This is a genomic window from Candidatus Cloacimonadota bacterium, assembly GCA_019429305.1.
Lineage (GTDB): Bacteria > Cloacimonadota > Cloacimonadia > Cloacimonadales > JAJBBL01 > JAHYIR01.
Window position 1 is genome coordinate 1 of the sequence record JAHYIR010000013.1, and the last position, 47,663, is coordinate 47,663.

At 36.4% G+C, this 47,663-nt stretch carries 48 protein-coding genes; 28 read left to right on the forward strand and 20 right to left on the reverse strand.

Annotated elements, in window-relative coordinates; genetic code table 11:
- From purH to K0B81_06315, 4 genes are all read right to left on the reverse strand, one after another.
- Positions 1–720, reverse strand: a 720-nt coding sequence (purH, locus tag K0B81_06300) for a bifunctional phosphoribosylaminoimidazolecarboxamide formyltransferase/IMP cyclohydrolase (protein MBW6516207.1), incomplete at its 3' end; no start/stop codon positions are given.
- 4 nt (positions 721–724) lie between these two features.
- The gene (locus tag K0B81_06305; protein MBW6516208.1) at positions 725–1,534 is read right to left on the reverse strand and encodes a YihY/virulence factor BrkB family protein; all 810 of its coding nucleotides are present in this window, start codon (positions 1,532–1,534) and stop codon (positions 725–727) included.
- An 11-nt stretch (positions 1,535–1,545) separates the two neighbouring features.
- Positions 1,546–2,772, reverse strand: coding sequence for an ABC transporter permease (locus tag K0B81_06310; protein ID MBW6516209.1), 1,227 nt, complete (start codon positions 2,770–2,772; stop codon positions 1,546–1,548).
- Positions 2,756–3,445: an ABC transporter ATP-binding protein gene (locus K0B81_06315; GenBank protein ID MBW6516210.1), complete on the reverse strand. Its 690-nt coding sequence runs from the start codon at positions 3,443–3,445 to the stop codon at positions 2,756–2,758. Before K0B81_06315 ends, K0B81_06310 begins: the two co-directional genes overlap by 17 nt.
- A 273-nt stretch (positions 3,446–3,718) precedes the next feature.
- Between K0B81_06315 and K0B81_06320 the strand changes: the two genes are divergently transcribed.
- From K0B81_06320 to K0B81_06365, 10 genes are all read left to right on the forward strand, one after another.
- Complete coding sequence (locus K0B81_06320; GenBank protein ID MBW6516211.1) at positions 3,719–4,132, forward strand: hypothetical protein; 414 nt, start codon at positions 3,719–3,721, stop codon at positions 4,130–4,132.
- A gap of 227 nt (positions 4,133–4,359) precedes the next feature.
- The gene (locus tag K0B81_06325; protein ID MBW6516212.1) at positions 4,360–4,605 is read left to right on the forward strand and encodes a hypothetical protein; all 246 of its coding nucleotides are present in this window, start codon (positions 4,360–4,362) and stop codon (positions 4,603–4,605) included.
- Positions 4,606–5,207: 602 nt separating this feature from the next.
- Entirely contained in the window at positions 5,208–5,507 is a 300-nt protein-coding gene (locus K0B81_06330) for a LysM peptidoglycan-binding domain-containing protein (GenBank protein ID MBW6516213.1), read from the forward strand.
- Between the two features lie 88 nt (positions 5,508–5,595).
- Positions 5,596–7,707 (forward strand): HDIG domain-containing protein, encoded by a 2,112-nt coding sequence (locus tag K0B81_06335; protein MBW6516214.1) that lies wholly within the window; start codon positions 5,596–5,598, stop codon positions 7,705–7,707.
- A complete protein-coding gene (gene ybeY / locus K0B81_06340; GenBank protein MBW6516215.1) occupies positions 7,676–8,092 on the forward strand; it encodes an rRNA maturation RNase YbeY in 417 nt (138 codons plus the stop codon). Before K0B81_06335 ends, ybeY begins: the two co-directional genes overlap by 32 nt.
- A 13-nt stretch (positions 8,093–8,105) precedes the next feature.
- The gene (locus tag K0B81_06345) at positions 8,106–9,386 is read left to right on the forward strand and encodes a hemolysin family protein (GenBank protein MBW6516216.1); all 1,281 of its coding nucleotides are present in this window, start codon (positions 8,106–8,108) and stop codon (positions 9,384–9,386) included.
- On the forward strand, positions 9,367–10,164 hold the full coding sequence (locus K0B81_06350; GenBank protein ID MBW6516217.1) for a DUF3108 domain-containing protein: 798 nt from the start codon (positions 9,367–9,369) through the stop codon (positions 10,162–10,164). The genes K0B81_06345 and K0B81_06350 overlap by 20 nt, the downstream gene beginning before the upstream one ends.
- Positions 10,164–10,568 carry a VanZ family protein gene (locus K0B81_06355; GenBank protein ID MBW6516218.1) on the forward strand — a complete coding sequence of 135 codons (405 nt, stop codon included), beginning with the start codon at positions 10,164–10,166 and terminating at the stop codon, positions 10,566–10,568. Before K0B81_06350 ends, K0B81_06355 begins: the two co-directional genes overlap by 1 nt.
- Positions 10,558–11,820: an ATP phosphoribosyltransferase regulatory subunit gene (locus K0B81_06360; protein MBW6516219.1), complete on the forward strand. Its 1,263-nt coding sequence runs from the start codon at positions 10,558–10,560 to the stop codon at positions 11,818–11,820. The genes K0B81_06355 and K0B81_06360 overlap by 11 nt, the downstream gene beginning before the upstream one ends.
- Positions 11,821–11,832: 12 nt before the next feature.
- Entirely contained in the window at positions 11,833–12,207 is a 375-nt protein-coding gene (locus K0B81_06365) for a Rid family detoxifying hydrolase (GenBank protein MBW6516220.1), read from the forward strand.
- A 29-nt stretch (positions 12,208–12,236) separates the two neighbouring features.
- Here the strand turns inward: K0B81_06365 and K0B81_06370 are convergent, their stop codons facing one another.
- From K0B81_06370 to K0B81_06425, 12 genes are all read right to left on the reverse strand, one after another.
- Positions 12,237–12,440: a hypothetical protein gene (locus K0B81_06370; protein MBW6516221.1), complete on the reverse strand. Its 204-nt coding sequence runs from the start codon at positions 12,438–12,440 to the stop codon at positions 12,237–12,239.
- A gap of 194 nt (positions 12,441–12,634) precedes the next feature.
- A complete protein-coding gene (gene dapA, locus K0B81_06375) occupies positions 12,635–13,513 on the reverse strand; it encodes a 4-hydroxy-tetrahydrodipicolinate synthase (protein ID MBW6516222.1) in 879 nt (292 codons plus the stop codon).
- Positions 13,514–13,531: 18 nt separating this feature from the next.
- Complete coding sequence (gene trmL / locus K0B81_06380) at positions 13,532–14,008, reverse strand: tRNA (uridine(34)/cytosine(34)/5-carboxymethylaminomethyluridine(34)-2'-O)-methyltransferase TrmL (GenBank protein MBW6516223.1); 477 nt, start codon at positions 14,006–14,008, stop codon at positions 13,532–13,534.
- Positions 13,984–15,060 carry a thiamine ABC transporter substrate-binding protein gene (locus tag K0B81_06385; protein ID MBW6516224.1) on the reverse strand — a complete coding sequence of 359 codons (1,077 nt, stop codon included), beginning with the start codon at positions 15,058–15,060 and terminating at the stop codon, positions 13,984–13,986. Before K0B81_06385 ends, trmL begins: the two co-directional genes overlap by 25 nt.
- Positions 15,060–15,824, reverse strand: a complete 765-nt coding sequence (locus tag K0B81_06390; protein ID MBW6516225.1) for an ABC transporter permease — start codon at positions 15,822–15,824, stop codon at positions 15,060–15,062. The genes K0B81_06385 and K0B81_06390 overlap by 1 nt, the downstream gene beginning before the upstream one ends.
- A complete protein-coding gene (gene dnaB, locus K0B81_06395) occupies positions 15,821–17,203 on the reverse strand; it encodes a replicative DNA helicase (GenBank protein ID MBW6516226.1) in 1,383 nt (460 codons plus the stop codon). The genes K0B81_06390 and dnaB overlap by 4 nt, the downstream gene beginning before the upstream one ends.
- 130 nt (positions 17,204–17,333) lie before the next feature.
- Positions 17,334–17,996: a uracil-DNA glycosylase gene (locus K0B81_06400; protein MBW6516227.1), complete on the reverse strand. Its 663-nt coding sequence runs from the start codon at positions 17,994–17,996 to the stop codon at positions 17,334–17,336.
- 7 nt (positions 17,997–18,003) lie between these two features.
- Positions 18,004–18,231 (reverse strand): hypothetical protein, encoded by a 228-nt coding sequence (locus tag K0B81_06405; GenBank protein MBW6516228.1) that lies wholly within the window; start codon positions 18,229–18,231, stop codon positions 18,004–18,006.
- Positions 18,209–18,859 carry a guanylate kinase gene (gmk, locus tag K0B81_06410; GenBank protein MBW6516229.1) on the reverse strand — a complete coding sequence of 217 codons (651 nt, stop codon included), beginning with the start codon at positions 18,857–18,859 and terminating at the stop codon, positions 18,209–18,211. The genes K0B81_06405 and gmk overlap by 23 nt, the downstream gene beginning before the upstream one ends.
- A 9-nt stretch (positions 18,860–18,868) precedes the next feature.
- Complete coding sequence (gcvH, locus tag K0B81_06415; protein ID MBW6516230.1) at positions 18,869–19,249, reverse strand: glycine cleavage system protein GcvH; 381 nt, start codon at positions 19,247–19,249, stop codon at positions 18,869–18,871.
- A 678-nt stretch (positions 19,250–19,927) separates the two neighbouring features.
- Positions 19,928–21,748 (reverse strand): T9SS type A sorting domain-containing protein, encoded by a 1,821-nt coding sequence (locus K0B81_06420; GenBank protein MBW6516231.1) that lies wholly within the window; start codon positions 21,746–21,748, stop codon positions 19,928–19,930.
- 836 nt (positions 21,749–22,584) lie between these two features.
- Entirely contained in the window at positions 22,585–23,253 is a 669-nt protein-coding gene (locus K0B81_06425; GenBank protein ID MBW6516232.1) for a peroxiredoxin, read from the reverse strand.
- 343 nt (positions 23,254–23,596) lie between these two features.
- On the opposite strand from K0B81_06425, the gene K0B81_06430 reads away from it, so the two are divergent.
- From K0B81_06430 to K0B81_06445, 4 genes are all read left to right on the forward strand, one after another.
- Positions 23,597–23,869, forward strand: a complete 273-nt coding sequence (locus K0B81_06430) for an HU family DNA-binding protein (GenBank protein MBW6516233.1) — start codon at positions 23,597–23,599, stop codon at positions 23,867–23,869.
- Between the two features lie 91 nt (positions 23,870–23,960).
- On the forward strand, positions 23,961–25,094 hold the full coding sequence (gene dnaN / locus K0B81_06435) for a DNA polymerase III subunit beta (GenBank protein MBW6516234.1): 1,134 nt from the start codon (positions 23,961–23,963) through the stop codon (positions 25,092–25,094).
- 2 nt (positions 25,095–25,096) lie between these two features.
- Positions 25,097–26,179 (forward strand): DNA replication and repair protein RecF, encoded by a 1,083-nt coding sequence (gene recF / locus K0B81_06440; protein ID MBW6516235.1) that lies wholly within the window; start codon positions 25,097–25,099, stop codon positions 26,177–26,179.
- On the forward strand, positions 26,176–27,408 hold the full coding sequence (locus tag K0B81_06445; GenBank protein ID MBW6516236.1) for an MFS transporter: 1,233 nt from the start codon (positions 26,176–26,178) through the stop codon (positions 27,406–27,408). Before recF ends, K0B81_06445 begins: the two co-directional genes overlap by 4 nt.
- A 28-nt stretch (positions 27,409–27,436) precedes the next feature.
- Here the strand turns inward: K0B81_06445 and K0B81_06450 are convergent, their stop codons facing one another.
- Complete coding sequence (locus K0B81_06450) at positions 27,437–28,258, reverse strand: HAD family hydrolase (protein ID MBW6516237.1); 822 nt, start codon at positions 28,256–28,258, stop codon at positions 27,437–27,439.
- Between the two features lie 413 nt (positions 28,259–28,671).
- On the opposite strand from K0B81_06450, the gene K0B81_06455 reads away from it, so the two are divergent.
- The 9 genes from K0B81_06455 (at position 28,672) to uvrC (ending at position 38,517) form a co-directional block, all read left to right on the forward strand.
- On the forward strand, positions 28,672–28,866 hold the full coding sequence (locus tag K0B81_06455; GenBank protein MBW6516238.1) for a hypothetical protein: 195 nt from the start codon (positions 28,672–28,674) through the stop codon (positions 28,864–28,866).
- A 107-nt stretch (positions 28,867–28,973) separates the two neighbouring features.
- The gene (locus K0B81_06460; protein MBW6516239.1) at positions 28,974–29,798 is read left to right on the forward strand and encodes a hypothetical protein; all 825 of its coding nucleotides are present in this window, start codon (positions 28,974–28,976) and stop codon (positions 29,796–29,798) included.
- A 17-nt stretch (positions 29,799–29,815) separates the two neighbouring features.
- A complete protein-coding gene (locus K0B81_06465; protein ID MBW6516240.1) occupies positions 29,816–31,843 on the forward strand; it encodes a urocanate hydratase in 2,028 nt (675 codons plus the stop codon).
- A gap of 25 nt (positions 31,844–31,868) precedes the next feature.
- Positions 31,869–32,768, forward strand: a complete 900-nt coding sequence (locus K0B81_06470) for a YbbR-like domain-containing protein (protein ID MBW6516241.1) — start codon at positions 31,869–31,871, stop codon at positions 32,766–32,768.
- Positions 32,761–33,777 (forward strand): tRNA (adenosine(37)-N6)-threonylcarbamoyltransferase complex transferase subunit TsaD, encoded by a 1,017-nt coding sequence (gene tsaD / locus K0B81_06475; protein MBW6516242.1) that lies wholly within the window; start codon positions 32,761–32,763, stop codon positions 33,775–33,777. Before K0B81_06470 ends, tsaD begins: the two co-directional genes overlap by 8 nt.
- Before the next feature lie 105 nt (positions 33,778–33,882).
- A complete protein-coding gene (locus K0B81_06480) occupies positions 33,883–34,239 on the forward strand; it encodes an aspartate 1-decarboxylase (protein MBW6516243.1) in 357 nt (118 codons plus the stop codon).
- A gap of 38 nt (positions 34,240–34,277) precedes the next feature.
- On the forward strand, positions 34,278–35,087 hold the full coding sequence (gene panC, locus K0B81_06485; GenBank protein MBW6516244.1) for a pantoate--beta-alanine ligase: 810 nt from the start codon (positions 34,278–34,280) through the stop codon (positions 35,085–35,087).
- Between the two features lie 68 nt (positions 35,088–35,155).
- Positions 35,156–36,718, forward strand: a complete 1,563-nt coding sequence (gene murJ, locus K0B81_06490; protein ID MBW6516245.1) for a murein biosynthesis integral membrane protein MurJ — start codon at positions 35,156–35,158, stop codon at positions 36,716–36,718.
- Positions 36,694–38,517 carry an excinuclease ABC subunit UvrC gene (gene uvrC / locus K0B81_06495; GenBank protein ID MBW6516246.1) on the forward strand — a complete coding sequence of 608 codons (1,824 nt, stop codon included), beginning with the start codon at positions 36,694–36,696 and terminating at the stop codon, positions 38,515–38,517. The genes murJ and uvrC overlap by 25 nt, the downstream gene beginning before the upstream one ends.
- A gap of 9 nt (positions 38,518–38,526) precedes the next feature.
- On the opposite strand, the gene hydE is transcribed toward uvrC, so the two are convergent.
- Genes hydE through K0B81_06510 form a run of 3 tightly spaced genes read right to left on the reverse strand, consistent with a single transcriptional unit; the run spans position 38,527 to position 41,731 of the window.
- The gene (gene hydE / locus K0B81_06500; protein ID MBW6516247.1) at positions 38,527–39,591 is read right to left on the reverse strand and encodes a [FeFe] hydrogenase H-cluster radical SAM maturase HydE; all 1,065 of its coding nucleotides are present in this window, start codon (positions 39,589–39,591) and stop codon (positions 38,527–38,529) included.
- A gap of 43 nt (positions 39,592–39,634) precedes the next feature.
- The gene (gene mnmA / locus K0B81_06505; protein ID MBW6516248.1) at positions 39,635–40,729 is read right to left on the reverse strand and encodes a tRNA 2-thiouridine(34) synthase MnmA; all 1,095 of its coding nucleotides are present in this window, start codon (positions 40,727–40,729) and stop codon (positions 39,635–39,637) included.
- A gap of 42 nt (positions 40,730–40,771) precedes the next feature.
- Positions 40,772–41,731, reverse strand: a complete 960-nt coding sequence (locus K0B81_06510) for a calcium/sodium antiporter (protein ID MBW6516249.1) — start codon at positions 41,729–41,731, stop codon at positions 40,772–40,774.
- Between the two features lie 505 nt (positions 41,732–42,236).
- On the opposite strand from K0B81_06510, the gene K0B81_06515 reads away from it, so the two are divergent.
- From K0B81_06515 to K0B81_06535, 5 genes are all read left to right on the forward strand, one after another.
- Positions 42,237–42,596: a hypothetical protein gene (locus K0B81_06515; protein ID MBW6516250.1), complete on the forward strand. Its 360-nt coding sequence runs from the start codon at positions 42,237–42,239 to the stop codon at positions 42,594–42,596.
- Between the two features lie 333 nt (positions 42,597–42,929).
- Positions 42,930–44,234, forward strand: coding sequence for an ABC transporter substrate-binding protein (locus K0B81_06520; protein MBW6516251.1), 1,305 nt, complete (start codon positions 42,930–42,932; stop codon positions 44,232–44,234).
- Positions 44,235–44,460: 226 nt separating this feature from the next.
- Positions 44,461–46,368: a threonine--tRNA ligase gene (gene thrS / locus K0B81_06525; GenBank protein MBW6516252.1), complete on the forward strand. Its 1,908-nt coding sequence runs from the start codon at positions 44,461–44,463 to the stop codon at positions 46,366–46,368.
- 48 nt (positions 46,369–46,416) lie between these two features.
- Positions 46,417–46,806 (forward strand): GxxExxY protein, encoded by a 390-nt coding sequence (locus tag K0B81_06530; GenBank protein MBW6516253.1) that lies wholly within the window; start codon positions 46,417–46,419, stop codon positions 46,804–46,806.
- Between the two features lie 62 nt (positions 46,807–46,868).
- On the forward strand, positions 46,869–47,663 hold a 795-nt coding region (locus K0B81_06535), incomplete at its 3' end, for a KpsF/GutQ family sugar-phosphate isomerase (protein MBW6516254.1).

Below are 47,663 nucleotides of genomic sequence, written 5' to 3' on the forward strand. Positions count from 1 at the left end.
ATGCAATTGCTCAATCAATCCCTCACTACCGGGTGAAAAGAAGATTGCTTTTTGATGAGGGTTTTCTCCGTATCGGAGTTCTGTCTTATGCCAGTTTGGAAAGAGAAAGAGTTCTGTTGGTGGTTCATTTGCCAATCTTTGAAGATATTGACAGATGAATCTGTCATAAGTGGATGTAGTGGCAAATGCCTTTCTTGCCAACAGAAACCTAGTTTCCTGTTTAATCTGTCCATCTTGCAATAATTCCTCAAGCAGTGACGGGTAGTCTTCTTTATCAGAAACAACTGCAACATGTTGATAGTTCTTGGCAGCAGCCCTTAACAGAGTTACTCCACCGATATCGATATTCTCGATCATTGTACTATGCTGAACTTCGTTATTGGAGAGATATTCGTTGAATATTTTCTCAAATGGATAGAGATTAACTATAACTATATCAATCAAATTGATCAACATGTTTTCTAACTCTCTGAGATGAGCAGGATTATCACGGTCTGCTAAAATCCCGCCAAAAATTTTCGGGTGGAGAGTTTTTACTCTTCCGTTCAGGATCTCGGGAAATTGGGTAATATTTTCGATCATGGTTACCTGCAGATTATTCTCCTGTAGATATCTGGCAGTACCACCAGTTGCTAACAACCTGTATCCGGCTTTAATAAGGCCGTCTGCAAAAGATAAAAGACCTTCTTTATCACTTACACTCAATAAAGCACATTTCATAATATTATTCCTCTATGTTTGATTCTTTATTTTCTAAAATGGCGATCAAGACAACTCCAAATAGGATTATCGCCCAGTTAAGATAGATCCAGAAGAGAAAGATCGGTAAAGTGGCTATTACTCCGTAAACTACTTCCATATTGGTTAAATTTGAGATGTAAAAATCGAACCCCATCTTGACAATGATCCAAATCGCTGCAGCAACTGCAGAGCCAATCACTAAAGAAGAGGCACGAAAATGAACGGTGGAGGCAAAGAAATATATGAAGAGATTAACGAAAAAGAACATCAAGAACGGGATGATTATAAACGAAATATTCCGGATAAACGGAAAGTCAAATATTTGAGCTATTAAAGATACTGATGTTGATGAGAAAAGGACCAGAATGAAGATAAAGCCGAAAAATATCATAACTATAAATTTGCCTAATTTGTAGATGATGCTTTTATTCTCGAATTCCGTGACATTGAGTATCCTGTCAAATGCACCATTGATAAACTTGAAAAGACCAAAAGAGGTCAGTATCAGAAGAGCTATGTTAAAAATATTGGAGGGCATTTTCTGATCGAGCAGATTTGATACATAGGAAGTGGCAGTTTCCACTGAATCGGGGAGCAGGATAGATAAGAACAACTCTTGTAAATGTTCCCTGATGTTAAGACCGGGGATATCAGGGATAATGAAGAAGATCAGTAGCAGAAAGGGTATAAAACTCAATACGGTTATGAAAGTTAATGCTGCTGATTCCTTCATTATACTGTCTTGATTTATCTTACTGATTACTTTTCGTAAAAAAACTATGATTTTTCTCATCTCTCCTCCCCCTATTCATAAGATAGGCATTTGACAGGATCAAGATTGCTCGCTTTTATAGCTGGGAAAATACCAAATGTCAGTCCTAAAATTGCTGTTATTATCAATGATAAGATGACCATTGATGTCCCACCAGTCATTTGAACACCAAGGTATCCGCCAATAATATCTAAAATTGATAACCCGATCAAAATACCAATAACTCCACCAGATGTTGTTATGATAAGAGTTTGGATGATAAACTGCATAAAGATGTCTATTCTCCGAGCTCCTACAGCCATTCTAATTCCAATCTCTCTTGTTCTTTCACGTACTGTCGCCATCATGATATTCATTATAACTATTCCACCCACTAAAAGAGAAATCAAACTAATGACAAAAAAGATCATACTGAAAATAGCAGAACCACCTGCCATCATATCAGCACCTTCTTTCGCCGAGCTAACGAAAAATACCGGCTCATTACTCCGTAATCCCAAGAGTATGGTTTCAACTTTTTCTTTTAACTCAATAGTATCGTCAACATTGTAAGCCTTTATGGTTATGTTTTCGATCCGATCATCTGCTGATAATTTATTGATCATAGTACTGATCGGAACAAAGGCACGCCGATTAAGATACTCTAAAAAATTATCAGTGCCAACTGAAGTTTGCGGTTGGAAATACCTTCTTTCCATTACTCCTATAACCTGTAACCGACGCCCCTGATAAGTTAGATACTGACCGATTGCTTGCCTGTTACCAAACAGTTGTTCTTTAACAGTACTACCCAGCACTATGACATCATTCATGTAATTGATATCGATATTCGATATGAAACGACCTTCAGAAACATTCCATTCCTCTATCTTCGGATATTCAGGTATAACTCCTGAAACACTTCCCCGATAAAAATCCTTTTCAAAAGTTATTAAACCCCAAGTAAAAAGATGAGGTGTTACATATTCTGCTTCCGGTATTAAACTTCGTAATTGGTTGAATTCGCGGAGGGTTAAATATGTAGGAAGATTGCGGGGATTATTATATTCCCAATTACGGATTACGTCTATCCGAGTTAGTCCCCCTCGTTCCATCATCCAAGCTAGAGTTGATTCCTGTACTCCTTTTACTAATGATTGGACAACTATTATTGACATAGTTCCTAAGACAATACTGAAGATAGTTATTATAGCACGTATCTTGCGTGACCAAAAATCAGAAAGTCCGACAAACAGACTTTCTTTAAACGAGAGAGCCATTATCTTCTATTTTCCCATCTATAATTTTGATTATTCTGTTAGCATGAGATGCAACATTGTTGTCGTGAGTTACCACGATTATTGTATTACCGGTTTTATGGAGCTCACTTATAATGCTTAAAATATCATTCCCTGAAGTAGAGTCGAGATTTCCTGTCGGTTCATCTGCCAGTATGATGGCAGGTTTGGTTACCAATGCTCTCGCAATAGCCACTCTCTGTCGCTGTCCACCTGATAACTCTGATGGACGATGCTTTAATCTGTCACCTAAACCGACTTCTTCTAAAACTGAAATTGTTCTTTTTATCCGCTCTTTACTCTTTATACCCGCGTATATCAAAGGAATTTCGACGTTCTTCTGAATGTTGAGATGAGGTAGCAAATTAAAGGTTTGAAAGACAAAACCTACTTTGCGATTACGGATAGCTGCTAAACGTGCTTTACTCAAATTACTGATTTTCTCACCATCTAAATAATAATCTCCCGAAGTTGGAGTATCCAAACAACCCATTATATGCATTAGAGTTGACTTACCTGATCCGGATGGACCCATTATGGAAACAAACTCACCTTTATTTATTTGTAGATCTACCCCATTCAACGCTCTAACTCTAATCTTACCCATCGGATAATCTTTGATAATTGATCTGGTTTTGATTAGCTCTTCGTTCATAATCGCTCCTATGAAACAAGAATAAAATCTGTTTGTTTTTTAGCAAATATAATTTCTCTTAACGAGCATACTAAAAATCGCCGTATAAATAAATACTACTAAAATCATCTGAAAGGCATTTCTTGAAACACTCAAGAAAAATAACTTGCACATATTTCAATGGATATTTTAATTAAACCAAATGAAAATATTGATTAGGAAAAGAAATATAATAAAGGGATTGATTGGCATAGAAATTGCAACTATGGAAAGGATATTAACAAGGGGGTAATAATGAATTTACAAGGAACTTTAATAAAGGTTTTCTTGTTACTTATTTTAGTCATTTTGACTGGCTCGATAACAGCTAATACTGATGATATATGTATTCCTGAAGTAGATGATACTAATAACATCGAATTTTTTATTGATAATTTGAGATTCACAGCCAGCCCGAATCCTTTTGAAGATTATACAGTACTTACAGTATATGTCAGTGAATCTATTCGTGGCTCAATTACCATTAAAGATCGTTTAGGAAATACTGTAAACAATTTATACAGTGGATTGTTCAAACTGGGAGATAATTATATAATGTGGAACGGAGCAGATGACTATGGTTTTAGCTTAGATGCTGGAAGCTATCTCTGTGAACTCCATTTCGAAGATCGTTACACATCAAGAACAATAATTCTGATCCTTAAATAATAAATAAAAAGAATCTATTAAGTAAATATAGTTCATACTTGTTGACACTTTAGTAATTAATCGTTTACAGTAAATTATAATCTCTTAGCTCTCTTTCCAAAGAGAGCTTTTTTTGTATCAACTTAATAGACAAATAATTCTGTAACCAGCAAAAATGTAATAATTCTTGACAATTTTAGCGGTTTATAAATGATACATATATCAAATCAATGATAAGGAGTGTTATTATGAAAAGTTTCCTGAAACTTATGACTATAGGTTTAATTTTGGCTACTTTGTTAATTGCTGCATGTTCAAGACCGCCACAACCTGTTTCTCAAGATCAGTATCAAACTGCTGTAAGAGAAGCAAGAGAGGCAGAAGCAACAGCCGACAGCAATCTTCAAGAGAAAAAAGATTTAGAGGCAGAGCTGGCTCGAAAAGAGGCAGAATTAAGATCTCTCAGAGATTATGAAAGAGAATTAGGTCTGTGATAGGGGAGGTAAAGATGAAACATATAATAATAATCACACTCGCAGCTTTATTACTGTTACCTGTTTTGTTGTTTGGACAGTTTACTTACTTAAGTGAAGAAGAATATAGAAGTTTAAGTCGTAGTGAACGTCAGATCTACTCTGAAAACCTAGAACGAGAATATTTAAATCTTCAACAAAGAAAAGCTGATGCTATTGCAGCAAATGAGCAGTATTTAGTCGAAATAGCTGATTTGAGAGCTCGTATCGCTGCAATCGACAGTGAATATGAGATCGTATATAATAGAATTCTTGATGGTCTCGGTATTACCCGCGCTGATGTAGATGCGGCACGTATAAGATTAGAAGAATATAATCGCCGTGTTGATAATTGGAATAGAATGTCTGATACTGAGCTGTGGAATAATGCAACAGCAATCCGCCAGACTATTAATGAGTATGAAGAATTTAAGCAAACTAATGTAGCTAAAGCTCCAGATTTTCGTAACGATATAGTGGAACTTAACCGCAAAATAGTTAATCTAGAAGCTAATTTAGATAGAGTTAGACCGAAATACTATGAAGATTCCTATACGGTTGTTCGTGGTGACTATCTTGCTAAAATAGCTGGTTATAGCTTCATCTATGATGACTCTTCAAAATGGGGAATTATTTATCGTGCCAATCGTGACCAGATTACTGATCCTAATTTGATCTATGTCGATCAAGTTTTGAAAATACCTCGTGGTTTACCTGATACATGGAAAGTTTATCGTGGTGAGAGCTTATGGCGTATAGCTTCTTATCCAGAGGTTTACGGTAAAGGGATCGAATGGCCAAGAATATATCGAGAAAACAGAGATCAAATACAAGATCCTGATTTGATATACCCTAATCAGATATTCCGTATCCCCAGAGATTAAATTTTAAATGTAGATATTTTTTAAGAAGGAAGCCTCTATTATAGGGGCTTCCATTCTTTTATACCCCTATAAGAACGAGAGTAAAATATTGAAACACAGTTGGATCTTCATAATCCTTATTTGCTCAATTATCATCTCCTATCTGTTTTTTGTTTTGCACAGAAATAGTTATGATATATTGGGCTATAGCTATAAGGTCGGACAAATAGCTGATAGAGATGTCATCGCTCCCTTTACTTTTACCGTTTATAAAAGCGCAGAGACCAGAGCACAGGAGCAAGAGATAATAGACACTACCATAGAACCTATATATCGTATTTCTGATGAGATTAAGTACAATGTTATTCAAAGAGTTGATGTATTTATGGAAAGTTTAGCTCTTTTGGATCTCCAAGACTATACAAAAACAAATAACTATCTAAGTCGCCAGTTTGGATTTTCATTGACTCCGGAAATGCTCAATACTCTTACAGATCAGAACAAAAAACTACTGCTCTATGAACATCTTATTCAATCATTTAACAGAGTTATGGATATTGGGGTTTATGATGAAGAAGTCTCATTGCAAACCATCCAGTTGGTACGTAATGATGATGTGAGGAGGTATAGTTTAGATCGGCTCTATAGCCCGTCAGAAGTATCTGCACGAATAATAAATGATATGCCTGATCAACAACTCAAGATAATATTAGCACAAATTCTGCATTATTTTGTTGATTACAATATTGTCATTGATGTTGACAGAATGAACAGATTAAGACAGGAAGCTTATCAAGTTATTGATCCAGTATTAACAGAGGTTTTAGAAAATGAAGAGATCATCAGAAAAAACCGTAGAATAACCGAGACAGACCTCAGAAAACTCGATGCATTGTCTAATGCCTACCGAGAATATATACAAGAGAGCGAATTACCAGACATACTTCTATCAACAATAGCATATTTCTTACTATCTATGTTGTTGATTCTTTCCGGATATTTATTCTTTAGAGTTGCTATTAAGGAGCATTTTAAAGACATAAGACATACTACAATATATGCCATACTTATTTTGATAACCTGTCTATTCGCTTTCGTGGTTGCTATGTTTCCTGTATTACATATCTTGATATTTCCATTTAGCATGTCTGTATTTATCTTTGCCCTGATTTTCTCGCCGTTAGGCGGTTTTATTTTCAATATTGTTGCTTATTTCCTTATTCTACCCTTTTTCAATTGGAATATCATTGACACTTCAATCATATTTTTAGCAACTATGCTGATCATTGTTGTCATGACAAAGATGAAAGATAGCCACGATTTCATACCATTATCGATTTATATCATCTTTTCTTTCTTTATATCATTATCTGTAATTGCTTTGGTGACATCACTTTCGGGAGAAGAATTTCTGCTATTTTTTGTGTATGGTATCATATCTTGTGCGATTTCAATCACAGGGATGGTATTGATTTCTCCTATTATAGAGAAACGTCTTAATTTAGCAACAAAGATGATCTTGCTGGAGTTATTAGACACGAATAATCCAATTTTAAAACGTATGGCAATAGAAGCACCCGGTACTTTTCATCATTCCATAACTGTGGGTATCTTAGCGGAAAGTGCTGCTGAAGCAATTGGTGCAAATCCTTTATTGGCTAGGGTAGCTAGCTATTATCATGATATTGGAAAGTTAGAAAATCCATACATCTTTATCGAGAATAATAGTGATGCAACAAAAATACATGATGATATGGAGAGTTATGAAAGTGCTGCTAACATTAAGAACCATGTTTTAGAAGGTCTAAGTTTGGCTAAAAAAAACAGACTTCCGGAACAGGTTATAGATATTATCAAACAACATCATGGTGACAGCAAAGTAGCATATTTTTATAATAAAGCAAAGGAAAAGAATACCACTATTGAAGATGAAACGATCTATCGGTATTATGGTCCTAAACCTCAAACAAAAGAAGCTGCGTTGGTTATGATTGCCGATATTGTAGAATCAACAGCAAAATCACAAATGCATCAACATACTGAAGAATCACTTAAAAAGATTATTAATGATACGATCCAAAGATTGATCTTAGAAGAACAACTTTCAGAAACACCGATCACTTTAAGAGAGTTGGAAATAACTAAAAGCTATATGCTACCGATTATCATCGGTATATATAGAAAAAGAATTGAGTATCCGGAATATCAAACTAATCAATAAAACAACCTATTCTGTTGACAGAAAGGTCTTTATAAAGCTTTTGGATTCTATAGCTCAGTATGAGAAAGAATTAGAAGGTAAAGACATTGATGTATGTCTTGTTGGAGAAAGAGAAATTAAAAGTCTAAATAAAAGATTTTTTGGCAGGGATACTGTCACTGATGTTTTAACCTTTCACAGCGAATTTGCTTTACTACCCTATTTAGGTGAAATTGTGATAAACATAGAGAGTATCATGAAAGAAAGAGATTCAGGTAATCTAGAAGAATTGAATAGAGTTTTCATTCATGGGGTATTACATCTATTAGGTTTTGACCATATCAACACAGAAGCTGGCAAACAGATGTCCGATAAAGAAAGTTTTTTGTTAAAAAATCTAAATTAGGATCAGAGTTTTCATGTTTAGTGATTTAAATTATCTAAAAATACTTGGCTTTTTATTCCTCTCTGCCTACTTTTCAGGATCTGAGACAGCTTTTTTCTCTATTGGCAAGATTCAACAAAAGAAACTGGAAATGCAACATGATCATTCCTCCAATAGAACTTTACGTTTACTCAATAAACCAAGGCAACTTCTTATAACAATTCTATTGGGAAATACTATTGTAAATGTAGCTGCTTCTTCGATAGCAGCTGTCATCACTGTTACTTATGCTCAACATTTTTGGCCTGATAAGCAGATCCCTATCTGGATGCTCATACTATCAATGGTTATTATGACTATTTTGCTGGTTTTTTTTGGGGAGATTACTCCCAAGTTATTTGCTATCTCACATGCTGAAAGATTTGCTAAATATTCGGGCTTTTTCATAGAACTTCTTAAATACATTTTTTATCCTATCATTCAATTGTTAGTCATTATAAGTAAACTTTTTTCAATTAAAGTTGATCATTTCTCTGATGCTCATACTAATTTCACGACAGAAGATCTAAAAAATCTGCTCGATTCCAAATCACGATATCATCCCCTAAATGATAGTGAGAAGAAAATTATCTCGGGAATCTTTAAGTTCACTTCCACCGAAACAAAGAAAATCATGGTACCGAGGGTTGATATAAAGGGAGTTTCTATCGAAGAAAGCATCGAATCTATTAGTGAACAGATTATCAACTCCGGGTATTCCAGACTACCGGTGTATAATAAGAATATTGATGATATGGTCGGCATTATTTATGCTAAAGATATTATACTTAATCCTGATAATCAAACTATTGATAAGTTGCTCAGAAAACCGATATTTGTGACTGAAAATACTAAGATACAAACACTTTTAAATCTTTTCAGGGCAAGAAAGACTCATATGGCAATAGTAGTGGATGAGTATGGTGGGACTTCAGGTTTAATTACTCTGGAAGACATATTAGAAGAGCTCGTTGGAGAAATTGTCGATGAATACGATCAAGAGATCCCTCATCTAAATCGCCTATCCGAAAATGAGTTTCTTGCCAGCGGTATGTTAAATATTACAGATCTTAATGAGGAGTTGAATTTAAATATTGATGCCGACAAGTATGATAATCTAGCTGCTTTTCTGTATGACAAATTTAACAGGGTGCCAAATATAGAAGAAAAGATCGAATACAATGAACAGGCATTGTTTATTATTGCCAGTGTTAAAGGACAACGAATAGAATCAGTAAGGATTATTCTCTATAAAGATGAAGAGTTTGAGTTTTAAGACATTATTGCTCATAGTGCTTATTTTGAGTATCTCTGGTGGAGATTTGCTTTTTTCAGCAGATGAAGTCGTTGATACTAATATTCAATTCACTTTTGCTATACGTTATCTGGGTCTGAAAGTAGCAGATGTTCGGTTAAATGACACAAGAACCCAAAATGAAGGAAGAATCGACGTAATAGCAAAATCAGTTTCTTTAGGAAATATACTTTTTAAGATCAACAATAAATACTCTGTAGAATATCAAAGAGATTACATTCCTTATAGTTATAGTAAGTCAATCGAGCAAAAGAACTTTACTCAAGAAAAAACGACTCTTTGGTTTCCTCTGGAAAAGAGAATGGAAATTAAAGTTGATAATACATTAGCCAGCCATTTTCATTATGAGGAAGAGCAATTCCATGACTTCTTCTCAGCTCTGCTTTATATCAGAGATCATATTGTATCTAAAGAACCACAAGATATATATATATATGCTAATAGCAACTTTTGGGTTGCTCAAATCAGCAAATTAGGAGAGGATAAAATAGGTAAGAGAAATACTATCAAATATAGTATTAACTTTCAACAGAGTAGCAATAATCAGAAACAAAGAAGTGATGTCTTAACCAATAATATCATCAAAGAAGATAACACTCTATATCTCTGGTTTACCGATGATGATGAACGATTGCCTTTGCAAGCAGAATATGATACATCTCCCTTTTCAGTATTTTGGACTTTGGAGAGTTATGAGATTTCCTCACCCATTAGTTATCAGAATAGAAATTTCGAGTAATGCTTGAAGGTAATCAGAAAAAAAAATTCTTAACAATCCTGTTTGTTTTTTGGTGTGTAATTATTTTTCTACTCTCTGTAGTTCCTACTGATGAAACACCACTTTCCTCAATAACTTTTATAGATAAGATAGCACATTTCTTGCAGTATTTGATTTTTGCTTTGCTTTACTACTTTATGAGATCATACCAGCAAAGATCTGCTGAAAAAATCATCAGAGAGTTAATCTTTTTATCAATCATAATCTCAATAACAAACGAATTTATTCAAATCCCAATACCGGGAAGAGAATTTTGCTTGCTTGATATTGCAGCAAATTTTATCGGTTTCTTAGTAGTAATCATTTATCTTATTATGAGAACCAAAAAGAAAAAATGGCTAAGAAATGAAAGGAATGAGAAATAATTATATACCTTTGACAGACGTCTGGAAGTGGCGTTTTGTCGAAGAAACGATACACAGTGTAATGAGTTTTTTTAACTACAATGAAGCTAGACCACCCATTTTAATTTCGAATGATGTTATCAAAAAGATATACTATTCTTTTAGTGATAAAAAGGGATTGGATAATTTGATCAGTAAGCTGTATCAAATAGAATCCGAAGAGAAATTGAGTTTAAGACCAGATGGAACGGTAACCTATCTGAGTCAATACAAGAAGCTTTCTGATGATAGATCAATTAATAGAATTTACTACATAGGACCGATGTTCCACCGATCTAATAGCGAATCAGCTTCTGATGGGCAATTCCATCAATTCGGCGCTGAAGCCCTTGGAAGTAGTTCCTATATAATTGATGTAGAAGTTATTCGACTCGGTTTAAATATCTTTAAGAAATTTGGACTGACCGATGTTAAACTCGAGTTAAGTAGTTTCGGTTGTGAAGTATGCAGACCATCATATATCAAAGAGTTGACACATTACTGGAAAGGATTGGATAACAAGTTGTGTAAAAAATGTAGTACTGATTACACCCCCTACAAAATTGAAAGTGCTGATTGTAAAAATTGCCAAAACCTATGGGAAAAAAGCCCTTCGATTTTTGACTATTTATGTAAGGATTGCCAAGAAAACTTTGGATTAATAAAAAGAGCATTAGCAAATCTCATGATTACTTATACAATAAACCCTAAAATCAAGATGAATTTCGAATACTATAATCAGATAGTTTTTAGGTATCGCACGGTAAATAACAAAAAAAACCACTATATTGGTAGTGGTGGAAGATATGATTATTTAGCTAAAAGCATTACAGGGAAAGTATTACCAGCAATTGGGTTGTCGTCAAATACAGAAGAATTGATATCTTTGTTAGAAGAGAAAAAACTCTTTCCTGAGCAGACTAATTTATTCAAGGTTTATATCATGGCAACTCACCTGGATCTAGAAATAACTTTGCTGCAAATAGTACAAGAATTACACGATAATAACATTAAAGTTATTATTGGAACTACAGAGTCTAATTATCATAATCAATTAAAAGTTGCTCAGAATGATGGTTCTTCTTTGATGATTGTTATTGATAATGAGATGATTAGAGAAGGGAAAGCTACAATCTATAATCTTGTAAAGAATCACAAAGAAATCATCAATATAAGTGATATACTAAAAAATGTACTACGGCTTAAAAAAGCTCTAAGTAACGATGTTTATTAAGAGGAGAATCATATGAAAGCAATTCATACTTATGGAGCCCCAACTGCTATTGGTCCTTATTCTCAGGCAACTTTCAAAAAAGGGTTTTTATTTATATCAGGTCAGATTGGTATAGATCCAGCAACCGGACAACTTGGTAAATCTTTTGAAGCCCAAGCAGATCAAATATTCACAAGCTTAAGTAACATTCTTAATGCAGCTAACATGTCTTTTAGAAATGTTGTGAAAGTTACCATCTTTATCGAAGATTTAATGAATTTCGAATCTCTTAATAAAATTTATGCTCGAAATTTCAGTGAACCTTATCCTGCTAGAGAGACAGTACAAGTATCTCGCTTACCGCTTAATGCAGCTTTAGAAATATCACTAATTGCTTGTGATTTATAAGAGATTATTAGAAAATTTCTGATCCGGTTTTAACTGGTTTTCTTTCTTTTCAGAGTGATCACAATTTCATATTGATTAGGTGGTTTATCCCAAATCTCTTGAGATAAGTACTCTTTAGGGTTATCAATAATCTCTTGTTCTGACACTTCCTGTACTTTTTGGTCTTTATCAAGTACCCAATAATGTTTGACTTTTTTTGTATCAGTATCGGTAATCTTCTTTTTTGTCGGCATAAGTTCTCCTTTTATTTCATAATCTGGATAAGATTGGATATATTCGGACAGCATTTCATAAGAAACACTGTCCATATAGAGTTTACATCTATTAGGACAGTTTAGAGCACAAACAAAAATGCTCTCAAATCTCCTTGTTAGAGGACAAATCAAGTTAGTTTTTTTCTTTATCTGTTCTTCGGACATTAATCAGTTTATTTTATTAACTCAAGCTTTTTAAGAACCTCTTCAACCTTTTGCAGGTTTTCTGATTCTAAAAAGTATAATGGTAAACGAATCTCTCTTTCTATATATCCCATCAGGTGTAAAGCTTCCTTAACAGGTATAGGGTTTGTTTCGATGAATAGTACTTGGTTCAGTTCCAGTAAATCCAGATGTATTGCTTTCGCTTTTTCATAATCTCCTTTCAAGCAGAGATTGATCAATTTGCTCATCAGAGAGGGCACAATATTTGCTGTAACCGAGACCGTTCCTTTACCACCGCAACACATAATAGGAAGATTCAGCATATCTTCACCTGATAGTAGAGAAAAATCCTTTGGAGCGTATTTAATAATCTTGGTTATTTGAGCAATATTGCCACTGGCTTCTTTAATTGCGACTATTCGTTCACAATCTTCAGCCAGCCGGATTACAGTTTCTGCTGTTATATTAATACTGGTTCGTCCGGGTACATTATAGATAACCAATGGAATATCTGTCTCTTCGTAAACTTTTTTAAAGAAGTAATACATTCCTTTTTGAGTCGGTTTGTTATAATAAGGTGTGATAACAAGTGCATAATCAGCGCCTAACTGTTGTGCTTTCAATGTTTCAGCAATTGTCTTAGACAAATTATTTGTTCCCGTTCCAACCATGACAGGTATTTTACCAGCTAACTTTTGAATAACATATCTGACAAAATATTCCTTTTCGTCACCAGCTAAAGTGGGAGATTCTCCAGTAGTACCACTGAGTAATATTCCATCTGTTTTACTTTCTAAATGAAAATCGAGAAGACGATCAACTGCATTATAGTCGATATCGTTATTCTTAAAAGGGGTTACCAAAGCAACAATAGAACCTTGAAGCATTTTTCCTCCTATTATTTTTTATTGGAAAGAGAGTTGCCGCCAAGCTTCATATAATATGACGGCTACACTGTTAGCAAGGTTTAGTGATCTTATATCTTCAGTCATGGGGATCCTTATAGTTTGTTCCGGATACTTATGAATTAATTCTGATGGTAGTCCTTTTGTCTCAGGTCCGAACATAAACACATCTCCTCTTTCGTATTCAATATCTGTATGTATATACTTCCCTTTAGTTGTACAGAGGTATATATTTTGCGACTTGTACTTTTCAAAGAATAGTTCGATATTTTCGTGAAACTCCAGATTTAGTTTATCCCAATAGTCCAATCCGGCACGTTTCAGGTACTTATCAGTCAAAAAAAACTTAATCGGCTTTATCAAGTGAAGTTTAGCATTACAGCCGACACAAATTCTTCCTATATTACCAGTATTTGAAGGTATTTCTGGATTGAAAAGTGCAACATGAAAGTTTAATTGATCATTACTTCTATCCATCGCATTAACCATCTATCCATAAGTTGGGGACTAATATCCACCAAATCTAATTTATCATTTAATATCGTTTGCGGTATTGGTACTTCATTAAAAGAGGTCGGTAGTATAACATTCTTATTAACTGGAAACATCCATTGGGAAGTGGGAATGCTTTTCTGAAACTCTATCGTTAGCATAAAATCAATAAATCTCTTAGCTAATTCGAGATTAGGGGTGTCTTTAACAATGCCAGCACCTTCAATTTGCATAAAACCACCTTCCTGTGGAATAAAAGCTTTATAGCGATCAGTATTCTCAGTTTCAATATGATATGCTGGGCTCGTAGAATAACTAAGAACTATTGGGACTTCACCCGCTAACAACATGCTGTATGCTTCATCCCAAGAGGATGAGACAGTCAAAATGTTGTTCCTTATACTGCGCCAGAAATGTATATATCCATTTTCTCCAAAAGTAGCGATAGTCCACAATAATAATCCTAAACCGGGACTGGAAGTACGAGGATCTGAGATTACTATTTTATTCTTCCAGATACCATCCTGAATATTACCAAATGTTGCAGGAGGTTTATCAATTATATAAGAATCATAAACGAAGGCAAAATAACCATAGTCATAAGGTGTCAGGTGATTAGTCTTATCAAAATGAAAGATCTCCGGAATATTATTCATGTTTTCTGATCTATAAGGCATTAGCACCTTCTCGTGCAAAACTCTGCCTAACATTATGTTATCCAACCCTATAACGATATCAGCTTGAGGGTTATTCTTTTCCATAATAAGGCGATTCAAGATATTACCAGCATCTCCGACACTTTCAACTATAACTTTTGATCCTGTTTTTTCTTCGAACAATGGAATGGTTGCATCTGCTAATCCCCAAGTTACAAAACTATCGTAAGTATATATCTTCAGAATATTTGCTTCTCTGCTACTTCTAATACTTTGCTCTTTTTTGGTGCAACTAGTCATTGAAACATTAATGAGTAAAAATAATATTAATATCAGGTTTCCTGATAAGGTCCGCAAAATATTTTTTCCCGATTTAATCATCAATATCCTCCGAATAAAACTGCAGCTACAATAAAATCCATTAACAGAATTAGTATTGAAGAATAAACAACACTCAAGGTCGCTACTTTACCAACCCCTTCTGCTCCACCTTCGGTACGACTACCACAATAACAGGCAATAGAAGTTATCACTAAACCAAAGAAAAAAGCTTTTACCAGACCACCCCATAAATCCATCGGTCTGAAATAGTTTTTCATATTAACAAAAAAGGTATAAGCATTCAGATCATACTTGAGTTTGGAGACAAAGAAAGCTGAGACAATACCGATAAGGTTAGCATAGATTGTTAACAGAGGCAGTATTATTATTCCGGCAATAATTCTGGGTAGATAGAGGTAATCGTTAGGATCAACACCCATACTTTTCATGGCATCAATCTGTTCGCTGACCTTCATAGTGCCTATCTCTGCTGCTATTGCAGCACCGATCTTACCGGATAACACTAAAGCAGTTAGAACAGGAGCCAGTTCAGTCATTGTTGATTTCCCCACCATAACGCCTATCAAGCTTTGGGGTATGTATCCGCGAGTTTGATATGATGCTTGAACGGCAGTGACTAATCCGGTAAATCCTGAAGTAACTGTAATCAGAAGTAAAGAATCATAACCCATTTTTCTCAATTGTTTAGTAAACTCGTAAAACCGGTTAAAGATTTTAGGTATTTTTGAGAGCACTGTCAGAGTAAATGAGATATAACTCCCCAATTGATAAATACTATTGATGATTAGTGAATTATAGATCATAGATGTTCTTGTTTTTCCAAATCAGTAAATGCTGTATTATCTTCAACAAATCTCATTTCTATCTCACCGGTTTTTCCATGACGGTTCTTTGCTATGATAATATTGGCTCTATCGGCATTTTCTTCTGTCTTTTTATATTTTGCTTCTCGATATATAAACATTACTAAATCTGCATCCTGCTCGATTGCTCCAGACTCTCTAAGATCTGAAAGTCGTGGTCTTTTATCTTCTCTGTTTTCCAGAGCACGGTTGAGCTGGGAAAGGGCAATAACAGGCACCTGTAGCTCTTTTGCCAAGATCTTCATACTTCGTGATATTTCAGAAATTTCCTGCTGCCTGTTCTCAACATTTCGTCTGGAAGATGCCATTAATTGCATATAGTCAATTATTATCAATCCTAAACCATCTTGCTCGGCTTTTAATCTTCTTGCTTTTGCTCTTAGATCTAGAGGAGAATTAGTACCGACATCATCTAAAAAAATATCTAATTTGCTGATCTTTTCCGCTTGTTCTATGATCCCTCTTCTCTTATGCTGATCTAGACCATGACCGGTTAACATGTTATCCATCGAGACCATAGATTTTGTGCTGATCATACGGAGTAAAACCTCTTCCACAGACATCTCCATAGTGAAAATTCCAACTTTGGTATTCTGCCGGAGAGCAGTATTCAGGGCAATATTTAAAGCAAAAGCCGATTTCCCCATACCGGGTCTGGCAGCTATTACTATTAACTGACCCGGTCTGAAGCTTCCGATAACTCTGTCGAGAGTATGAAAACCGGTTGTAACACCAATACCCAGCCCACCTTTTTTCATGATCTCTTCTATATGCTCAAGAACCTCGGTCATCCGGTCTCCGGTCTTTACAAAACCCTGTATTTTAGAAGACTCAGTGATCTTGAAGATAGCATTCTCAGCATAATCGATCAGGTCTTCTGTTGAGAATTCACCTTCATAACTCTTTTCTACTATCTTGTTAGCTGTTAAAATTAACTCTCGAAGCAGATATTTATCAGTAATGATTTTTGTGTGAAATTCAAAGTGAGCACCACTGACTACACAATCATAGATATCTGATAAGTACTCTTTACCCCCAGCTTTTTCTAAATTGCCACTGCTTTCTAAATGATTTTGTAGAGTAATCAAATCAATGGACATTTGATTCTCAAAAAGAGCTCTCATCGCTCGGAATATTACCCTATGTTGATTCTTGTAAAAGTACTCTTCTTTGATCTGTATGACGCTCTTGGCTACTGTAGTATAATCATTCAAAATAGCTGACAATACAGCTGCCTCTGCGTATTCATCATAGGGTAATACTCTCATTGAGCTACTTGTAGATTCTGCTGTTTCTTTTAATGAAGATCGTTCATTCATGGTTGCCTCAACTTCCTGTCTTGTTAGGATTACAATAACTATAGTACTTGATGCAGTACTGTGAAAAAACTGTCTGGATTAACTCAGCATTTTCAGGCGAAGCTAATCATGGTTTAAAAGATCCAATGAATTATTTTAGATCGTATATTGCTCTGATCTTTTTCAGATCTTCCCAAGAATCTTTCTTTAATGATTCATTATATATCAATGCTGCAGGATGATATGTTATATAAGTTTCTATTCCTTCATAACGAAATGTTTTCTGCCGTAAAGTGCTCATGGGTTCTTTGGTCTCAAATAATGATCCGGCAGCAACCTTACCTAATAATACTATCATTTTGGGTGCAATGATATCAATTTGTTCTTTCAAATATGGAAGACAACTGCTCACTTCTTCCGGCATTGGGTTACGATTACCCGGTGGCTGACATTTGACGACATTAGTAATATAAACTTCCTCTCTTTGTAGATTTATCGCTAATAACATTCTTGTTAAGAGTTGTCCTGCTTTACCTACAAAAGGTCGTCCCTGCTTATTCTCATCAGAACCGGGTCCTTCGCCAATTAGCATCATCTTGGCTGAAGGATTGCCCTCTCCATAAACAAAATTCATCCTTTGTTTATGAAGTTCACATTTCTTACAATCCTTGTATTGTGCACATCTCTGTTGTAACAATAACTTTTTTTCTTGTGAAACTTCAGTTAGATCAATATCTGAATCAGATATATAAAGATTGTCTATCCCGGAGTTTGAGATCAATTCTAAATACTGCTGGAGAGTCTTGCGGCTCATTTATCCACTATTCTTCATCCATATCTATCTCTTCTTCCTGTTCAACTATGTAGTCCGGTATCTCATTCTTTGCTACGTGTTCCATCGCAAATTCAGTTATTTTAGCAGGAAAGGTTTTCTTAACGGAAAAAGGAAGAGAGTTTAAGCGATTTACTTCTAAGTTACATAAAAGTAAAAATAGATAATCCATGTTGTTCTTTTCTAAGAATGTTTCAATTATCGGTTTCTTTGTCATTCAGGTTACCTCCGTAAAATATCTTTTCGGGAGAATAGTATCTTGTCACTCTGTTCTCCTCAGCTTCAATTATTTTTCTAACATCTTCAATCGCTACTTCTAAATCATCATTGATAACTAAATAATCATATTCTTCTATACTATCTAACTCATTACGTGCATTTTCTAAACGTAGCTTAATAGTTTCTTCAGTATCTGTATCTCTTTTGCGTAATCTTTCCTCTAAAGTCTCTATATCAGGTGGTAAGAGAAAAATTGTCACCACATCAATTCCGCTTGCCACAATAGATCTTGCCCCTTGAGGATCGATATCCATTATTACATGCTTATTAATGGCAAATTTGTCAAGGATAAACGATCGGGATGTCCCATACCAGTTTTTATGCACCAGAGCATATTCCAAGAAGTCATTCTCTCCTATCAACTCCTCAAATCTCTTTTCACTAACAAAGAAATAGTCTTTGCCGGTGATCTCATTTATACGTGGTTGGCGAGTTGTATAAGAAATTGAATAGTCAACATTTGGCATAATGTCAAGAATTGCTCTGCATATCGTTGATTTACCACCACCAGAAGGTGCAGATACAACTATCAGAAAATTCTTCTTGGGATAATCAGGGGTTTTCATGTTTCTACTTTATTCACTGAAGTGCTTACGATACTCTCCAGCTGAATAAAGTGTTTCCAGTTCATCAGGATTTGATAACTTCAGTTTTAATAGCCAACCCTGCTCATAAGGTGATTCATTTACTAAAGCAACATTTTCCAATACCTCATCATTGACTTTTAAAATTTCACCACTGATAGGTGTAATAAAATCGACTACAGCTTTGGCTGATTCAATCGATCCGATCTCTTCACCGGCATTAACGTTTCTTCCCTCTTCCGGCAAGTCTATATAGACAATATCCCCCAATTCTTTCTGGGCATAATCGGTAATACCTAAATAAGCTATGTCCTTATCTACTTTTACCCATTCATGCGTCTCTGAATAATATAAATCGTCCAATACTTTCATTGAAACCTCCCTATTCTTAATATAAGTTTTCATTGAAGTATGCATTTTGAATTCGGTTTATGTGTCAAGCCAATTGTATCAAAAATTCACCTCCCCCTTTTTTACAGCAACTAAGTATTGTCATCTCTGCTGAACACCCTTCCTTTGTCATCTTGACTGAACACCCTTCCTTTGTCATCTCGACTGAACACCCTTCCTTTGTCATCTCGACTGAACACCCTTTCTTTGTCATCTCGACTGAAGCGAAGCGAAATGGAGAGATCTCAACACCGATTCATATTAAAAAAGCAAAATTATATATGCTCAGCTAAAATCAGTGATGAGATGCCTCGACTTCGCTCGGCATGACAAAGAGAGGAGAAAGTTTCTCTGGGAGAGAGAATGTACTACTGCTACTCAAAAAGGAAACTAGTTTTCTGCATGGGATGTCTTCTTAAGTTTTTCACATCAATAAATCGTAATAAACAGTACAGGTAAAGCCATACCGACATTATGTAAATGAATTTATAGGGGGATGTGTGAATTGTATCAAAAAAGTTCAAACACAATCAAAGATGTTGTTTAGTGTAAAACAATATGATAATAAAAGTAAGTGAAGTTTATTATTGTGAATTATTGAGGGCAAAAAAAAAGCCCGAATTCATTTGAACTCGGGCTCTTAAAGAAAAGTGAATTAGTTTATTTAACGAACATCATCTTGTTGATTCTATCGTAATTCGGTGTTCTTAATCTGTAGAAATAGATACCTGACGGAACTACTCTATCATTATCATCTCTACCATTCCATTGGATTTCATATGTTCCTTCCGGATGTTGATCGTTATGTAAGGTTCTGATTAACTGACCTTTAACATTATAGATCTTCAACTCAACCATCTCAGAATCTTCTCTGCTGAGAGAGAAAGCTATCTTAGTTTCAGAAACGAAAGGATTGGGCTCATTCTGCTTCAGATAAGTAGTAAATATAGGATCAGGGATATCAGTTGTCTCTTCAATAGTAACAACTACCGGTCCGTGGAAAGCAGTTGTCAGATCAAGATCTACTGACTGTAACCAATAATTATAGGTCGTTCCTGCCAATACTTCTTCATCTAAATACGAATAGACAACCGGCATACTGCTGTTATAAGCAACAATAACACGAGGATTGATAGTTACAGCATCGTTCAGATTGTTAGTATCACTACGGAAAACATTGTATCCAAGCACATTGGTCTCTGTTTCAGCTCGCCATTCCAGTATTACGGATCCGGCTGCTACAACATTAGCTGTAAACGAAGATAGTTCGACAGGTTGACCATTACCATTACCAGGACAATCATATTCAAAAAGGAATGGTATATTACTAAGTATTGGATATTCTCGATTCAAATCAGCATCCCCTTTCCAGATATGATCATCGCCCCATCCGTCCCAATCTACATAAGTATCAGGGTCATCGAAGGGTAAAGTCATCTGTTCAGTTGTTCTTGCATATCCGGTAACTGCAGGATCATAAGGCCAATACCAGAGGAACATACCGGGTGATATGTCGGCATCCCAGTAACTATTGATAACTTCACCATAATAGGCACCTGTGCCAGGATAACCAGGATTGGGAGGCCCTCCGGGTCCACCAAAGCCGATCAAACCACCAAGATGTGCTCCTTCACCCCAAGGCTCTATAACGGCATTAGTATAACAGTTTTCAATTAGGCCATTAATAGCATTTTCACCTTCATAATCAAATTGTGGAAGTCTCAAATTTAGTCCTACTAAACCACCGACATAATCTCCAATGACAGGAAAATCACAAACTTTAAAAGAGTTGAGAATGTAGCCGTAATTAATACCGACTAAACCACCGACCTGTTCCTGTCCTTGAACTGTATTTGCAGCGTAGCATTCTTCAATGATACTTCCATATTCATTGAGCCCTACCAAACCACCGACTCTGTCACTGTCAACGACTGCGCCGACATTAAAGCAACGATAAATATGGCTTCCCGCTTTAGCTATACCAACTAAACCACCAACCCTGTCGTAACCTCTAACATTTACTGTATTATAACAGTATTCCATATATGAGTTCTCCAGAATTCCGACAATTCCACCAACATCTGAATGAGTAGAGTAAATATCAACCAAACCGTCGGAAGTATAGCAGTTTTTGATGATACTATCGATTGCATGACCAGCCAATGTGCCAACAGCGATACCAGCAGAATGAATGTCAACATTGGTAAATTTTACATTCTCAATAGTTGCTCCGTTAATAACGTGAAACAGTCCATTCGGTGAAATACCATCAATATAGAATCCATTACCGTTATAAGTTCCGGAAAATGTGCTAATCGAAATCCAATCTCCGACAAGATCGATATCAGCCATCTGAACATAATCTCCAGTCGGATTATATCTTACGTCGAATAAATCATCTTGATCCCATACTTCGATCGGATCAGCCCAAATAGATAGTGAAACAAAGGTTAATACAAACAAAACTAATAAGGTCTTCATAATTCCTCCATGAATTAAAAAATCTCTTTTTTTACCGTAAATACTGACCAATTTTGACCTAAATACAAAAACTCATTGCTCCTAATGAAGTTAACTTTACTAACGATTATTATACTTATACGATTATAGTGATTTCTTTCACATTTAAGGTTCGATTTAATGTTTCGAATTCTGCTATAATCAACGATAAAGTTAAAGATCTATCTAAACTCGACTACACAATAGAATAACCTACGCTTTTTTGTCAAGCATTATTATTTTTTTTCATGTCTTTTTTTCCAAGTATTTTTATTTTTCCTTTTCTTGAGCCGTCTTGACACTTCTTGTTATCTTGAAAATAGTTTTTTTCTCTTCCTTTATCTCCACAAAAATTTTTTATTTGGATTATAACATTTTAATGGTCTATCTCGTTTACTATATTAGATTTGTCGTGAAAAATCATCACAACAATATATGAAGAACCTTTTAAACAATATAAAAGCTGGATTGGGCATTAGTGATCTAGTACTTACTGCATCAAATTCGGAAAGCATGTTAAAGCACTCGATCTTCATTATATTCTGCCGACAAAAAGATCCTTCAAACAATCAATAATTAGAACAATTAGTAGTTAAGGTTGTTCATAGTTATATTTGTTGAGTATCAGCACCAAATGATAACTAAAAGATGTTTTATCATTGAGCAGTACACGAGTCGGCTATGGCCGACTCGTAGGATGCCAATAGGTTAATCTTATGTAAAAGTTAAATTAGGACGTAAAATAAAAAAAGCCCGTCGAGGGAGGGTAAGTTCGAACGGGCTTTCTTTTGGAGTATATCAGCTATTATTAGTTATCATCAAGCTTTTTTATGACAAAACCACCAATCATAGCATTCATATTCGCCCTGTTGGGCTTTTTGTTTTCTTTCTCGGGCAGTGTTAATATCTTTTGCAGGAGGGATAATAACTCTATCTTTTATGATACTATTATTAGGCCAATCTGCAGGGATTGCAACTTTGTTATTATCTGCAAACTGCATACCTTTCACTGATCGAAGAATTTCTTCCATATTACGTCCAAGTTCTTGAGGATAATAGAAAATAATCCGGATTATTCCCTTATCATCTACAATAAAGACAGCTCTAACGGTATTAGTGCCTTTTCCTGGATGGATCAGACCCAATCTTTCAGCCACCGCACCTGTATCTGCAATTATGGGAAATTCAATGTCCACATGGAGATTATCTTTGATCCATTCTTCCCATTTAATATGAGCAAATACCTGATCTATGCTGAGTCCTATCAATTCACAGTTGAGTTCTTTGAACTGTGGATAGAGTTTTTGAAAAGCAACAAACTCGGTTGTGCAAACAGGAGTAAAATCTCCCGGATGGCTAAAGAGCACAAACCATTTTCCGCTAAAATCATCTGGTATAGTTATTTCTCCACGAGTAGTTACGACTTTCATCGAAGGCATTCGATCACCTAATAATGGCATTCCTTGTTTTTCTGTTTTCTGTTCCATAATTAACTCCTCATCTTTTGTTTTTTGTTTTATTGATATTATAGCTTCAATAAAGATAAAGACAAAACAATTTATAACCCTGAACGATGATCCTTACAGGATAACGTATGCAGCAATAGATTTAAAAGGAATCATATTCAAGAAGAGATTTATTTGTTTCTGATGGAGTAATTTCAGGATTCTTATTTTGTTTGTTAGTAAAGAGTTATGAAATATTGGAGCAGCTTCAACTAAAGAGAATTCTCTCATAAAAGAGAAAAAGGAGGGCTAAGAGTGTTTTTTTGATTGACAAAGTTTTCGCTATCTTGAACTTAGAAACATATCCAAAAAATGAGGAGGTATTATGAAACGAGAAGAATTGTTGGCCAAAATGGCTGCTGACGCAGGTATTACTAAAAAAGCCGCAGGGATGGCGTTGAATTCCTTTATGGAAGGAATCATGAAATCTTTAAGCAAGGGACAAAAGGTTGCTTTTGTTGGTTTTGGAACTTTTGACGTCAGTAAACGCAAAGCTCGTAATGGGATCAATCCTCAGACTCGCAAAAAGATTAAAATTCCAGCAAGAAAAGTTCCCGTATTTAGAGCCGGTAAGAAACTGAAAGACATTGTTAAGTAGTATCTTTTGACGCTAAGAAAAGCAAGAGTTCGTTACTCTTGCTTTTCTTTTATTCATTTAACGACCAAAATAATCTAAGAGGATAGATACAATGCGTTTTACAATTGAAAGATCTCAATTACTTTCCAGTATTCAATACTTACAAAGTATAGTACCAACTAAAAATATCACTCCGATCCTGACTAATTTTTTGATCGAAGCTGATGCAGAGAATAATCGTTTAAGGATTACCTGTACCGATTTAGAGATAACAGTAATGGTCAAGATAACTGCTCAGGTAGCCGAGAGCGGTAAAGTTGCCATTATGGCAAAGAATCTGACCGACATCATAAATTCATTGGAAGATAAACCGATTAACTTATATCAAGAGAATGAATACCTGAAAATTCGCTGCAGTCATTCCAGCTTTTCTTTACTCTGTGCCGATTATATGCAATTTCCTCAGATACCTGATATCAATATGGAAAAGGCGTTAACTGTTTCTGCACCGATGTTAGCTAAGATGGTTAATATTAGCAGTATAGCTGTTTTGCAGGAAGTGACCCGACCAATATTCACCGGCATCTACTGGCGTATCAGTACAGACTCTCAGACTATGGTAGCTACTGACGGCAAAAAGATTGTCGAAGTTAAGAAAGAGCATAGTCTAGTTGTAGCCGAAGATCTAGAACATGTGATCCCAACTAAGGGTTTGTTCTTTTTAGAGAAGGTCATAGAAGAAAAGAATCCTGATCTGAAGGTTCTCTTTGAAGCTAATCGAATTATCTTCGGTTATGATAATTATGTAGTTATTACTCAGGTTATCCCCGGTAGATTTCCTGATTACGAGAAGGTACTAAAAGTAGATAATCCTCACACATTAACGATAGATAAAGGGACCTTGCGTCAGGCAGTAAAGAGAGTATCATTACTGGCATCGGAAGAGTTTTTCCGTATTAAATTCGATATCTCTCCTGAAAAGATCACTCTTTATTCAGTAAATTCAGAGATGGGAGATGCGACAGAAGTTATTGATGATCACCAGTATTCTGGACCTTCTTTTTCTATTGCGTTCAACTACAAGTACATCCTATCGGTATTGAATGTTCTGGAATCTGATAAGGTCAAAATGACTTTTGGTCAACCGGAAGGTGGATTTATCAATACTCAAGTGATCATCTATAATGAACCGGAACCAAAGGATTATCATCCGGTATTTCTTCTGATGCCGTTGAGACTTAAATAGTTTTGGTATTACAATCGATAAACTTAACCAATTTCCGTAATTTTAGTCAACTATCACTCACATTCGATGATAAAGGTCATGTTTTTTTTGGTAAGAACGGAATAGGGAAAACAAATCTCTTAGAAGCTATCTCATATTGCGCTTATGGCAAATCCTTCCGTTCTTTGACTGATCTTGATCTGATAAAAATTAATCAAGAATTTTTCAAGATCAAAGCTGAGTTCGTTTATCATAAGAAGAAATTCCAATTTGAAGCCACGCTTGATAAAAAAAGCCGTAAACTTATAAAAGTAAATAATACTCGCTTAGCTAAGGTTAGCGAACTCTACAAGTATTTGAAAATTGTCTATTTCTCGCAAGACGATATCAATCTCATCGAAGGATCTCCCAAAAATAGAAGACAATTCTTTGATATGGCAATATCTCAGAGTGATTATAGCTATATAAGTTTATTAAAAAACTATCATCAACTTCTAAAGCAACGAAATGCTCTTCTGAAAACAGTTTTTAACAAAGCAGAAAAGAGAGCATGGGACAATAAACTTGTAGATGCTGCAGTTACAATAACTAATACCCGGCTATCCTATCTCAAAATATTGAATAAAGAACTTCAGGAACATTATAAGAAGATTGGTTATCATGCGGAAAATGTTGAGATCAACTACAATTTTTCTTACCCTTACAGAACAGACACACAGTTAGCAGAAGTTTTGAAAAACGAGTTGATTCGCTTAGAGAAAGACGAGATCAGATATCAAAGAACATTAATCGGTCCTCATCTTGATGACTTTCTTTTTATTCTTGATAAGAGAAGTATTTACCGCTTCGGCTCGCATGGGCAAAAGAGATGTTTTGCTATTGCCGTGAAACTTGCCTTAGCCGCTCTAATAACTTCTACAGATACTGATACAGCTATTCTGATCTTTGATGATGTATTAGCTGATTTAGATGAAATCAGAGCTAAATCGATCATAGATTCATTGGGCGATAAAAACCAGATATTTATAGCTACCCCTACCCCATCCTTATATCGTTCAATGCAACTTTCGTTAATAGATATGGAGCGTTTAAAAGAACAACGATGAAAGTCTCTAAAAGTATTATTGGCTGGGTGATGTATGATTTCGCCAATTCCTCTTTTACTACAATTATTGTTAGTGTTATCTATAGTGTCTATTTTCGTAATGTTGTTGTCGGTTCTGATGAAGTAGGTACAGCTCTCTGGGGACGTGCTGTTAGTATTTCGATGTTGATGGTCGGGTTATCAGCTCCGATATTTGGTGCTATTGCTGATCATTCACGATCCAAAAAGAAATTCCTTTTTATCAATACCTATCTTTGTGTCGTCTTTACCTGCCTGCTTTATTTTGTTAATCAGGGTGATATCTTCAAAGGAATGCTCTTTTTTATCATAGCTAATTTTGGATACAACAGTGCTAATGTCTTTTATAATTCTTTCCTTTCAGAGATCGCACCGCGTTCTGATCTGGGGAAAGTATCTGGTTGGGGTTGGGGTGTCGGATATGTCGGCGGTCTGTTGTCCCTTTTTATATCATTGTATTTGGTCAATATTGATGTAAGATTGGTATTCCCTGCTATTGGTTTATATTTTGGTCTTTTTGCACTATTCACATTTTTCTGGTTAAAAGAATTCCGTAGACCGTCAAAACGCACTAACTATTTGAAAGTTGCTCATCACAGGATCAGCTACACTTGGAAAAATATCAGTAGATTAAGAGAGTTAAGTCGTTTTATTATCAGTTACTTTATATACAATGATGGCATTATAGTTGTTATAAGTTTTGCCGCCATTTATGGTGCCACCCGTTTCAATATGACCCCCCAGCAATTAATTGTTTATTTTATCATTGCTCAATTAACCTCTATTGTTGGTGCTTTATTTTTTGGCTATATAATAGATAAAATAGGGTGCAAGAAGACTATTAGTATAACTCTTATCATCTGGGTTTTTGTAGTGATCGGAGCTTTTTTCTCCCGTTCAATAACAGAATATTATCTTGTTGGCTTGTTAGCCGGTATTGCTATTGGCTCTAGTCAATCCAGTAGTCGTACTATGTTGGCTCTTCTTACACCGGCAGGAAAAATGACTGAGTTTTTTGGCTTTTATGCTTTAACAGGTAAATTAGCATCGATTTTCGGTCCTTTGGTTTATGGAGAAATTGCCAGAATTACCGGATCACAGAGATGGTCTTTACTGGCTGTTCTATTTTTCTTTGTTAGCGGAGGGGCTATCCTACAAACAGTTAACGAACTGAAAGGCAAAATGGTTGCTGATCAGTGGCAAGAAGAATAATCTAATTACTGTAGGTTTTCTATAAGTACTAAGTTAACCATTTACTGACAGCTTCACTAAATCCGTCTTGATCATTAGATGATACCGTAGTATATTTATCTTTTAAAAACCAAGGAGCATTATCAACTACGAAACTGTTCATACTCCACTCCAACAGATCAGAATCGTTATAGTCATTACCAACCGCCATTGTATTATCTACTGAAACGCCTAATGTTTGCGCTAATAAACTACTTGTCTTCCCTTTTGATACTTCAGGTGCATAAATCTCCAGCCATAATGATCTTCCTGTTAATGGTGATGTTGTCTTTACAATAGAAAGGGTTTCTAATCTTTCTTTGATCATATCATAGACTGTTTGAAATCTATCTGGTCTTAGGATGGAAAGAAATTGAGTAGCTACCTGACTATGATGATTGTTAATGCTAAAAGGTTCGGCAAATTCGGCATAGATATCCAAACGTTGGTTAAAATCTTCAGGTGTTTGATGATCAAGATGGTAGTAAAAGAAATGACTATCAGGGATCTCTCTATGCAGCATAAAGTTGATCTTTTCTGACAGGAAGGTCTCAACACATAAAGTGACTTGAGTATCAGAGATGTTTTTCTTATAGATGATCTCTTTTGTTTTCCAATTCATTATCCCTGCACCGGTAGAAAAGATGAGATAGTCCATAGGAAAATCATCTCCGAGCACTTTTATTGCTGAATACAGTGAACGACCGGTTACAACGACTATGATTATGTCACTATCAATTAATTTTCTGAGAGTTTCTCTGTTCCTTGCGCTCAATTGCCATTGACTGTTTAGTAAGGTACCATCAAGATCAGTAAAAACTATTTTATTCATCCTTTCACCTGTATAAGTAAGTTCTTGTTCCAATAATTCAATGTCAAGAGCATTCTTTTACTATACTTCACATCCCCCTTTTTTACAGCAACTAAGTATTGTCATCTCGACTGAACACTCTTCCTTTGTCATCTCGACTGAAGCGAAGCGAAATGGAGAGATCTCAGCACCGACTCAAATTAATAAAGCAAAATTATGTATGCTCAGCTAAAATCAGTGATGAGATGCCTCGACTTCTCGGCATGACAAAGAGAGGAGGAAGTTTAGCAGGTAGAGAGAATGTAGTGCTGCTACTCAAAAAGGAAACTAGTTTATTGTTGTTGCAGTGATAACCCGTTATTGTTAATTTCTTGGATTTTGTCTGGACAAAATATGATTGGTCTTTTTCTATATCATATAAGGAGTACACAATTATGAGAAAGAATATCCAAACAAAGATAAAAAATGGACTCTATTCTCTCTTTGCTTCACTCTGCCTGCTTATTGTCATTCTTCTGATAACCGATAGACCAATGTCTGAAGTGATCTCTGTATTACGGATCACTTTCATAGTGGTCTTCATTATCGCCATTTTAAAATTATACATTTGGTTGAAGAAAGAAGAATAGAATATAGAGCAGCTGTAATATAATATTCATAAAGCTATAAACCTAAAAGATGATTGACAAAAACACCTGTCATATATTGATGAGAAAAATTATTATAAGGAATCCCTATGTACTATCGTAATGAATTACTCAGAATCTTGAAAGATGAGAAGAATATAGTTAACCGGATGTATATGAATGAGATATCTCTGCAACTCAGGAAGTTAGAGAAAGCTTTAGCAAAGTCACCGGAGGAAAAGGATTTTTTCTCTGAAGTAGCTTACGCAATGAATAATTTCTCGCAACAATTAGATAATCCGAAGTATCAATACAATCGTTCAACAAAAAATGGATTCAGGAAGAATTCAGCTATCTTATCATCCAGCTACATAGATGATTATATCGAATCTATCTTTGTGAACCAGAAGATCCTTAGAAACAAAGGAGTAGTATGGGGTAAGCAATCCTTTAGTATGAATGTGCAGTTTGATCCTTATAATCTCAGTATGATGGAGAAAGACCTACGTTTTGACTTCAAAGAATCACCCCAATTCTTGCAACTTACGCAAAAGATAGACTTTCAATTCAGAATTTTTGGTAAAAAGACGTTTGAAAAATATGAAGTGGTTCTGCCACTGATTGTATTCCATTCTTTCAAGAATCTCTATGAAACCGATCTGATAAATATTGAACATTATGCTGATAAAGCTAAAAAAAGTCTTGGGAAATCAAGAACCATCATAATCTGTGAATCTATAGATCCCAATATATTGCCGGATGTAAAATGCCCCTATATTGATACAGTCTTTATACTTCGTAAACAGAAAATTAGCTCAAAGCAAAAGGACATCTCTGCTGATGTACTACAAGCGATATATGAAAAAATTGATGAGTACTTGTATAAAGGCGAAAAAGAGATCGAGCAATTTGAAAGAATAGGGTATATTACTTAAGAATATCAAGTAAAAAAATGGATAGTAACTATATGGACAACATAATCAACTTCACTATCGATAACAAATTACCTGAGAAGAAAGATTTTATAGCTGGAATCAGAAGAGCTCCCCACCGGGGCTTTTATCTATCGGTAAAAGATACAATAATTGCCCTCAAAAATGCCCTGCGCTATATTCCTCAAGAGCATCATGAGATCTTAGCACCTGAATTTCTTGATGAATTGATGAACACAGGTAGAATTTATGGCTATCGCTATAGACCTTCAGGAAATATTAAAGGCAAACCAATTGATGAATACCAAGGTGTCTTAGAAGCTCGCGCTTTACAAGTCATGATAGATAATAATCTTGATTTCGATGTAGCTCTCTACCCTTATGAACTGGTTACTTATGGTGAAACAGGACAGGTCTTTCAGAACTGGATGCAGTATCTTTTAACCAAGAGATATCTGCAAGAGATGAGAAATGATCAGACTTTAGTCATGAGTTCCGGTCACCCTCTCGGTCTTTTCCCCTCTTCTGAAAATGCACCACGTGTGATCTCGACAAACGGTTTAATAATCGGTCAATGGGACAATCCTGAAAATTTCAAACGTCTGGCTGCTATGGGGGTCAGTAATTACGGGCAAATGACAGCGGGTGGCTGGATGTATATCGGACCTCAGGGGATAGTACACGGTACTTATATTACTCTGCTCAATGCAGGAAGAAAGTATCTGGGTATTCCAGCGGATAAAGATTTACATGGAATACTATATGTGACCTCGGGGTTAGGTGGTATGTCCGGAGCGCAAGCGAAAGCTATAGAAATAGCCGGGGGTATTGGTATCATAGCTGAGGTAGACAAAAGCAGGATAGAAACTCGACACTCTCAAGGGTGGGTATCAAAAGTTTCAGCCAACTTGGAGGAAATAGCTCATTGGCTAAATGAATACCGAGTTTCAAAAAAACCAGTATCAATTGCTTATCATGGTAATGTAGTAGATTTACTGGAATATTTGGATAAGAATGACATCAAAGCAGAGTTAGTCTCAGACCAAACCTCTTGTCATGCAGTCTATGAAGGGGGTTATACCCCAGCAGGATTAACTTTTGAAGAGGGTCGGGAACTACTAAAAAAAGATCTCAATCTATTCAAACAAAAAGTAGATGAGTCTTTGCATCGCCATTATCAGGCAATCAAGAATCTTACAAATAAGGGTTCATATTTTTGGGATTATGGTAATAGTTTTATGGCTTCGGTTTTTGATGCCGGAGTTAAAGAGATATCTAAAAATCAGCATGACACAAACGATGGTTTTATTTGGCCTTCTTATGTTGAAGATATTATGGGTCCTATATGTTTTGATCAAGGTTATGGACCGTTTAGATGGGTCTGCTTAAGTGGTAAAGATGAAGACTTACGAACTACTGATCAGGTTGCTCTCGATTGTATAGATCCGGAAAGAAGCGCTAATGATCGTGATAACCATCATTGGATAGCTACAGCAGAAGAAAACAAACTCGTGGTTGGAACAAGAGCTCGTATCCTTTATGCAGATGAAATTGGACGAATAAGGATCGCTTTGAAATTTAATGATCTAATCAGAAAGAGAATTATTGGTCCGGTTATGTTGGGCAGAGATCATCATGATGTTTCGGGTACTGATTCTCCATATCGTGAAACAGCCAACATCTATGATGGTAGTAATATTACTGCTGATATGTCAGTTCAGTGTTTTGCCGGTAATGTAGCTCGTGGTATGACTCTGGTAGTCCTCTCTAACGGTGGAGGAGTGGGCATTGGTCGTTCCAGTAATGGAGGTAATGGTATAGTTCTGGACGGTAGTACTCGGATAGACGAGGTCATTAAGAAAGGTCTCTCATGGGATGTCATGGGTGGAGTAGCACGTCGTGCTTGGGCAAGAAATCCCAATGCCATCAAGACAGTTGAAGAATGGAACCAAGATAATAAAGAAACGGGTCATATAACTCAACCCCAACTGGTTGAAGATGGACTGGTAGAAGAATTGATTCAATCAAAATACCAGCAAAATAATTAACTTCGTTATTGGAAATAAAAGAAATATGAGTTCAAGAAATATCCTCTTCCCTCTTCTAGTATTGGTTATTGTTTTGATAATCTGGTTTTCTCAAAACCTTTTTAGAACGCACAGAACCGAAGTTCCGGTTTCTCTTAGATTTGTTAATTTATCCGACGAATATTTAGTAACTGAAATAGTTCCGCATCAGATAAAACTCACTGTAGAAGGGAAAGGGCTGGAGATCCTGAAGTTTAGAAGATCAGATTATTACTTAGAAATTGATGCTACACCTTTAAATATTGGGTATAATGATGTGACATTGACTGATAGGAATTTAATCTTTGAAGAACCACATTTTCGTGGTATTTTGAGTTTCTATTTCAATCAAAAGATCTCTGTCGTGCTTAACCGAAGTGTCACTGCACAGATTCCCGTATCCCTAAGATATCTTTCTGATGCGGACGAAACGTTTTTTAGACAGAGAAATGCTTCTCCTCAGCCAAACAGGGTTGAGATCGTCGGACCAAGTAACGTAGTTAGTAAATTATTAACAATTAATACTCTCCCTTTGGCTTCTCATGATGTAAAAGATACTGAACCTTTTAAAGCAGAATTGGACATACCGGAAGGTATAGTCGGGATAAAACCTGATATAGTCACAATAGTTCTTGAATCTCCTTCTGTTATAATGAGAACTATCCCTTTGATTACTATCCAATATCCCAAAGAAAGATTGTCTATGATCATACCTCAGTCGGTTACTATTATCATCGAGGGAGAAGCTGAGAGATTGCAAACTATCAGACCTCAAATGATCACTGCTTCTATAAATGTGCCGGAGGATGAAGCTGAGGACTTTGCTTCTATAAAATTCTTATTACCTGAAGATATCAGATTAGTAGATTATACTCCCCAAAAAGTACAGATCTTTCGTCATGAATAGCTTTAATATTTTAGCTATAGAAACGTCTTGTGATGATACTGCAGTGGCTCTAATTAATTCAGAGTATCAGGTTTTAGCAAACTTAGTTTCCACACAGGATATTCATCAACATTATGGTGGTGTTGTACCTGAACTTGCCTCCAGAATGCATATAAAATATCTGATGACCCTGACGGATGAATGTCTGACAAAAGCGAATGTAACTCTTGCTGAAATTGATGCTGTAGCTGTGGCAGTAAATCCGGGACTCATTGGAAGTTTACTGGTAGGCACTTCTTTCGCTAAAAGTCTTGCCTACTCCTTAAACAAACCACTAATTGCTGTAAATCATATGCTGGGACATGTTTTTGCTAATAAAATCGCTCACCCCCATCTAATTCCACCATTTCTGGCTTTGGTAGTCTCGGGCGGTCATACAGAATTAGTAAATTTCTCTACATTCAAGAACTTTCATATCATCGGTAGAACACACGATGATGCTGCCGGTGAAGCTTTTGATAAAGTAGCTAAACTTCTGGGATTAGGTTACCCGGGTGGTCCAATAATAGACAATCTCGCCAAAAATGGAGATCCTAATTTTGTCGATTTTCCAAGAGCATTCAAACAGAGAGATAATTACGATTTCAGTTTCAGTGGTCTAAAAACGGCAATTCTTAACTATTTAAATGATAAGTCTTTAGAGTACATTAATGAACATAGAGCAGATATAGCCGCCTCAGTACAAATGGCGATCATAGAACCTTTGGTAACTAAAACTATCCGTTTCGCTCAAAAAAACAACATTGGCTATATTGTCCTCGCCGGTGGAGTTTCTGCAAATTCTCTATTACGTAAATTGATGCATGAAGAGACTGAAAAAATAGCCGCTAAGTTGTTTTATCCACCTCTGACCTATTGTATGGATAATGCTGCTATGATTGGAGCTGCCGCTATAGAAAAATATAAAGAAGAGGATTTTGCCGGTCTTGGTCTTAATCCCTTTCCTACAAAAGGATTAAGACTTGTTTAACTAACATATCGAACTACTCATAAATTCTATAAACAGTTTCAAAAAATAGTTTACAATTCTTTCTGATCTAAAATCTTGGAAGACAAAGTAAAGCATGGAGGATTAATGCTTAGAACAGTTTTATTAGCTAAGATACATAGAGCTACAGTAAAGAAAACTCTACTTGATTATTCCGGTAGTTTAACGATAGATATGAATCTTCTCGAAGAAGCAGGGATAAAACCTTATGAGAGAATAGAAGTCTATAATATGAGTAACGGACAAAGATTTGCAACTTATGCTATCGAAGGTGAAAGAGGAAGCGGAATGATCGGGGTTAATGGTGCGGCAGCACGCCTTGCCTATCCGGGAGACCAGATCATTATTGCTACCTTTGGAATGATTGACGATAAAGATATTGATAATCATAAACCTAAGATCTTGATTATGGATAAGGATAACAAAGTCGAGAAGATTCTGTGACAAAACATGGAGCGCCAATAATAGATAATAAAGCGGAGATGAGAGAGCTAACATCTCATCTCCGAAAAAAAAATAACATCATTGGATTTGTACCCACAATGGGTTATCTTCATAAAGGACATCTCAGTCTCGTACAAAAAGCAAAAGAGATGTCTGATATCGTAATTGTCAGCATCTATGTTAATCCGGCTCAGTTCTCACAAGGTGAAGATCTATCGCGTTACCCACGAAGTATTGATCACGATCTCAAACTCTTAGAAAATCTTAATGCCGATTATGTTTTTATACCTCAAGATGATCAAATGTATGATCCTGATCATAAAACATGGGTACACGTTACAGAATTGGAGGATAAGCTCTGCGGAAAGAGCAGGTTAGATCACTTCAGAGGTGTAGCTACGATAGTGTTAAAACTACTAAATATTGTTATTCCTGACCTGATGTTCATGGGAGAAAAGGACTATCAGCAGGTTGTCATCTTAGAGAAGATGATATCTGATCTTGATCTACAAGTCAGAATCATCCGCTGCCCTACTGTCAGAGAGGCAGATGGTTTAGCCATGAGTTCACGAAATAGCTATCTATCTTCAGAAACAAGAAAGAATGCCGCTTCTATCTTTCAATCGCTTAAACATGCCAAAGAAATATTCCACAGGGGGATAACAGATGTCAAAGAAGTGATCAGAGAGATGAAGATCATGATAGAAAGCAAGGGTGGGAAAATAGATTACATTGAAGCTTTTAACAGTAAGACCTTGCAGCAAATTGATCATTTATCAAAAGGTTCACGCATTGCCTTAGCAGTCTTCTTTGATAGTACCAGATTAATAGATAATATCGAGATCTAAACTGACCGTCTAGATCTTTTTCGATGATTGATACTTTTTGATTACAATTGAAAAGTTAACGAGTACTTATGGGTAACAAGATACTTGCTAAAAATATCGGCTCTATGTCGGTTGCTGTTTTAATAAGCCGTTTTTTTGGCTTAGCACGTGACATCATCTTTGCCGGTTTCTTTGGTGCTTCTTACGTAGCTGATGCTTTTCAGGTCGGATATCAGATACCAAATCTTCTCCGTAAACTCTTTGGTGAAGGAGCTTTATCCGCTGCATTTATACCAATCTATAATGAGATCGAGATAAAAAGAGGGCGAAAAGAACAGATTAGCTTTGCTCTAAATATATTGTCGTTATTGACTCTTTTTCTGACAATATTAACTTTTATCGGGATAATATTTGCTCCCATTATAGCCAGATTATTAGCTCCCGGTTTCGATGAACAGAGTTATCTGTTAACCGTCAAGTTGACCAGAATTATGTTTCCCTATCTCTTTCTTATTGGTCTATCCTCTACTCTGATCTCAATTTTGAATTCGCATGATTATTTCTTCATACCGGGTCTCTCTTCTGCTTTTCTCAATATCGGTATGATCCTTTTCTTAGTTGTCTTCTCACTCGTTCAGCAAGCAGATGTAGAAGAAAAGGTAACCATTTTAGCATTAGGTGTCCTCTTTGGAGGAGTACTCCAGACAATAATCAATCTTCCACTATTAAAGAAGATCGGTTATCATATAAAGATCAATCTCAACATGAAAGGTCAGGCGATCAGTGAACTCTGGCGGCGTTTCATTCCGGGTGTGATCGGTTTAGCTATCAGAGAGATCAACCTGGCAGTAGATCTGATCCTGGCTTCTTTCTTGGTTTCGGGGAGTATAGCTGCCTTACAATACGGGAATAGATTAATGCAGCTTCCTTTAGGGATAATCGGGATCTCGGCTAGTTCTGCTGTGTTACCTATGTTCTCCCGATATACAGCTAACAAAGACTGGAAGAACTTATCGGAGAGTCTCCGCTTCAGCATAGTTACTCTTATATATTTGATGTTGCCTATAACAATGATCTTTCTTGGTTTAGGTAAGGATATTATTCGCTTACTTTTTATGCGTGGTGCTTTTGACCTATATGCTCTTAACATGACCTATTGGGCTTTACTTTTCTACTCTGTTGGACTTGTATTTTTTAGTCTAACCAGAACAATTATCCCCATATATTATGCCAATAAGGACACGAAAACTCCTGTAAAGATCTCTGCTTTTATTGTTCTATTGAATATAATCCTGAATGTTATTCTTATGCAGTTTTTAGCACATGGTGGTCTGGCTTTAGCTTCTTCTATTTCATCGATGGTTCACTACTTTATCTTAATAACAATTCTTAAGAAAAAACTACCCGAGATCTCAATCAAGAAGCTTAATCATAACATTGTTAAGATAGTTTTTATGAGTTTGATATTGTTTTTATTAATACATCTGACCTCACAATATTTTGTAGTGATCAAAACAACAGAACTACTGTTAAAGATAACTCTCTATTTAATCGCCTGTTCCATTGTTTACTATCTAGGCACTTATCTCTTGAAAGTCGAATATATCGGCAATATTAAAGAGCTTTTATGGAAAAGATCACGTCGCACTTAAAAGAGAAACTTAATCTTCTCCCCTCTTCTCCAGGAGTTTATCTGATGAAGGATCAGAAAGGAGAAGTGATCTATGTTGGAAAAGCTCTTAACTTAAAAAACAGAATCCGCTCTTATTTCTCCGGTAAGGTTAGTGATGAAGATAGTTATCAGACAAAGATAACACAGATGGTAAGTCAGATCACTGATCTCGAATACATTATTACTCCCTCTGAGCAAGAAGCTTTTCTCTTAGAAGCAAATTTGATCAAAAAATATCGTCCCAGATACAATGTCTCTTTAAAAGACGATAAACAATACCCCTTTATCAAAATAACTCTTCATGAACCATTTCCCAGAGTAATGTTAGATCGAGAAAGAGCTAAAGACGGATCAAAATACTTCGGTCCATATTCGGATGCTACAGCTGTCAGAAGAACCCTGAGAACTATAGAATGGTTGATGCCACTTCGCACCTGTAAGAGAAATATTCCAGCCGGTGAACCTATATATCAGAAACCTTGTCTAAATTATCAGTTAGGCAAGTGTTCTGCCCCCTGCATTGGAAAGATCAGTCAGGCAGAATATGGCAAATTGATCGACTATGTGATCTCCTTTCTGCAGGGTAAGAATAGAGAGATCATTAACTCACTTCACCAGGAAATGATAGAACTGAGTTCAAAAATGCAATTCGAAAAGGCAGCCCGAATTAGAGATCAGATCAGTATGTTTGAAAAGTTACAAAAGTCTCAACATATATTTTTTCATGATGAAGAGAATCGTGATGTTATAACCCCATATAAAGAAGAAAAACTGGCTGTTGTTACGGTGCTTAAGATACTTAGTGGAAAATTACTCAACAAAGAGAACTACCGACTGGAAAATGCCGAAGATGCTTCTTCTGCTGAGATCCTGGCTGCTTTTATTAACCAATATTATGCTGATAAAATGAACACTCTTCCCCACAAGATCCTTCTTTCAGAAGAACCGCAAGATTATGAGAGTCTCAACCGCTGGTTACATAACAGACTACACATCCCTCAGAGAGGAGATAATCGGCAATTGATAGCTATAGCTCAAAAGAATGCCTTTAATTTTATGGAGACTATCAAGCTTAGCCATTTACGAAAAGCCAGCAGAACTGTGTTTCCAATTCAAGAGTTAAAAGAAAAATTAGGGCTGTCGAAACTTCCCAGAAAAATGATCTGTCTGGATATCTCCACAATTCAAGGAAGTGATACTGTCTCTTCCATCGTTTACTTCGAGAACGGTAAACCGTTAAAAAGAGAGTATCGTCATTTCCGGATCGCTTCTTTACAAGGACAAGATGATTATGCTGCTATCAGAGAAACTCTCTCTCGCTATCTTAAAAAGATGACTGATGAAAACAGACCCGATCTGATCATTATTGATGGTGGTAAAGGTCAACTCAATGCTGCTTTAGCTGAATTGAAAGAATACACTGAAATAGCAATGATTTCCTTAGCCAAAAGATTAGAAGAGATTTATCTCCCTCATAAGTCAGAACCCATCTTTTTACCACGCTCTTCTTCGGCTTTAAGACTTTTAGTCACGATCAGAGATGAAGCACATCGGTTTGCTATCAACTATCATCGTAAAAAGAGATCACAAAGAACTATTCAAAGTGATCTGGATCAGATCAAGGGAATCGGAAAAGACAAGAAGTTCCTCTTGTTAAAGCACTTCGGCTCGGTAGAAAATATCAAAAAAGCTTCAGAACAAGAGGTAATGGAAGTAAAAGGAATAGGAGAAAAAACAGCTAAAATGGTAAAAGACGGCTTAGATAAAAGTGATCATTAATAAGTAAAATTATTCTCTATCTTTTCTCTCCATAAAATGATGGGAATCTCCCCATTCATTATAGCCGATCTCTTCTTCGATCGATCTGATCCTGTTTTCTAAACAATCACGGCATTGATCAGCATTCTCGTCTAAGCATGGTTTGCCTTCATAGAGAAGATACTGTAAACGGTACTTTATATCTGTTATCACAGGCATTATAATATTGGCTCCCGCCTTCAACCCCAACTCTCTCCCTACCGGACTTATCGCCTGTAATGCTGTTGTAGAAGCAATATTGACATTTCGTAAAAAGATCCGGGTTACTGCGATCATTTTTAATGCCAGTTGAAGATTTCGTTCATTATCCGTAGTAGTCTTAAATCGATTGAAAGGTGTGTTATTATGGACAATATAAGGTCCCATCCCTATCATATCAATATCATGTTTATGGAAGAAGAGTATATCCTCTGCTAAATCCTCTAAAGTCTGATCAGGCAGACCTATCAAAACACCTGTACCTACTTGATAACCAAGCTCTTTTAATGCTTCTAAGCAGGTTATCCTCTGTTCTAACGAATGATCTGCAGGATGACATTTTTTATATAGCTCCTCATTTGTTGTTTCTACTCTTAGCAGATAGCGATGTGCTCCGGCATCAAACCATTCTTTATACACTTCTTTTTTCTGTTCTCCTAAAGAGAGAGTTATCCCTAATCTCCCCGATGTTCTTGATTTCAATTCTCTCAGGATCTTGGTGATCTTCTCTATGAATCTACTATCTTCTCTCTCTCCTGATTGAATTACGATCGATCCGTAGCGCTGATCATAAGCCCAGAGTGCTGCTTCAATGACCTCTTCAGAGTCCATCTCATATCTTTCCAGTTCCCTGTTATCTCGTCTTATACCACAGTAATAACAATTTTTGATGCAGATATTACTAATCTCGATAATGCCCCGAAAATATACCTTCTTCCCCACATATTGTAGTTTAGTGGCATAAGCTTTGTCAAATAACTGCTGCAATTCAGCTTCATTATCGATAGATAATAACGATATTATTTCTTTCTTATTCAATACGATAGACCTTATTATCTTAAGTATTACTTTATATTATTAAAACTAATTGTCATATAATCTATGAATTAACTCTATCAATTATACCGCCACCGAGAACGATATCATCATCATAGAAAGCTATGATCTGACCGGGTGTTATTGATAACTGAGGTCTTTCAAACACAACGTGATAGCTGTTATCTTCCAATGGCATTACTTCACATCTTGCAGCTTTATGTTGCAATCTGATCTTAGCTTCCAGTTTGAGGTTTTCTTTTCTTTCGATCCCGTCAGACCAGAGTACATCAGTAGCGATCAATTCACTATGATATAACTTGTTCTTAGTTCCGACGATAACAACATTTTTACAGGCATCTATCCCGAGTACATAATAAGGTTCCGGTAAGCCGGAGATATTCAGCCCTTTCCTCTGCCCCACTGTATAATAGATCAAACCACGATGTTGACCTAATACTTTTCCATCTTCGTCAATTATCTTACCCGGTTTACTTCCCTCTTTACCAAAGATAAAGCCATAGTCTTCCGTTTCAATGAAATCTTGGCTCTCTTTACGTTGTACTAAATGGTTTAAACCAGTTTCCCGAGCCATATCTTTCACATCGCTTTTGTAATAATTACCTAAAGGTAATATAGTAGATGCTAAATGATCTTGGGTTAATCTGCAGAGAAAGTATGACTGATCTTTCGTTTCGTCGATTCCTTTGATCAGATAGTAAGTGTTCGATTTTTTGATTATTCTGGCATAATGCCCGGTAGCAAAGTGATCAAAATTCAATCCCAGTTCCTTTGCTTTAATTGGTAAGATCCCGAATTTTATTTCTCTATTGCATAAAACGCAGGGATTAGGAGTCCTTCCTGATAGATATACTCTACGGAAGTAATCGAGCACTGTTTTCTTATACTCTGTTTTGAGATCTATCACATAGTGAGGTATATCAAGTAGTTCGCATATCTTCTGAGCAGATTCGATATCTTCCTTTTCACCCGGTCCGAAGCAACCGCTCTGTACAGCTTTTTGGGAAGTATATGTTTCGTCCCATGTAGACATCGTTAAACCAATTAAATTGTGTCCCCTTTCTTTTAATATATAGCAGGTCATAGCTGAATCAATTCCACCACTTAAACCGACCGCTATTGTATGTTTTACAATCACAAAATCACCCCATGATCAAGAAGTATCTAATATAATTTAACATTATCCTCGATAAAAAATATATACAAGATAAATAGCATAGACAAATAGGAAGAAAATTCCGTTCTTACGATCGATGGCATTTCTTACACCGGTAGCCATGGCAAAAATTATCAATGTGCAGGAGAAGACCATAATTATGATATCTATGTTATTTATCCCTGAAAATGGTAGAGGTTTAATAATGGAACTGATCGCCAGGACCCACAATAGATTGAAAATGTTAGAGCCGATAACATTACCTACTGCAATATCGATATTCCCTTTTTTTGCAGCAGTAACGGAGGTAACTAACTCCGGGAGTGATGTTCCGATAGCAACTACCGTTAATCCTATAAAACCTTCACTCAACTTAAACATCTGAGCCATATAAATAGCACCATCTACTATCCACTTACCACCAAGAAAAAGCCCGATAATACCAACTATAATATAGATGATCGATTTTTTCACACTTAAAGATCCGACCTCTTTTTTGTAGATTATCTCCTGATTCTCTTTTGAAGTTTTCATTATATAGACGAGATACAATCCAAAAAAGAAGATCAAGATCAAGCCATCCCAACGGCTCAGGATCATAGCTTTCTCATCCATAAAGAGAGCCGCATTAGCAAGGAAACCAACCAGAAGTGCTGCTATAAGAGTGAAAGGTATTTCTGAGACGATTGTTTTCTTTTGTAACGGTAGTGGACAAATGATAGCGCTTACACCCAAGATCAAAAAGACATTGGCTATATTGCTGCCGAATACGTTGCCAATAGCAAGATCTGCTGCTCCTCGAAAGCTGGCAGAGAGATTGACTACTAATTCCGGTAGCGATGTTCCAAAAGCTACTACTGTCAAACCAATAGCCAGTTCTGAAACCTTGAGATGACGGGCAATAAAATAAGAGCCATCTACCAACAGATCAGCCCCTTTAACCAACAACACAAACCCGATTATGAAGAGTATTATCGCTATCATATTTATTACCAACTCACATTTCCTTTCCAATTAAAACTAAACGATTTTCTGTCAATCGAAAATGAAAGATGGCTGCTGAACAATGCAACTTCACCCCATTTGGCGCATGAAAATTATCTGCTTCTTGCTATACTTCCGAAGGAACCTAAAACCTAACACCTTACGCATAAAAACTATACATCCTTCTTGCTATACTCCCAATGGACTTGCTTCTCCTTCCTCTGGTACATCTCAATCTTTTCTCCGTGCCTCTGTGCCTCCGTGGGGTCATACTCTCTGTTCATGTTATACTATTATTGTCAACCTGAGTGTTCTGCATCAAAATAGTAAGCCCCATTCAAGGCAGCGTTTCATTTTGATGCAGAATGTATTGAAGGGTTAAACAATATAGCCTGAGGTTTCAACCTCAGGTGATGGAGCTCTGCTCCTTTGGGTGGCGGGTGAGATTAGATCCTTGACATAATTTAGTTAGCAAAAACTCATAGTACTTATCTGGAGGTTTATTATGACAAGTTTTAAAAGAATTCTTATTGCAACTCTTATGGGTGTCGTAAGCGGATTGATCTGCGTCGGATTTGCATCTACCGGGGGTACTTTATCACTTCCCCTCTTTCTGAACATACTTACCGGAAGGATCTTGATCGGATTCGTTATAGGTATCAGTGCCCTCCGTATCCATTGGGCGATTAATGGGCCGGTAATGGGTTTAATTGTTGGTATTCCTGCTGCTTTTGGCGGAATGTTGGCTGATGTAGAAGGATTTACACAAATGTCAATGTTCATGGCAACCTTAGTAATGGGTATCATTTATGGATTCTTGATTGAATTCGTTACTTCAGTTCTCTTCAAAGCAAAACAAATATAACCACTGGGTAAGCAGTATGTAGCACATAATGTACTCAACTAATTTTATCAATTATAGTAAAAAACATTTAGGGGTATCAAATAAAACTAAATAGTTAAATCTGAGATTATTCTTACTACAAGGATTTCCTTTCAGTTACCCTTAGGGAGCCCTATAGTCGGATGGGTGCCGACTATAGGACTCCCTAAGGGTTAGATAGAGGTAAAAAGGGGAATATATCACTGATACAAACCATTTATTGTCAGGTTGTTAATACAAACGAAGAATTAAAAAATCATTGACGCCAGATACTCAGTTTTTAGTTTGCCTATTATAAAGAAGAGGAGGTAACAAATGCGTTATATCGTTTACACAGTCCTACTTCTGACGATATTTCTCTTTGGATGCGGACAGCGGGAACGAGCAGAGCAGCTTGAATTCTGGCATGCTTTGGGCGGACCGTTGGGAGATGCTCTGAATGAATTGATCAGAGAATTCAATGCAGCCCATCCGGATATACATATCAATGCCATTTCAATGGGTAATTATACAGCATTGTCACAGAAATTGATGGCATCTATCCAGGCAGGTACTCAACCGGATATTGCCCAGGTTTTTGAATCATGGACAGCAGGGTTAGTAGCCGGTGGTGTTTTGGTTCCTTTCGACAAACTTATCGAAGAAGATGAAGATTTTGGCGAAGAAGATTTTGCCGATATTTATCAGGTATTTATTGATAGCAGCACAATGGATGGCAAACTCTGGTCATTTCCCTTCAACAAGAGTGTCAGGGTTCTCTATTATAACAAAGACATTTTTTTCAGAACCGGTTTAGATCCTAACAGACCACCCCGCACTTGGGAAGAATTTAGGGAATACTGCCGTAAAACCACTATTGATCTAACAGGTAACGGACAGATCGACCAATATGGTACAACTTTCTCCACAAGTGTCTGGATGTTTGAGAATTTACTCTTACAAGCCGGTGGAGAGTTAATGACTCCCGATTATCGGAGACCATTATTTCATTTAGAACCGGGCGTTAAAGCTTTAGAACATCTAAACACATTATTAAATGTAGATGGTACAGCTTATCTATCTGCCGGATTTGAATGGCAAAATGACTTATTGGCGAGTAAAGTAGCGATGGTAGAGGGTTCGAGTGTTTCTGCCGTTTATATGAAGCGAGCGGGGATAGATTTTTTCTTAGGTATTGCAGCCCTTCCGATTGACGAAACAAACAGAAGTGTTATCAGTGGTACGAATATCTGTATTTTTGATACTAAAGACGAGAAAAGACACCGTGCAGCTTGGACATTTATTAAATGGTTTACGGATACTGAACAGACTGCTCGCTGGTCGTATATGACTTATTATATGCCGGTGCGAAAGAGTGCTTTTGAAGTATCGATATTACAAAACAGATTGTATTCTAATCCTGAAATGGCAGAGGTTTATGACCAGTTAGCTTATGCAACTTTCGAACCACCGATAGCCGAATGGTTCGAGATCCGTCGTCATTTAGAAGAACAAGTGTTGGAAAGGGTCTTAAGGCAGCGAATCGGAGCGCGAGAAGCTTTACAGAGTGCTGCCGACCGCTTGACACAGATGATCGAGAGGAAAGAGGTTAAGAGTCCATTTGAATTGGGAACAGAATAAACATAACAGCGACGTTATGTTGTAGAAACTTGTCAGCCCTTTGTTGACTTCGTCGAGCTCGGAAGCAGCCACGAAGCCAACGAATGTGTTGACTTCGTCGAGCTCGGAAGCAGCCACGAAGAAGCAATTTCCTCGGTTCGATACAATCTGACCACAAAAAAAGTGATCAGATCACTCAGGATGACAATAATTATGATACAGAGAAAAGTAGATAGAGGATTTGAGAATGAAGATAAAGATAACTTTGCCTAACGGCAAAATGAAAGAATATCCGAAAGGGGTTCTTGCAGAAGAATTAGCGAAGGATTTTGATAAAGAACTGGTAATCAGATTATTAGCAGTAGAGATCAACGGTAAACTTTATGATACCAATAGATTGATTGAAGAGAGTGGAGAGATCATTTTTCATACTTTCGATACTCCGCAGGGAAAAGAGATCTACTGGCACAGCACTGCTCATCTGATGGCACAGGCAGTAAAACAGCTCTTTCCAGATGTTAAAGTTACAATAGGTCCGGCGATAGAAGAGGGTTTTTATTATGATTTCGACAAAGATTCACCCTTTACTGACGAGGATCTACAAAAAATTGAACAGAGAATGGAAGAGTTAATGAAAGAGCGTCTTCCCTACCAACGAGAAGAACTAACCAGAAAACAGGCGATCAGTCAATTCAAGAAGATGGGCGAAACTTATAAGATAGAGATCATTGAAGAGTTACCTAAAGATGAAACAATTTCTGTCTATACTCAGGGAGATTTTATTGATCTTTGCCGAGGACCACATCTTCCCCACACCGGAAAGATCAAAGCAGTGAAATTGCTTAAAACCTCAGGTGCTTACTGGCGCGGTGATGAGAATAATAAGATGCTGGTCAGGATATACGGGATCAGCTTCCCTTCTAAAAAAGAATTGAAAGATTATTTAGACGATCTGGAAGAACGCAAAAAACGAGATCATCGTAAATTAGGAAAAGAGTTGGATCTCTTTTCGATCAGTGATGATATTGGACCGGGACTGGTTTTATGGCATCCTAATGGTGCTATGATCCGTTCCTTAATTGAAGATTACTGGAAGCAACAACACTTTGAAGCAGGGTATCAGGTAGTTAATACACCCCATATCGGAAAAGCAGAATTATGGAAAACCAGTGGTCATTTAGATTTCTATAACGAAAGTATGTATGCACCTATCGAGGTCGAAGGACAAATGTATTATCTGAAACCGATGAATTGTCCTTTTCATATTACGATCTATAAAACAGATAAAAGAAGCTATAGGGAATTACCACTGCGTTATGCGGAGATGGGCACTGTTTACCGTTACGAAAGATCAGGAGTTCTGCACGGACTAATGAGAGTACGCGGCTTTACTCAAGATGATGCTCATATCATCTGCACCCCGGAACAGCTCGATGAAGAAGTTGATAAACTTATCACCTTTTCCTTATCGATACTCCGCAAGTTCGGATTTCAAACCTTCGAACTGTATTTAGCTACTAAACCGGAAAAATTTGTCGGTGATGAGAAGATGTGGGATGAGGCAGCTGCAGCATTGAAGAAAGGGTTGGAAAACCAGAATCTCGAATATCAGATGGATGAAGGTGGTGGTGCTTTTTACGGTCCGAAAATAGATATCAAGATCAGAGATGCTTTGAATCGTTCTTGGCAATGCACAACCATTCAATTCGACTTTAATCTGCCGGAAAGATTTGATATGGAATATATCGGAGCCGACAATAAAGCTCACCGACCCTATATGATCCATCGTGCTCTTCTTGGCTCAATGGAACGCTTCTTCGGTACTCTGATTGAGTATCATGCTGGAAATTTCCCCTTCTGGTTGGCACCAGTACAGATAATTATTGTTCCGGTATCGGAATCTTACGAAAGATATGCTGCCCGTATATGTGAGAAAATAGTTCGACAGGGTTTCAGAGCTAAAGTTGATTTTAGAAGTGAAAAGGTCGGTTATAAGATCCGTGATGCTGAGTTGAAGAAGATCCCCTTCATGGTCATTATCGGACAGAGAGAAGAGGATAATAATACTCTATCTCTTCGTAAACACCGGGAAGGTGATATCGGAAGTTATACCTTCGATGAAGCAATAACAGAACTACGCAATGAAATGGGGTAAAAAATTATCCACGAAAAAATCCACTGATAAACACAGATTATTAAACTGATGGACACAGATAAAAACAAGAAGTATTTATTTGAGAATTATACTTATGAAATTATTGGTTGTTGTCTCGAAGTACATAAAGAACTCGGATGCGGTTTCCATGAACAAGTATATCAAGAAGCATTGGTTGTAGAAATGTCACGAAAGAATATACCGTTTGAAAAAGAAAAACAATTGATCGTTAATTACAAAGATACCGTTCTGAACAGAAGATATATTGCTGATTTTATCTGCTATGACAAGATAATCTTGGAAATTAAAGCAGTGGAGCAATTAGCAAATCAGCATATTGCTCAGGTTCTCAATTATTTAAAAGCTACTGATATGAAACTAGGTTTGTTAGTAAATTTTGGTACAACAAGCTTACAGCATAAAAGGTTAGTGATTTGAATTTAAATCAGTGCAAATTGATTTTTAATCTGTGTGAATCTGTGGAAGAATAAGGGGTTGAGATGGAAGATATAATCGGGGAAATAAGAAAAGAGATGAAGCTAGCTGCTGATGCAGTAATCAAAGCAGCGGAACGTTTAGGTAGTGAAATAGAGCAAGCTGTTGATCTGATATATAATTGCCAGGGCAAGACCGTAGTTACCGGTATGGGGAAAACCGGTCTTATTGGGAGGAAAATATCTGCAACATTAGCCAGTACCGGATCAACATCGATCTTTCTCCATGCAGCCGAAGGGATACATGGTGATCTGGGTATTCTTAATAAGAATGATGTGGTTTTAGCAGTATCTTACAGCGGGAATACTCAGGAATTGATCTCTATCATACCATATATTAAATTTCTCAAGATCCCTATTATTGCTATTACAGGAAATCCTGATTCGCAATTAGCAAAGAATGCTGATGTTGTGTTGAATTCTTCCATACCTGAGGGATATGAGCCATTTAACCTGATCCCGACTGTCAGTACTACCGTAGCTTTAGCAATTGGAGACGCTTTAGCTGTTGCCTTACTCAAGAAAAGAGACTTTCAGATACAAGACTTCGCCCGCTTTCATCCCGGTGGTACGATTGGGAAAAAACTATTACTGACGGTTAAGGACTTGATGCATTCCGGAGATGAGAACCCCATCGTATTGAATACTGAGAAAATGAAACAGGTTATTTTGACAATGACTCAGAAAGGGCTTGGTTGTACTAATGTCGTTGACAGTCAGGGTTTTCTGGTTGGTATCATTACAGACGGAGATCTAAGACGCTTGATGACGAGAGAAGGTGATATTTTAGAAAATACTGCT

What these genes read in the sequence shown, in the direction of transcription:
- K0B81_06350 (MBW6516217.1), top strand. Translation starts at nt 9,367, where the DNA reads ATGAAGAGTTTGAGTTTTAAGACATTATTGCTCATAGTGCTTATTTTG.
- K0B81_06480 (MBW6516243.1), top strand. Translation starts at nt 33,883, where the DNA reads ATGCTTAGAACAGTTTTATTAGCTAAGATACATAGAGCTACAGTAAAG.
- gcvH (MBW6516230.1), bottom strand. Translation starts at nt 19,249, where the DNA reads ATGAAAGTATTGGACGATTTATATTATTCAGAGACGCATGAATGGGTA.
- K0B81_06515 (MBW6516250.1), top strand. Translation starts at nt 42,237, where the DNA reads ATGACAAGTTTTAAAAGAATTCTTATTGCAACTCTTATGGGTGTCGTA.
- K0B81_06310 (MBW6516209.1), bottom strand. Translation starts at nt 2,772, where the DNA reads ATGGCTCTCTCGTTTAAAGAAAGTCTGTTTGTCGGACTTTCTGATTTT.
- K0B81_06400 (MBW6516227.1), bottom strand. Translation starts at nt 17,996, where the DNA reads ATGAGCCGCAAGACTCTCCAGCAGTATTTAGAATTGATCTCAAACTCC.
- K0B81_06390 (MBW6516225.1), bottom strand. Translation starts at nt 15,824, where the DNA reads ATGATCTATAATTCACTAATCATCAATAGTATTTATCAATTGGGGAGT.
- K0B81_06320 (MBW6516211.1), top strand. Translation starts at nt 3,719, where the DNA reads ATGAATTTACAAGGAACTTTAATAAAGGTTTTCTTGTTACTTATTTTA.
- K0B81_06385 (MBW6516224.1), bottom strand. Translation starts at nt 15,060, where the DNA reads ATGATTAAATCGGGAAAAAATATTTTGCGGACCTTATCAGGAAACCTG.
- K0B81_06370 (MBW6516221.1), bottom strand. Translation starts at nt 12,440, where the DNA reads ATGCCGACAAAAAAGAAGATTACCGATACTGATACAAAAAAAGTCAAA.
- K0B81_06510 (MBW6516249.1), bottom strand. Translation starts at nt 41,731, where the DNA reads ATGATAGCGATAATACTCTTCATAATCGGGTTTGTGTTGTTGGTTAAA.
- K0B81_06425 (MBW6516232.1), bottom strand. Translation starts at nt 23,253, where the DNA reads ATGGAACAGAAAACAGAAAAACAAGGAATGCCATTATTAGGTGATCGA.
- K0B81_06450 (MBW6516237.1), bottom strand. Translation starts at nt 28,258, where the DNA reads ATGAATAAAATAGTTTTTACTGATCTTGATGGTACCTTACTAAACAGT.
- K0B81_06365 (MBW6516220.1), top strand. Translation starts at nt 11,833, where the DNA reads ATGAAAGCAATTCATACTTATGGAGCCCCAACTGCTATTGGTCCTTAT.
- K0B81_06345 (MBW6516216.1), top strand. Translation starts at nt 8,106, where the DNA reads ATGTTTAGTGATTTAAATTATCTAAAAATACTTGGCTTTTTATTCCTC.
- K0B81_06465 (MBW6516240.1), top strand. Translation starts at nt 29,816, where the DNA reads ATGGATAGTAACTATATGGACAACATAATCAACTTCACTATCGATAAC.
- murJ (MBW6516245.1), top strand. Translation starts at nt 35,156, where the DNA reads ATGGGTAACAAGATACTTGCTAAAAATATCGGCTCTATGTCGGTTGCT.
- dnaB (MBW6516226.1), bottom strand. Translation starts at nt 17,203, where the DNA reads ATGAATGAACGATCTTCATTAAAAGAAACAGCAGAATCTACAAGTAGC.
- uvrC (MBW6516246.1), top strand. Translation starts at nt 36,694, where the DNA reads ATGGAAAAGATCACGTCGCACTTAAAAGAGAAACTTAATCTTCTCCCC.
- panC (MBW6516244.1), top strand. Translation starts at nt 34,278, where the DNA reads ATGAGAGAGCTAACATCTCATCTCCGAAAAAAAAATAACATCATTGGA.
- K0B81_06325 (MBW6516212.1), top strand. Translation starts at nt 4,360, where the DNA reads ATGAAAAGTTTCCTGAAACTTATGACTATAGGTTTAATTTTGGCTACT.
- K0B81_06405 (MBW6516228.1), bottom strand. Translation starts at nt 18,231, where the DNA reads ATGACAAAGAAACCGATAATTGAAACATTCTTAGAAAAGAACAACATG.
- K0B81_06360 (MBW6516219.1), top strand. Translation starts at nt 10,558, where the DNA reads ATGAGAAATAATTATATACCTTTGACAGACGTCTGGAAGTGGCGTTTT.
- K0B81_06470 (MBW6516241.1), top strand. Translation starts at nt 31,869, where the DNA reads ATGAGTTCAAGAAATATCCTCTTCCCTCTTCTAGTATTGGTTATTGTT.
- K0B81_06430 (MBW6516233.1), top strand. Translation starts at nt 23,597, where the DNA reads ATGAAACGAGAAGAATTGTTGGCCAAAATGGCTGCTGACGCAGGTATT.
- thrS (MBW6516252.1), top strand. Translation starts at nt 44,461, where the DNA reads ATGAAGATAAAGATAACTTTGCCTAACGGCAAAATGAAAGAATATCCG.
- tsaD (MBW6516242.1), top strand. Translation starts at nt 32,761, where the DNA reads ATGAATAGCTTTAATATTTTAGCTATAGAAACGTCTTGTGATGATACT.
- K0B81_06305 (MBW6516208.1), bottom strand. Translation starts at nt 1,534, where the DNA reads ATGAGAAAAATCATAGTTTTTTTACGAAAAGTAATCAGTAAGATAAAT.
- K0B81_06520 (MBW6516251.1), top strand. Translation starts at nt 42,930, where the DNA reads ATGCGTTATATCGTTTACACAGTCCTACTTCTGACGATATTTCTCTTT.
- K0B81_06455 (MBW6516238.1), top strand. Translation starts at nt 28,672, where the DNA reads ATGAGAAAGAATATCCAAACAAAGATAAAAAATGGACTCTATTCTCTC.
- K0B81_06445 (MBW6516236.1), top strand. Translation starts at nt 26,176, where the DNA reads ATGAAAGTCTCTAAAAGTATTATTGGCTGGGTGATGTATGATTTCGCC.
- K0B81_06315 (MBW6516210.1), bottom strand. Translation starts at nt 3,445, where the DNA reads ATGAACGAAGAGCTAATCAAAACCAGATCAATTATCAAAGATTATCCG.
- K0B81_06420 (MBW6516231.1), bottom strand. Translation starts at nt 21,748, where the DNA reads ATGAAGACCTTATTAGTTTTGTTTGTATTAACCTTTGTTTCACTATCT.
- K0B81_06530 (MBW6516253.1), top strand. Translation starts at nt 46,417, where the DNA reads ATGGACACAGATAAAAACAAGAAGTATTTATTTGAGAATTATACTTAT.
- dnaN (MBW6516234.1), top strand. Translation starts at nt 23,961, where the DNA reads ATGCGTTTTACAATTGAAAGATCTCAATTACTTTCCAGTATTCAATAC.
- gmk (MBW6516229.1), bottom strand. Translation starts at nt 18,859, where the DNA reads ATGAAAACCCCTGATTATCCCAAGAAGAATTTTCTGATAGTTGTATCT.
- dapA (MBW6516222.1), bottom strand. Translation starts at nt 13,513, where the DNA reads ATGCTTCAAGGTTCTATTGTTGCTTTGGTAACCCCTTTTAAGAATAAC.
- K0B81_06355 (MBW6516218.1), top strand. Translation starts at nt 10,164, where the DNA reads ATGCTTGAAGGTAATCAGAAAAAAAAATTCTTAACAATCCTGTTTGTT.
- trmL (MBW6516223.1), bottom strand. Translation starts at nt 14,008, where the DNA reads ATGGATAGAAGTAATGATCAATTAAACTTTCATGTTGCACTTTTCAAT.
- K0B81_06460 (MBW6516239.1), top strand. Translation starts at nt 28,974, where the DNA reads ATGTACTATCGTAATGAATTACTCAGAATCTTGAAAGATGAGAAGAAT.